We start from the raw sequence: 57,671 nt of genomic DNA, 5'->3' as shown, positions 1-57,671 counted from the left end.
GCGGGCAGCCGGGAGGCACCGAACAGCAGCAGGACGACGGCGAAGAGGATGAGCAGGTGCCATCCGGTGAGATTGGCGAACATAGCGGTGTCCCTTCGTTAGTGCTCTCGCCTCACGGCGAGTGCTTCCTCGGCGATGTCGAAGAGTTCCGACGCCGACGACGCCGACTGGAGCGCCGAACCGACACCGAGAGCGATCGCCCCTGCGGCGAGGAATTCTGCGGCGTTACTCGCGTCGATGCCGCCGGTCGCGACGCAGGAGACTTGCGGAAATGGCCCCCTCATCTCCCGCATCCACCGCGACGAGAGGCTCGACGCGGGAAAGGCTTTCACGACCGTACATCCGGCCCGTAAGGCCGTCTGGAGCTCGGTTGCCGTAGCGACGCCGGGCAGATGTGGGACGCCGGCGCTGTTACTACCCACAAGCACGTCCAGGTCGAGCCCGGGAGCGACGGTGAAGGATGCACCGGCATCGACGACCCGCCGAAGCAGTTCGATATCGACGATCGTGCCCGCCCCGACGGCTTCGCCGCGTTCTGCCCCCTGGTCCAGCACTGCCTGAAAGGTAGTAAACGAAGCAGAATCCTGGACGGGGACCTCGACGATCCCGATCCCTCGATCCCATACCCTCTCCGCGATGGTCATCGCCTCCGATATGTCCATTCCCCGGAGTATCGCGACGAGAGGTCGTTGACGAAGGATGCCAGCGAAGCCGGCGGCTTCAGAAGTCACGGACTGTCCTTTCGGCATTGGCGGCCAGCTCGGCCGGGAGGGGCCCGAGATCACCCGGACTGGAGAGACTGGACGACGCAAGAAGGTGTCCGAAGCGGAGGCATGCGAAGATATCCTGCTCCGTGAGCATCCCGTGCAGGACACCGGCGGCGAAGGCGTCGCCTGCTCCGACGGGCTCGACGACCTCGACCGGGAGTGCCGGCTCGAAGCTGGACGACGAGGCCTGAAAGGCGGTCGCCCCGATCGAGCTGTCTTTCACGATGAGGATCTCCGGTCGGGCGAGCACGTCGCGCACGTCGTCGGGGGTCGCCGTGCTCCACAGCACGTGGGCTTCGTCCAGTCCGACGAAGACGATGTCGGCTTGATTCGCCAGCTCCGCCAGCGTCCCAGCCGCGTCCTCGGCTCGCCACAGGCCGGGCCGGAAGTTCACATCGAAGGAGACACGGGCATGCGCCGCATGGGCCTCCCGGATCACCGACTCGACCAGCCGTGCGCACGTTGCGGAGAGCGCGGGAGTGATTCCGCTCAGATGAACCAGGTCATGACGGAGGTAGCGGAAGTCCGCGAAGGTGTCGGGGCCCATGCGCGACGCAGCGGACCCGCTCCGGTAATAGTGCACTGCCGTGGAACCGCCGCTCGTCGGATCCTTGAAGTAGACGCCACTGGGCGCAAACCCATCCCGCTGGACATGCGCGGTGTAGACCCCGGCTGAACGGATCTCCGAGACGATCCGCTCACCGATGGGATCGTCGCCGACAGCGCTCAGCCAGATCGCGTGATGTCCAAGCATGGCGAGGTAGCTGGCCACCGTCGACTCGGCGCCTGCAACGGCCAGGGATGCGGCGGTGGCCTGGGCCAACGGGCCGATTGGTGACGGGGTTACCTGAAGCATGGCCTCCCCCAGGGTGATCACACGCCGATGGGTTTCAGCTGGCATGCTGCGCTCTCGATCGCCCCCGGAGCTCGACGACCTCCGCCACGCGCAGAGCACGGTCGTAGATCCGCAGCGCCCGCACTTCGCGACGTCCCCGCCCGTGGACGGAGAGCGGCCGAGCACTGTTGACATCTCGGAGGTCGTCGCTAAACCGGCCCCACCCATACGGGCGGGCGTCGCCGCCATCCTGCAGACGTCCGTCGACCATGAACAGGACGATCTTGGGCCCGCCGTCCACGATGACCCCGATATGCGTCTCCGCGCCCGCAGCAAGGGTGCCGGCGTCCGATGTCCATGAGCACTCCCTGCGGCCGTCCGACATGATGAAACGAAGCCGTCCTTCGTGCTCGATCTCCAGGCAAATCCCGCGGCCCGTCGAGTCGCGGTTGTCGACAAGTATCCGGCCGGGGGTCAGATCGTGTACTTCGATAGAGAGCGAGAGGGTGAATCCTGCTCTGGCGTCCTCGATCCTCCAGTTCCCCCGGCGCAGTTGGAAGGGCGTGACGGTGAACGCTGTCTCGTCCGCTCCGTCGACGTAGTCGAGGACGATGTCCTCCTCCAGGCGCTGCGAACGCCGGCCCCAGAGTCCCTGGATCAGCTCGTCGTCGATGTCGTGGATGCGCGCTGTGTGCTTCTCGGTCTCGGTGAGGGAGAACCGACCATCGAACTGGACGAGGTCCGGGTAGCTCATACTGACCTGCGGGTTGTCCGCGTAGATCGCGATCTCGGGCTCCGACCACTGGATGACGCCGTCCACTTCGATCCCGCCGCTCAGCCAGGCCGGGTTGCGGTAGGTGCCGAACCAGGTGTTGCTGTTGTTGTGGAACCAGAGCAGGTGTCGACCGTCCCCGCACGACCAGGCGAATGTCGCCGCCCGAGGGTTCTTGATCGGCCGCCCGGAGGCGAAGGTCGCCCATTCCGGCGTCGACCAGGTGTGTCCGCCGTCTCGGCTGGTCGCGCTCGCGACGTATCCCTTCTCGCTCCTGTAGACGCAATAGAGATCGCCGTTGCGGAGGCCGACGACCTTGTGCTCCTCGGCCACCTCGCCCTCAGGAGCCCGGAGCCCGAACTCACCATCGGGTAGCGTCTCCCAGGTGATCTTCGTCGGATCCTGCTCCGCCAGGATGTTGTCGCTACGGAGCAGGAAACCCTCGCTGGTCTTCTGGAACCCTTGGGACTCCTCGCGGAACTCACCGACCTTGGAAGCCGCGATGAAGACGCTCGTGCCGACGATCTCGGGCTTACCGACCGACCACCAGAACTGGACGTCGCCGCCGTAGGGGTTGCGACGGTCGATGTCGTAGGTGCGGATCGGGACATCGAAGCGGTTGGCCGACCAGGATCGTCCCTCATCGTCCGAGTACCGGAAGACCATGTCACCCAAGGTGTCGACGCGCGGGCTGCGCCCAGTGTCGGTGGGCACCTCGCGGATGTTCTTCGCGTTGTAGGTGTAGAACACGTAGATCCGGCCCGAAGACGTGACGAGCGGGACGGCCCAGGACGCCTCGGGGCCGTCGGCTGGCTCGATGTCGATCGGGTCCGACCAGGTGAAGCCGCGATCCGTACTCGTCCGGGCGATGATGCGTTGGGAGGAGTCTCCCTCGTGGGCGTCGGAGCTGGTCACGACGCATAGCCATGATCCCGATCGGGTCACCACGACGTAGGGCTGGTCGCTGTAGCCGTTCGCTTGGATCACGTGACCGTTCTCGATCAGTCGGGGGTCGTGACGTGCTCTCTGAGTGTCGTCGGGCAGCTGCGGCCCGGATGCGGTGGTCACCATTCTGCAAAGCTCCCGTCGAGGTGTCGCCAGATCGCGTTGTGCCAGTTGTGTGGCGACTGGGCGGCGCGGCGCACCTCCTTCTCGTCGATCTCGATCCCCAAGCCGGGGCCGAGCGGCCGTTCGATGTACCCGTCTGCAGTCGTGAAGACAGAGCGGTCGACCAGATAGTCGAGCAGGTCGGTCTGCACGTTGTAGTGGATCCCGAGGCTCTGCTCCTGGATGAGAAAATTCGGCGTGGCCACATCGACCTGGATGCACGCCGCGAGCGCGATGGGGCCGAGCGGGCAGTGCGGCGCGAGCGAGACGCCGTACGTCTCCGCGGCCGTCGCAATCCGCCTCACCTCGGAGATGCCTCCCGCGTGCGACAGGTCGGGTTGGGCGACAGCGATTCCTCCCGCAAGGACGTCGCGGAAGTCCCAGCGCGAGTAGAGCCGCTCGCCCGTCGCAATCGGGATGGGCGTCTCGTGCGCGATCTGGCCGATCAGGTGCGAGAGCTCGGGCACGACCGGCTCCTCGACGAACAGCGGGAAGAAGGGTTCGAGCAGCGGCAGCGCCCGCCGGGCCATGGCGGGTGAGTAGCGACCGTGGAAGTCGATCGCTATGTCCCGGGAGTCGCCGAGCACATCGCGGACCTCGGCGACCCGGTCCACCAGTCGGGAGAGCGAACGCGGGACATCGATCGCTGCAAGCTCCTCCGAACCGTTCATTTTGATGGCCGTCAGGCCTGCGACGACCTGGCGTTCGGCATCCGCCGCCAGGTCGCTCGGGCGATCGCCGCCGATCCAACCGTAGATGCGCACCCGGTCGCGAACTGGTCCGCCGAGGAGTTCGTAGACCGGCACACCGAGCCGCTTCCCTGCAATGTCCCAGAGGGCTTGGTCGATGCCGGCGACGGCGCTCGCGAACACCGGGCCGCCCCGGTAGAAGCCTCCCTTCGTCAGCACCTGCCAGGTGTCTTCGATCCTCGTCGGGTCCGAGCCGACGAGGAACTCGCTCAGCTCGGCCACGGCCGTCGCGACCGTCGCCGCCCGGCCTTCGACCACCGGCTCTCCCCAGCCGGTCAGGCCGTCGTCGGTCGTGATGGCCACGAAGAGCCATCGGGGCGCGACTTGGAAGGTCTCTACTCGTTCGATTCTCACTGTCTGATTCCTGTTGATCCTTCTAGACGATGGTCAGGGTGGCGATCTTCGCCTGCTGGTCAGTCGCGATGAGCACGTTGCTCCCCCCGACGCCGGTGAACGTGTTCCCGGACACGGTGAGCGAGTTCATCTGACTGAGCATCGAGCCGATGGGCGACTTGCCCCCGACCCAGACTCCCGAGAACGGGGTCGTGTCGATCGTGTTGCCGGTGATGGTGAATGTGCCTGCCGTCGTTCCCGCGTTCTCCCGGATGGAATGGATCGCGATCGCGCCCGGGGTGTAGGTATACGCACCGCTGCAGGCGTTGGTGACGGTGTTGTTGGTGATGTCGGCGGAGTACATCGGGTACTCCGGCGCCCTGCCCCAGAGATAGATGCCCGCCTGGCAGGTGTTGCTGATCGTGTTGCCGTCGATGAGGAGGTTGAAGCCGCTGCTGGCCAGGATCCCGGCGCCCTCCACCGACCCGTCGACGGTGTTGGAGTCCACGTGGACGAACTGGGCTTCGCGGAAGACCGCGCCGACCCAGCCGATTTGGATGCCGCCGTCGCGGTTGTTGTTCGCGGTGCAGCCGGTGACCCGCACCTGGCGGGAGCCTTCGATGTCGATGCCGTACATGTTGGCGTTCTCGCTGGTGACGTTGCCCACGTAGACCCCGGTGCACGTGTCGATCAGCAGGTTGGACCCGCTGGCACCGGTGAACGTGACATCGGTGACGGCGACGTCCTTGGCTCCCGTAATCTCGAGGAGCGCACGGATCCGGCGGAGGTCGGGGCGGTCAGGGAGGGTGAACGCTACGTTAGAGACCGAGCAACCCTGCCCTCCGATGATCCTGACCCCCTGGTCCTCCGCGCTGGAGCAGACGATGACGGAGGTCGCTCCGGCGCCGACGATGTGCACGTTGTCTCGCTCTTCGATTGCGAAGTGGTGCGTGATCTTCGTGTCTCGGAACGTGGAGTGGGCCGGGTCGACCTGCAGGAGGAATTGGCCGGCAGGAACCGAGATGATTCCTCCCGTCGCGGGCAAAGCGGCGAGCGCCGCTCGGAATGCGGGCGTGTCATCGTGGATGCCGTTGCCGACCGCTCCGTAGGACGTCACGGTGACGCTCGGAAGCCCGGTGGTGCTCTGCGGCTGCGGGTTCGCCCATGTGGTCTCGCTCGGCTCCGCCCGTCGCGGGGCGTAGGGGTCGCTGTACGGCGCAGAGGTCGATGTCGTGAACCCGGTCATATCACCGGTGACCGAACCCGTGACGCTCGGGAGGGTCGTGACGTAGTTGCCCCCGGAGGTGACCCCGGTCGCCGTGCCGGCGATCGCGACCGATGCCCCGGTGTTCTCCAGGATCCGGTTCTGACTGATATCGAGACCGGTGAGTGTGCTGTTCGACGGCACGTTCACGCCGACCCCGTCCGCAGCGTGGAGCTCGTTCCCGAACACCTCGATGTCGTTGCCGGTGACCCCGAGCCAGTTGGTGACTCCGATGGCGATGTCGTTGTCCTCCGACCCGCGGATGCTGTTGTTCTTGATGGTCAACGTGTCGACCTTGTTCAGGAACGCGACTGCACCGTGGTAGCCACCCCCGCTTGACAGATGACGATTGTCCGGACGCATCTCCATGCTCGATCGGACGAGTGTGTTGTGGAGCACCTGCGCGTCGATGAGGGTCGCCGGATTCGTGGTGCTGATGTCGCTCAGGATGGCAGCACCCGCACTGTTCTCGATCCAGTTGCAGTCGATGATGTGGTGCGAGCCACCGAGCGTCATCCCGCGTCCGTAGCACGCACTGATGACCGTGTTGCGGGTGAAGCGGACGTTCGGGATCGTGTTGCTGTCGGGGAAGAGCGTGCTGTCCTGGTAGTTGGCGAAGGCGTCATCGCCGACGGACTCGGCCCAGTTGTACGCGGCGACGCTGTTCTTGGCGCCACCGTAGTTGTAGGCGTCCGCAGCACCGTTCCTCAGCACGTTGTCCACCATCCAGCTGTTGCTGGCGTGCTGAAGCAGGACACCGGGCTGACAGTTGCCGATCGACATCCGCAGCACCTGCATCGACTCGGGCGTACGAACCAACAGGGCTGTGGCGGTGGTCGAGTGACGGAGCATGTTCAGAGGAATCCACTCGATCGCGAAGTCCCTCAGCGAGACGTCGGTGGAATTGACGAATTGCCAGCCGTTGCCGGAGGCGTACGCGGGTGCTTCCTGCCCATTTGTCGTCATCTTCGGACGGCGGAAGACCACGACGCTCCCTTCGCCCTCTCCGACGAAATGCACGTGCTGGATCGTCGACTGGTACCACCAGTTCGGGCTGCCTCCCGAAGGCGGCGGGAAGAGATAGCGGCCGATGGGCAGGTAGATGATTCCGCCACCGAGCGCGTTGACGGCCGCGATCGCACTGTCGAAGGCAGCCTTGTCCGAGGTCACGCCGTCGCCGGTGGCGCCGTGGTCCATGATGTTGACGACCGGCATGCTCTCGTAGTCGATGACGGGCATGCCGTCTAAGCCGGGCCGAGCATAGAACGACGCCGGGAGGTTCGCGATCGTGCCGCTCGGCGTCAGGTTCCCGATCGCTCCGGGAGTGGTCAGGCGCGGCCGGACAGGCAGTCCGAATGCGGCGCCGGATCCGCTGACGAGCGCGGCCGCGGCGCCTGCTGCGGCGGCAGCGCCGATCAACGTGCGGCGGGTGAGTTCAGGTGACATCGTGTACTCCGTTCTCAGTGCGGTGCATGGTCGGATGGTGCGATGGATGCCGCGCGCCAGGTCGTGGTGGGTCGCCATCCCAGTGCGGCGGTGGTCGGGGCGAAGTCGAGGAGGGACCGGTTCTCGTCGTCGGCGAGCGACGCGTCGAAGTCTGCTCGGACGGGAATGGACCAACGGTCGAGGAGCCGGCGGGTCGGCTCTGCAGAGCAGGTGTCCTCCGCCGAGAGGAGGTATGGCCCGGGATCCGTCGTGCGCGACCCGGCGGCGAGTCGGAACGCTCGTGCGCAGTCGTCGAGGTCCACGTAGGCGAAGAGCTCGCTCATCGTGCGGGGGAGACCGTCGAAATTCGGCGCTCTCCACGTCGTGTAATGGCCGGAGTCCGCGATAAACGGGGACCGGAGGATGACGACTTCGAGCGCCGTCGCACGGTGTGCGTACAGCAGGTACTCCTCGGCCAGGCGCTTCGAGATCTGGTAGGGACTGGCGGGATTGGCCGCCTGCTCGGCATCGACCGGTAACCGGTCGGGCTGGCCGACTCCTGTCACGCCGAGGGCGTTGATGCTGGATGCGTAGACGAAGCGCCCGCAGCCCGCGCGAACGGCGTGCTCGACGAGCTCAATTGTGCCGAGCACGTTCGACTTCAGGATCTCCGCGGGCGACCCCGCGCTGTCACTCGGAAGCGCCGCGAGGTGGATGACCCTGTCGATCCCGTCGACGGCAGCGGTCGCGTCGTCGGGATTGGTCAGGTCGCCGGTGATGTGGCCCGCGCGTTCTGATGCCACTCGGTCGAAGGTGCGGAACGGGACGCCGTTCGCCTCGAGCTGCCGCGTCACCGCGCGCCCCAGCCGGCCTTCGCTGCCGGTGATCAGCCAGGTCATGAGGCGTCCTCTGCCGGGGGGATCCAGTCCGCGAGCTCAGCGGCGACGCTGCTGTCCGCGCGCACGAACGCCGGGATGCCGTCCAGGGGCACGCGGATTCGGTTGTTCGTGGGGCCGACGACGCTCTCACCGGTCTGGAGGAAGAGCCACCGCCCCTCGGGGACGAACACGTCGCGCGTTTCGAGGCCGGGTTCGGTGAGTGGGGCGACGAGGAGGTCGGGGCCGAGGAGGTACTGGTCGTCGACCTCCCAGGCGCGCTCCTCTTCGGGGTGATGGAGGAAGAGCGCTCGCATCGCCGGCAGCCCGGAATCCGTCGCCTCCGCCATCACGCGATGAAGGTACGGGCGCAGCGATTCGCGGAGCTTGAGCAGTTTGGTCGCGACGGCGAGAACATCGTCCCCGAAACTCCAAACCTCGTTCGGTGCGCCGTGCTTGAGCTTTCCCGGGACATCGGGGACCCGATGGCCGTGAAGGCGCATGATCGGGCTGAATACCCCGAACTGCAGCCAGCGTGAGACGAGCTCACCCATGAACTCAGAGTCGTTGGTCGCGTCGCCGTGGAATCCGCCGATGTCGCTGCACCACCAGGCGATGCCGCTGAGCCCGGCGTTGATCCCCGCCGGGATCTGGGCGCGAAGGGAGGCGAACGTAGACGGGACGTCCCCCGACCACAGGGCGACGCCGTATCGCTGCGTGCCGTGCCACGCCGACCGTGTCAGGTTGAGGGCGTCTCGCGGGTTCTCCCCGGTCATTCCGTCGCTGAAGGCGAGCGCGTTCCAATGCGGGTAGAGATTACCGACCGCATCCGCGCGGCCGGCCGCGTAATCCCATTGCGCGTGCTCCTGCGGAACGATCTCGGGTTCGCACGCGTCGAGCCAGAAGCTCTCGATGCCGTGGCGGCGGTAGCCGTGCGTGACGGCGTCCCAGACGAATGCGCGCGCCTTCGGGTTGCTCGGGTCGTAGAAGTGCAGGAAGGCCGGTCCGTCTTGCCCCGTGTCGAGGAATCGTGCCCCGACGCCCAAGCCCTCTGACTGGGTCATCAGGAATCCGGAGCGGTCCATCGTGCGGAAGTTGTCACTGTTTTCGTTCACCGCCGGCCACACGGAGACGATCGGTTCGACGCCGAGGTCGCGCAGCTCGGCGACCATCGCCGCCGGGTCCGGCCAGAGACTCCGATCGAACGACCAGTCGCCGAAGAAGTTCCAGTGGAAATAGTCGATCACGATGGAGGACAACGGAAGACCGCGCCCGAGGTGCTCGCGGGCGATCGCGAGCACCTCCTCCTGCGAGGAGTACCTGAGGCGGGATTGGAAGAAGCCGGAGGCCCAGTCCGGGAATCGAGGCGCGCGCCCGACCAGCCCGGTGTAGCGGGCGAGCACATCGGCCGGAGAGGTCCCCGCGATCACGATGTAGTCGAGCTGTTCGGAGTTCTGTGCCGACCACTGGGTGCGGTTTCGGCCGAGCTCGACGCGGCCGGGACTCGGATCGTTCCAGAGGAAACCGTAGCCGCGGTTCGACAGCAGGAAGGGGATCGTCACGTTCGAGTTGTGCTGGATGAGGTCGATGACGGCGCCCTTCTGGTCCAGGAGGCCGTGCTGCTGCTGCCCCAGACCGAAGAACCGCTCCGCCGCGTTGGCTGTGAAACGCACATCCAGCCGCGTTGCGCCGCCTTCGCGGCGGCTGTATCGCGGCGGTGTCGATGCAAGCCTCTGCGGATCCTCCGCGAGCAAGGTGCGGTCATCGACGGTGGAGGCGAACACGAGATCGCCCCGGGCGTCGATCGTGACCCGGAGCTGCCCGTTCTCCAGCACGACGCTGTCGCCATCGGAGCGGACGACGGCGTCCGTCTCGGGCGGCCGCTCGTGCTCGAGGCCGCCGAGACGTTTCTCGTCGATCGTCCCCCGCCGGGTCGAGCGCACGCGGATGGCGTCCGCTCCCCATGGCTCGACCCGCAGCGTCTCACCACGGAGGCGGCGCTCGATGACGGTTGGATTCTTCTCGTTCACGGCTAACCCTTCAGTCCGCTGAAGCCGACACCCTGCACGACCTGGCGTTGGAAGACGATGAAGACGATCAGCGGTGGGATCGTGGAGATCAGCATCCCGGCGAGCAGCAAGGCCTGGTCGGCGTTCTGGGCGAGCCGCGGCAGGGCCACCGACAGCGGCTGCCTGGTGGGATCGCTCATGGCGATCAGCGGCCAGATAAAGTCCTTCCACGCACCGATCAGCGACAGCAGCCCGATGGCGAACATCATGGGTCGCGAGAGCGGCATGGCGATCTGCCAAAGCATGCGGAGTGAGCTCGCGCCGTCGACGGAGGCGGCCTCGAAGAGCTCGCGCGGGAGGGTGTCGAAGAACTGCTTGGCGATGAGCACGTTGAACGCATGGGCTCCGGCGGGGAGCCAGATCGCCCACGGCGTGTTGGCGATGTTCACGTGGAGGCCGGGGAGGTCGATGATCGTGAGGTAGAGCGCGACGAGCGAAACAGTTCCGGGGACGAACAGCGTCGCGAGGATCGCGCCATAGACGACCGGGCCGAAGCGCGGACGCAGCACGGAGAGCGCGAAGCCTGCGGTGACCGCGACGAGGACCTGCGTCAAGGCGGCGCCGACCGCGTAGACGACGGTGTTGAGCAGGTAGTGACCGATGTCGAGCTGGGTCCACGCGTCGCTGAGGTTCGACCATTGGGTTACCGCGGGCCAGAGTGCCGCAGGATTTCGGAGGAGCTCCTGCGTGCCGGAGAGTGCCCCTTTGAACAGCCACCAGAGCGGTCCGATCCCCGCGAGGGCGACGAGGAGTAGGAGCACGCCCTGCGTCACCCGCACCCCGATGCGAACACCGGGCCGACGAAGATCCGCGGGCGAGATGACGCTGCGCGCGGCGGTCTCACGGTCCCTCGAACCACGGCGTCGTCGTGGTGCGACCGGTACAGGAAGTTGGGTATCGACGGTCATCAGTTCTTGCTCCAAGAGCGCGTGAGGCGGAGATAGACGGCGGAGATGATCCCGAGGGCGATGGCAAGGAGCACGCTCAAGGCGGTCGCGTAACCGAAGTCGCCGTTAAGGAACGCAGCCCGGTAGATCAGCATCAGGATCGTGACGGTGGAGTTCTCCGGGCCCCCATCGGTCATCACGTACGGTTCGGTGAAGATCTGCAGAGTTCCGATGATCTGCAGAAGCAGGAGGATGAGCATGATCCCTCTGAGCTGCGGCAGGGTGATGTGCCAGACGCGGCGCCAGATGGACGCTCCGTCGACCTCCGCCGCCTCGTACAGCTCGGGGGCGACGCCCGACAGAGCGGCAAGGAACAGCAGGACGGTACTGCCGGCTCCGGCCCACACGATGAGGACGACCAGGCTCGGAAGGGCGGTCGCCTGAGACTGCAGCCAGGGGAGCGGGCCGAGTCCGAACGTCGCGAGGACGGTGTTGAAGAGACCGTTGTCGGGGTCGTAGAAGAACTTCCACAGCAGCACGGACACCACCGGGGGAATGATCACGGGGATGTAGACGAGAACTCGGAACGCACCACCGAGCCGCCTCAATTCGAACATGATGATGGCCAGCAGGAGTGGGAGCGGAAACCCGATCAGAACCGACAGCGCCCCGAACTTGAGCGTGTTGACGATTGCGGTGAGCAGCATCGGATCCGCGAAGACGTGCGCGAAGTTGTCCAAGCCCACCCACTTCGGTGGGTCGACCAGGTTGTTGTACTGGAGGCTCAGGAGCAGGCTGCGAAGGATGGGCCACCAGGAGAAGACGCCGAAGAGCACGAGCGCCGGTAGCAGGAAGAGCAGCGCGCTCAGGTCACGCCGCCAGCGACGTGGCCGCCTCGTCCGCCGGGTGGCGAGTGCTGACGGCTTGGGGGCCCCTCCTGGGGAGGCCGCCGGCGGCGTGGCCACCGGCGCCTCCCCTAGGGTGTCGATGTTCACGGTCACTGCTGCGCTTGCGCGACAGCCTGCTCGGCGGCGGACTGCGCCTTCTTCAGCTCGGTCTCCGGATCGGCGTCCTGACGGGTCAGGACCGCCTGCATCACCGGATCGAGCGCCTGGTAGACGAGTTGGGCTGCCACCGGTGGTTCGGCCTTGAGCTTGAGTTTCGCCGTTCCATTGATGAACGGCTCGAAGTTCGCTGTCTTGATCGTGACGTAGGGCTTGATCGCCGCGGCGATCTTGTCCTGCGTCGCGGTGTTGAACAGCGGGACCGCCGGGATACCCACGGGGATCTTCGCGGCCGCGTTCGTCTTCGCCACGGTCGCGGCCGCCTTGGTGTCGTACTGCGGGCGGAGCCAGTGGTAGTCGATCCACTTGACCGCGGCGGCGGTCTGGGCCTTCGTAGCCTTGGCGTTGACCATGGCGACGCTTCCACCGGCGAGCGTGGTGTTGCCGCCGGCCTGCGGGTACGCCGTGATGCCGAAAGCGTTCGGGTCGCCCTGGTACTGCTGAATGTAATTCGTGTAGTAATCGGGCGCCGAGATGATCATCGCGTACTTCCCGGCAGCGAACCCGCTGTTGATGTCGTCGTAGCCGAGCAACGCGTTCGCGCTCATCGACTTGTCCTTCCAGCGCATCGTTTTGAGCTGGTCGAGGTACGAAACGGCGTCGGGGTTATCCACTTGGACGGAGTACTTGCCACCCTTGCCGAGAGTCTCCATGGTCCCGCCATAGGAGTATGTGCCCGCAGTCAAGTGCCAGCCGCCGGAACTCTTGGCGGTCATCTCCGCGAAGCCGGGAACGCCGGTCGCTTCGGTGATCTTCTTGGCGGCAGCCTCGACCTGCTTCCAGGTCGTCGGCGGCTTGTCCGGGTCGAGCCCGGCCTTGGTGAAGAGGTCACGATTGTAGGCCAAACCGAGCGCGTACTCCGCGGTCGGGATGCCGTACAGCTTTCCGTTGCTCTTCAGCGGCTCGAGCACCTTCGAGTTGAACTGCTTCGACGCGGAGAGCTGAGCGAAGTCGTCGGTGAGGTCGGCCACCTGCTTGCGGGCGATGAGCCCGGGCGGATCGGTGAGCGGCACCCAGAGCAGAGTGGGTGCCGTTCCCCCCGCGAGTTCGGTGACGTACGACTGCGCGTTCCACTTCTCGTCCGTCGGCGTGACGGTGATGTTCGGGTTCGCCTTCTCGAAGGCCGCGATGTCGTCCATGAAGGCTTGCCGGGCGGCCGGCTTGGTGGTGGCGGGGATTCCCATCACCGTGATCGTCACCGGTCCGGCCGACGTGCTCGTGTCGGTGCTGCCCGACGCGGTGCATGCGGAGAGCGCCAGCCCGACGGCTGCGGTAGCAGCGACTGCCGCTCCCCATCTGAGGTTCATCTTCATCGATTGCTCCTGTTGTGTGCGGTATGTGGTGCTCGGGTGTTAGTGCTGCGCCGGGAAGACGACGTTGCGAAACGGGAGGCCGTCTCGCAACGCCGCGATGTTCGCGGCGACGTCTTTCATGCGGTTGCGGAAGACATCGGTCGTCACCCCGGAGGTGTGCGGCGTGAGGAGGACGTTCTGAAGTTCGCCGAACGGCAACCGTGAGGGTTCTCCCTGGTTGCCGTGGGTGGGGTACTGCCACCAGACGTCGATCGCGGCGCCGCGGATAGTCTGGCTCTCAAGGGCCAGGTACAACGCTTCTTCATCGACGATCGGGCCGCGTGCCACGTTGATCAGCACGGAACTGGAAGGCATCGCGGCGAGTTCCTCCCGCCCGATCAGCTTCGTTGTGGCCTCGGTGAGGGGGACCGTGACCACGACGAAGTCCGAAATGCGCAAAAGGTACGGAAGCTGATCGAGCGTCCCCACCCAGTCGGCTTCCGAAGAGGGAGTGGCTTGCGGGGAGCGGCGCACGACGGCGACGCGCATGCCCAGGGCTCGGGCGACGCGTCCGACCTCGCTGCCGATCTCGCCGAACCCGATGATTCCGACGGTTCGGCCGGCCAACGTCTCATGCACAGGCGATCCCGGGTCCTGGAACACGGACAGCCACGTCCCTTCCCGAAGAGCCCTGTCCTCCGCGAGAAGGCTACGGGAGAAGACGAGCATGCACATCAGGCAGTACTCCGCGATCGCACGCCCGTGATGCGATGTGTTGGCCACGGTGACTCCGCGCGGGACGGCCGACAGGTCGATTCCCTCGAAGCCCGCCCCGGCGACCTGGATGAGCCGGAGTGCCGGGCGCCGGTGGATCTGATCGGAGTTCAGGCGAGACCCGACGAAGACGTCGGCATCGGTCGTCGCTTCGTCGATGTGCTCGGGCCGATCGAGGAACTCCCACGTCACGCCCGCACCGAGTTCGGCGCGCAGCTCAGCGGCCAGGCGCACCTGCATGGGGTCTGCGACGACAACGTGCAACGGGTTCTCCTCATCGAGTCGGACTGCGAATAATCTGATTATTATGATTTAATGATCGAGCGTCAACTGTTCGAGAGATTTCTTCCTGAAACAGCGACGCTGACAGACACGGATGAAGTTGGAGTGACGTGAGCGTTGTGACTATCTCGCCGACATCGAGCGCGCGGCTGTACGACCAGACGGTCGAACAGCTGGGCCGCTCGATCGTCCAAGGTGCGCTGAGAGTCGGGGAGTCGATCGTGCCCGATCAACTCGCGGAGAATCTGGGTCTGTCCCGGTCGGTGCTCCGGGAGGCGTTTCGGGCGCTCGAGTCGAAGGGGCTGGTTCAGGCGCGCCCGCGGATCGGCACTCGCGTATCGCCCCGGGACCAGTGGAACTTTCTCGATCCTCAGGTGATCTCGTGGCGGCTCCAGGGCGAGGACCGTCTCGAGCAGGTCGAGGAGCTGTACTCGACCCGACTGGCCGTGGAGCCGGTCGCGGCACGACTGATCTCCGGCCTCTCTGACGCTGACGCCGTCAGGGACCTCAGACTCCTCATCGCACGTATGCGCGACGCGATGCTCGCTCGCGACCTTCACGCGTTCACAGAGGCCGACGTCGAGTTCCACACCGAGCTCCTGCTGCGCTCGGGGAACAAGATGTTCAGCTGCTTCAGTACAGTAATCGCCGCGGCCGTGCGGACCCGCGAGACCCTCGTGTTCCCCCTCGTTGAAGAGACCCACAAGGGGCTCGAAATGCATGAACGCCTCGTCGAGCAGATCGCAGAGGCGGATCCGGAGGTGGAGGAGACCTCCCGAACACTGATCCGGGACGCCCACAGTGAAGCGCGCACCGCTCTCGGGCACTGGGACACCCACGGAGCAGCTACCCTGTGACGCCCACGACTCCCTCACTCCCTGAGGCGCACCAAACGCTGGTGTTCTTCGGGGACAGCGTCACGGAGGCCAACCGGCACCGGCCCGAGGTAGATGCGCTCGGCGAAGGATACGTTCGCATCATCGCCGACGAGCTGTCGAACAACCCCACGACATCGGAGATCGTCAACCTCGGCGTCGGAGGCAATCGCGTCCGCGACCTTCGCGCACGCTGGAGCGAGGTCGCAGCACAGCGCACGGATGTATTGACGGTCCTCATAGGCATCAACGACGTCTGGCGCCACTTCGACCGCGACGACTACACGCCAGCGGAAGCGTTCGCCGAGGACTTTCGCGCAATCCTGGATGAAGCCGTTGCATCGGGCAGTCGGATCATGCTGATGGAGCCATTTCTCCTTCCCCTGAGCAGGGAACAAGAAGCCTGGCTGCCTGAGCTCCACGAGAAGATCGACATTGTCAAGGACCTCGGTTCTGCCTACGCAGCCCCGATCGTTCCGCTTCACCAGCTCTTGAATGAAGCAGCGTCCGACCTCGGCCCGCTCGAGCTCGCGCCCGACGGCATCCACCCCTCCCAGCTCGGTCACCGTCTCATCGCCGAGGCTTGGCTCGCGGAAGCATCCGAGGGACGTGTCAGCCCGCTCGCGCACTGACGACCACATTCTGTGGATCGGCAGTTACACAGCCGACCTGGGCGGAACCGGAGTCGGTGTGCTCCGGATCGTCGTGAAGCCCGCAGCGGCCATGATCATCGATTCGAGTCGCTTCCGGTGCGACTCACCATCATTCGTTGCGGCCACTCCGTGCGGCGACGTGAGCTACGCCGTCGAAGAGCAGACAGGTCTCCTACGCACATTCCAGCTCGACCCGAACGGCGAGCTAGAGTGCGCGGACGCCCTCTTCGTCGGGCGGCAACCGTGCCACATTGCTGTGGATCCCGCCGGCCGCTTCCTGGTCGTCAGCGATTGGCGCGACGGCGACGTCACCTTCGTCCGCCTTCAAGAAAACGGAGTTCCTCGGAGGGGCGGCGTGGCCCAGATGCCGGCAGTAGACCAGGGAGCCCGGGCCCACGCAGCGCTGATCCTCGACGACGCGATGATCATCACGACGGACCCTGGGCTCGATCGCCTGCGAATATGGTCGTTCGACGTTACAGGGCAGCCTTGGGAATCGGGCGGCCTTGACCTGCCGACGGGCTCCCAACCCCGACACCTGACTCGCGACGCCAAGGGCCGTATTCACGTACTCACTGAGGGCTCGTCGGAAGTACTGACACTCGAACGCGTCGGCCCTCACGACCTCGCTCTGATTGCATCATCATCCGTCCGAACGCAGTCCGGTAGCCAGGATCTCCCGTCCTCTCTCTCAACGATGACCATCGACGGCGACACCGTTCTTCATGCCGCCGTACGCGGGTCGAACGTCCTCGCGACCCTGCGCTCCGACGAGCGAGGAGCGCTGATAACCATCGACGAGACCGCTACAGGTGGCGACGAACCACGAGACCATTGCCTACTCGACAACTGGCTCTATGTCGCCAACCGGAGAACCGACACTGTCGAGGTCTTCGAGCTCAAGAACGGAATCCCGAGCCACGCATTCGCGATCCCGATCGATGCTCCAGCCTCCGTCTCAGCCCATCTGGGCCCGCCACGGTCGCCGAGCCAACTGTCTGGATAAATCGGCTTCGCGGCGAGCCTTGCCGGAAATAAACAAATTGTGCTGGCGAAAGAAACGTCGAAGAAAGACAACGAGGAGGACGGAAAGAAGTAACGAGAACCAGGGACAGAAGAAGGAGGTCGAGAAGGACTGAAGGCAAGGAAGCAAACCTAAGAGGAATGAAACCTAAGAGCGTATGCACGCAGGCACTTAAGTGGAAGCGCCCAGCTGAGCACTCTTTTCAGCGCCCGTCGACGACTCCAAAGGCCGATATCTTCGGTTGAGTGTCACCTGTTTTGGCGGGTTCGGGCGCCTCGTCCGGGTCGCTAGCCTCGCTGAGGGGGTGACGCATGGGCAAAGGGTTCGCAGTCGTCGATTTAGAGACGACTGGTCTGTTTCCTACAAAGCATGACCGGATCGTCGAGATCGGAATCGTCTTGGTATCGCCGGAGGGCGAGATCGAGACCCGGCACGAGACACTGGTGAACCCGAACCGCGACATGGGTCCGCAACATATCCACGGCATCACGGCCGCGGCAGCAGCTCGGGCGCCACTGTTCGAACAGATCGCTCCGAACGTCGCCGACCTCCTGGATGACCGCGTCCCGGTCGCACACAACGCATCATTCGACTCGAGGTTCCTCGGCTTTCAAATGGCTCAGGCCGGCCTGCGCGTCGCGGAGCCAGAGCGCTGGCTCTGCACGATGCGGATGAGCGAAGGGGTCTCCGGTTATCGCCGATTGGCTGAATGCTGCACAGCCGTGGGAGTGCAGCTGGCCAGTGCCCACAGCGCTGGCGGAGACGCACTCGCGACGGCGCAGCTCCTCAGCCTGTATATGCGGACCGTGTCGAATCGGCCGTACTGGGACTCCTGGCTTGCTTCGGCTGCACATTACGGTCCGTTCGCGGTCGACCCGACCGTTCGATGGACCGCTCGAACAGAGGCCTTCGAACAGGATCACTCCTTCGTCGACCGACTCGTGGGCTCACTCACTGCCACACGTCTCGGAGCGCAGCTCAACGTCGACTACCTCGCCCTCCTCGATCGGGTTGTCTCCGTGTCCGAAGCCTCAGCTCTCGAGGCGCTCGCACAGGGGCTCGGGCTCACCCCCGAGGATGTTCGACTCGCCCACCGCGCATACTTCGACGGCCTCGTCGCCACCGCATGGGAGGACCACGTCCTGACCGACGCCGAAGCCGCCGAAATCCGAAGCGTCAGCGAGCTCCTCTCCATCGACGAAGATGTCGTCGCCAGCTCATTGGCCGCGGCCCCATCCACGCCTGCGCCGTTGCTGACCAGCGGCTTCCGACTCGAACCAGGGGACATCGTCGTCCTGACGGGCGAGATGTCAAAGCCTCGAGAAGCCTGGTCGGAAGTCCTCACCCGACTCGGACTCATCGTGAAGAGCAATGTTGTCAAGAAGACCAAGCTCCTCGTCGCCGCCGACCCCGACTCCCTCTCCGGAAAGGCCAAGACAGCGCGTGAATGCGGCGTCACGATCGTCAATGAGGCGGGCCTCGAGAAACTCCTCGATGCGTAGCAACTGCTTGAGTTAGCCGACAGATGGCCAGACTACCGACCGACGTGAAACGCCACATCCACCGCGACACCAACGTCACACTTCTGCGAGTCCGAGACCTGAAACGCGAATCTCTCAGCGTCAGGCTTCAAGTCCAGGCCGAGCTGCAACGTCGCGCATCCGACGACTCATCCAACATCGAGCTCGCACTCGCGGGACTCGTGATCGCATTCCTGGCGCTTTTGGTCGCGCCGACGAGTCCGATACACCTTGAACAAGTTCCCTGGCCGAGCAACCTGCTCACCGGTATTGTGCTCGGAACCTTCGCGGCACTCGCTCTCACACCCTTCGCAGCACACGCGCTTGTAACCCAGGAACGACGCGTGCGAGCTAACGTGTGGTTGGCGGCGTACGCGGAGGAGCCCGGAGCGACAACGCACCTTGCTCGCCGTGGACGCGCACTCCGGCGCAATCAACAAAGAGTGCGCTAGCCCAGGAACCACGCGATCCGCTCGCAAGTCGTGGTCGCCTCGGGAGGCGCTGTCTCGCTGAGGTTTGAGAGCCTTCCCGTCGCCCGATCGTAGCTCCCTCGCAGTGCTCCGCGCCGGGCTTTCGCGGCGTATCCTCAGTCCGCTGCGCTCCCCTCCGGTACTCCACGGTCCCGGCACTCCACACCTTCCGCTCGCTCTCGATCACCCGCCGGAAAGGCACTCAGAACGATCGACCAATGAGGGAGTGAGCGGGATGCGGGTATTCATCATCGACACCAGCCACATGGATCCGGAACTGCAAGGTGGACTCATCGGCGTGGAAGGGTCCCTGAATCCGACCGGTGCTGAGAAGCAGGACTGCGTGGAGACCGTCAGCCGCTACGTGATGGATGGGTGGGCGATCGCCGCCGACCCGAACGCTCCGATCGGATGGCTCGCGGCGCTTACAGCCGAAACGGCGTGCGTCCCCTTCGTCAACTTCAACAGACTCGCTCCCGAGGAGCTCACGCCACAGCCGGCACGCACCTAGTCCATCGACCTCTGATCCGGCCAGACGGCCGGGTCAGTGGTGCGCCGGGTCGATGGCGGGAGCGATTCGCCTGGTCAGGTCGCCGTGGATTTCCGACGAGTTTTGGATTTGCGCGTCAGAACCGGCTTGGAAACACAACGTGTAGGTGTGAGGGCAATCGTTTCGGACACGGCACCGCGCTACAGCTGGCTGGCCGGGCGGTCGGGTGGCTCTGTCGTGGGCCGCCGCCGCGGCGAGACGTACGAATCTGCAATCGATGTGCTCGCGAGAACCGTTGCGGGCCGCGAATTCACAGGTGAGAGGGCATTGCCCGCTCAAACGCCCAGAAACACAGGCCCGATCCGGCCATTCACTGTCCGCCGGGGAGGGAGCGACCTCCGGGAGGAATGCGGGTGCGCGCCTCCTGCGCGCCAAAACGCCCGCCGAACCGGAAGTAACAAGTAGAGGAAGTCATTTTCAAAAGGACAAGACTGCCCAGTTTCGAGAAGACCGAGACGAAATAAGTGGGAGGTGAGTGCAGGTGCGAGGTGGAGTAGCCAGATGGAAGCGGGGACAGCAGTCCCACGGGGTGAAGCAAGCGGTCAACTACGCCTTCAGCGGCGTCTGTGACGCCACCCTCACCGCTAAGACCGCCGACGGGGTGATTGCCGCCGCAGGCTACGCCGACGCGGTGATGACCCGGTACATCGTCGAGAACGGTGCGATCCGCGACGATCTCCTCACCCGCGACCAGCTCAAAGCGTGGGTTGACGGCCTCGACCCGCTCACCGGGGAACGTCGGGGACGTGACCTGGAGTCCCCGGTCGCGGACCTGATTCTGGATGCGACGATCAACGCCCCGAAGTCGTTCTCGATTGCTGCCATGCTCGACCCGGAACTGGCCGCCGCCTATGAAGACCTGCAAGACCGCCTCCGCGACCGAATCATCAAGCTGTGGCAATCCGAGCTCAACGCCCGCCGCGGCAAAGGGGGCGCCATCCGCGAAGACCTGGCCCGGATCGACGTCATGGAGCTCCGCCACGAACGCTCGCGGTCGTTGGATCCGCACAAGCACCGGCACCTCTGGCTGAACGTAAAAGTCCAAGGCGTCGACGGCAAATGGTCGAACATCGACACGAGGGTGGCGTTGCGGTTCCAGAACGTGATCAATGCCGAAGGAGACCTCGCCTCTCGCACCGACCCGGCATGGATCTCTGCTCTCGCCGCGAAAGGCTTCACCCTCGACGAGGATGGCGAGGTCGCTCAACTGCAGCACTTGGTGCGGCCGCTGTCGAAGCGGTCCGCGCAGATCGAATCCAACAAGATCGCCCGCACCGCCTGGTGGAAGGAGCGCCACCCCGGCCAGGAGCCCTCCCACGACGTTGTGAACCAGATCGACCGGTGGGCGTGGGCGGCCGCCCGACCGAACAAGCCGGGCGACCTGGACGAAGCCGACTGGACCGAGCTCATCCGCCACGAGCTGAAGTCGGCGGACCCGAGAATCAGGCAAACACGCTCCCCCGCTCGTCTTGCTGCGGTCTTGATTGACGACCTGGATCTGGAGCTTCTCGCGGCCAGAGCAGTCGTTGACGCGGATGCCCGATCGACTGGCACGGGCGGCCGATTCAGCGACATGGACATCCGGGCCGGCGCCATTCGCGCGATCGCGGCCTCTGGGGTTCTGGCCGAACGCACTGAGCTTGCCGCAACTGTTGACGCGGTCTCTGAGGCTGCTGCGAGCACTTGTACGGTGACGTTGCTGAACGAGCCTGATATGCCGAAGCACGTCAAGCATCGGATGGCCATCGCAACGGTTGTCGTGAAGACTACTCTCGCGAACCGGATCGACGCGATGGCAGCACCCGGAGATGCCGTCCCAACCCGCGAGATCACGGCGATCGCTCACGCGCTCGACCCGGAGCGTGTCCTCGATGGTGACCAGAGCGATGGTGCTGCCGCACTTGCCGGCACAGCCTCGATCGTCTCCATCACCGGCGCAGCAGGGACGGGTAAGACCACCATGCTCAAGGTCGCCGGAGCCACGCTTCGCCGGCACGGACACAACATGATCATCGTCGCTCCGACCAAGAAGGCCTCTACCGTCGCCGGCCGGGAAACCAACAGCTCCGCCTCGTCCCTCCACCAGCTCCTTCACGACTACGGATGGCGGTGGACAACGAGCACCTCTGGCAGCACGGAGTGGACGCGACTGCTCCCCGGAGCTATCGACCCAACGACCGGAGCCGAGTATCGAGGCCCTCGAATCGCGATCCGCCCGGGTGACCGGATCGTGGTCGATGAGGCCGGCATGCTCGACCTCGAAGCCGCAAACGCTCTTCTGGACGTCATCGACCGCACGCGAGCAACTATCGCGGTCGTCGGCGACGACTACCAAGCCCTCCCCGTCGGACACTCGGGCGCCATGGCCCTGTTCCGATCCGCAGCCTTCGGCCGGATCGAACTCACGAATATCCATCGGTTCCGTGATCCCGATTGGGCCGACCTCACGTTGCGACTCCGCGACGCCGACGGTGCCGAAGAAGGACAGCGGATCGCAGGCGAGCTAATCGAAAAGGGGCATGTCACGTCCGTCACCACGGAGGGCGACGCCCGGCAGATGATGGTCGACGGATGGTTCGATGCGACCCGACACGGGCAGACGATCGCCCTGGTGACCGCCACCCATGCCGAAGCGCAACAGATCAACGAGAGCATCCAAACTCAGCGCATCGCGTCCGGCGACCTCGCAACTGAACGTCAGGTACTCGCTCAGGCTGATCAGCCGTGCTTTGTGGGCGACGTCGTTCAGACTCGACGCAACGACAGCACTTCCGGGGTGGAGAACCGCCAGACCTGGACCATCAAGGCCATCACCAAAGACCACGTGCTTCTGACTAGCCTCACCGACTCGACTCACCTGAAGAAGATCACCCACGAGTACGCCGGATCCCACCTGCATCTCGCATATGCCAGCACCGTCTACGGAGTCCAAGGGGAAACCACGGAACGATCCATCGTCGGCCCCGGCGTCGACGCTGCCGGCCTCTACGTCGGTCTAACCCGCGGCCGAGGAAGAAACGAAGCCGTCGTCATCGCGGGAACCACCCGCACCGCACTCACCGAGCTGGCCGAGACCATGCAGCGCCAGCCCCGAGAAGAGACGCTCGAGAAGTCCCGGATCGCAGCCCGCCGTGAGCTCACACGAGCGTCCCGCACCGACCCGACACGAGCTTCGACCGCGAGCGAAGCTCCATCGCCTTCCTTGCGCCTCTGACTTGGACGACGGATTAGCCCGTCCTCAGCCCTGAGGCCACGACCGCAAGACCGGGTCGACTCGCGCCTGCCAGGGTTGCGTCGACAGCGTGGTACCAGAGGATCGCCACGCCCAGGGCATCGGCCTGTTGCTGCGCCACCGGTCGAACTCCCCCTCGCACGAAGATCAACGCCTGCCGGCCATCGGAGGACGCTAGCCTCGCAGCATTCTCCACCGCATCGATATCCAGGTTCCCCCGTCCGTTATCGACCCAGGCGAGGTACCGGGAACTGTAGAGGTCACAGAGTTGGCGGGCGGGATCGTGCGTCGCGACGGTGTCCACCGCGCCCAGGTAGATCATCCATTCGCGGCACAACTCGACCGCTTCATCGGCCGAGACCCCAAACGGCCTCGGCGCCGGAGGCTCACGTTCCACCCCACCAGTCTGCCCGACGCCACGGTCACCCGGACTGAGGCACCAGCCGCGGTGTCAATACATCGAAGCCTTGGCTGAAGGCTGGCGCAAGACACCACCTGAAGCGGGTCGAAACGCAAGGAATGGATGGCACTCGGGAGCCGGCAGACCCCGCTAGCCGGGTTAGAGGTCGACAGTCGCTGGGCGGTCGCCTTTGAAGTCTTCGTAGGACTGCAACACCGAATCGACGAGCGAGAAGGTATTGGTGTGCCCGTGAGAAGGCGGAAGCGCCGTCGCACGCAACCTTGCGTGGTCGTATCGACCTTGGAGCGCAGACTCGTCGCCTGCAAGCGCTCCTTGATAGCCGGGGAGGAACTTGACGAGTTGAACGTCAGGACCAGTTCCCGGAGCCAAGTCCGCGAAATGGAGCAGCAGCCATAATTCGAAGTTGGGGCTGTTATCTACAAGCCGGACACCAGAAAGCTCGGAACTATCCGCCACGAGTTCAGCAACCCCGTCAGGTAGTCGATCGAACACGCACCAGACCTCGTCATACGCCGCGCCCTGCTCGCGCGCGATCGTGGCGCGTTCACGGGCAAACCGAATGTTCTTGAGCGGATCGTCCGTGGGCATCGGTTCCAGGGCGATCGGATGGTGGTGCGTCTGTTGCTTGACCCACTGCACATACTCCTCATGAACAGGACGCTCATACAGCACGAGGATGAACGACCTCGGTTCGCGACTTGGGGCCTTGCGAGCGAGGTCCTGGGCGGGGGGAATCACGGTTCGAGCTCACCCGTTTCATCCCAGAGATCCAAGAACGCGTGCTGATCGATTCGAGGTATCGCTGCGTACTTCCCATTGAGATAGTTGCGGCTGAACACCTCGTTCCGGCGTGGACTGAACTCCGAGAGAGCACGTAGCACGCTCGCGCCAGCAAAGTCTTTCTCTACAAACCAGAGCTGGTCCCGTTCTAGGACGTTGTAGACGCCGGTGTTCATCATGATGGTGACGTCGTGCGTGGATAGAACCAGCTGGGCTTGATTCGGATTCGTCTTGGGCGACTGGAATAGGCGAACGAGCTCGGCGACCAGCCTTGGGTGCAGGCTTGTGTCGATTTCGTCAACAACCAAGACACCGCCAGACTCCAGCCGGTCCAGGATCGGACCGAGTAAAGCGAGGAAGTTCTGCGTTCCAACCGACTCCCAGGAGAATGGAATTGCAACCTCGCGGCCAGCGCCACTGTGTCTAAGACGCGGTGCAAGCGATTTGAGACCAAACCGTTCGTCCATTTCCTCTGGTGACGCACCTGGCATCAACGTCGAGTAGAACGCTCGGGCAGCTTCGCGAATATCATCAGGCATCACGTCCTCTTCGACTGTCATGTTGACGACGCCAAGGTCAGCGCGACTCATCAACTTGATCACTCGTCCCGCTCGCGTCGGATCCTCGCTCAGCGATCGAAGCGTGTCCTGCATCAAGCCGGGGAGGTTCTCAGATGTGATCGTCCGCACGAGCGTTGCCAAGTGCTGCTGAATCGGAGAAAGGATGTCGTGCTGCAGCAGCCTCGCGGTCGATAGGAAGAGCGCGTTAGGGCGGGTTGCCCGAGCAAGCGCAGCGTTCTGACCGGTAAGCGTGTCGCCGAAGCGCCACCCGTCGGCGTCGTTCGCGTCGCGTTCGAAGAGGGTACGTTGCCGGCCTTTAGGCCACGACCGAAGCCATTCGCTAAGGATCCGATCAGCGTCGTAGGTGAATCCGTAGTCATGACGGACGCCGTCAATCCTCACCATTACCTCGAACAGGGTGAACGCCCCTGGCTCCTCTCCCAGCACATACGGCGAGAAAGGTAAGCCGCTATCGCCGTCGCTGGTAGGAGATTGAATCATCCCGAACATCGTCGATATCGCCCGGAGGAGGTTCGACTTGCCGGATGCGTTCGGCCCGAAGATCGCCACGGCGGGGGCGATCGACGGATCGGGAAACCCCCCAGCCTCACCCTCAACTCGACCAGACCTCGTTAGCAAGAGGAGCGCGGGATCCCTAAACGACCTGAAGTTGCTGACCTTGAAACCTAGAAGCATTGCTCTCCCTAATACCCCCATAGTACCGGTTTTCGGTACTAAAAATGCGCAGAATCGACGAGAAACACGCCGAAATCGGATGGGGACACGGTTTTGTCAGCGCCCTTTGATATACTGGTGGTACCCCTGAGGCCTCTGGGCCTCCAGGAAACCAGAGAACCCCGACCGACCTGTCGGCTCGAGGCGCTCAGGTGGATCGGGGTCTAGATGTCTCTGTCGGAGAAACATCTACGACTCTAAGACCCCCAAGGGTCTTACGGAAAGTAGACAACTCGCTACTTCTCGTGTTATCCGCCACACCGCAACACGACAGGGGAAAGGACACCGCTGGGACCGGCGCACCCGAAAGGCGCCCCCGGCGAGTCAGCGTGCGGTGACCCCGCGCGTCCAAAATCAAACCCCCGCGCGGCCATCCGCGCACACACGAGAAGGGCACGAAAGTGCACGAGATTGATTTCCTCCCCGTTGAGAACGAAGACGGGGACAGTTCCAAGAGCGGCGACGCGATCGCCATGCGATTCGACTCTGCAGCGCTTGGCCGGCAGGCCGTAGTGGTCATCGACGGCGGGTTTACTGCCATCGGTGAGAACCTCGCCGACCACATCCGCAAGTACTACGGCTCCACCCACGTCGACCTGGTCATCTCTACCCATCCGGACACAGACCACCTCAACGGTCTCCTCACCCTGCTCGACAATTGCAGTGTCGACGAGCTGATGATTCACCTGCCGTGGAAGCACTACCGGGACGCCGACAAGCTGGGCAACTACGAGAAGATCGTCGCGGTTTACGACAAGGCCATCGAACTCGGCGTCACCGTAACGGAGCCGTACGCCGGGGCAGAGCGCTTCGGCGGCGCGATTCGGATCCTCGGGCCGAGCTTGGACTACTACAACGAGCTGCTTGCAGAGGCGATCGTCGAGGTCACGACCGGTGTCGCTGATGCTCGCAAGACATCGTTCTTCGGCAGCCTGCTTACCAAGGGCGTCAAGGTCCTCGAGCGCGTGCGTGCACTGTACCCGTCTGAGACGCTCACAAACTCCGACGAAACCAGCCCCCGGAACAAGAGCTCGGTAATCACGCTCCTCCAGGTCGATGGGAAGCGGCTGATGTTCACCGGAGACGCCGGCATCCCTTCGCTCGAGGCGGCAGCGGACGAGTATGAGGCACACGTCGGAGCATTCAGCGCATACCCGCTCGACTTGTTCCAGGCACCTCACCACGGAAGCCATCGCAACGTCGGCCCGGATATCCTCGACCGGATTCTCGGACCGATCGACCACGGGTTCCGGAAGACCGACGCCTACATCAGCAGCGCGAAGAACTCCGAGAAACACCCGTCGCCGAAGGTCACCAACGCGCTGGGACGACGTGGCGCGGGAGTGTATGTCACCGAGGGGAAGACCATCGCCTACTGGTCGCCCGGAACGAAGCGGGACGGCTGGGGTCCGATCACCGGGATTGGCCCCCTGGAGGAAGACGATTAGCGGCTTCGACAGCTACACCCTGCAGGCGAGGACTGCGCCAGCAGTGGTTCTGATGTTGCCGCTGCTGCTATTTGTCCTCTACCTCGTCAACACGCCGTGGGTCGGGATTAGCATCCCGGCCCTCGGGGTCGTCGGCATCATCTCCGTCGCGAACGAACTCGTCCGAGGCAGAGGGCGACTTCTGCAGGAACGCCTCGTCTCCGAGTGGGATGGGCTGCCGACGACGCGGGCGCTGCGTCACCGCGACAGCGGGGACACCGAATCGCGTCGACGGCTGCGGGAGGCGATCTGCCAGCTGACCGGTGAGAATCTCCCCACCGCTGCGGAGGAGGCTTCCAACCCAGAGCAGGCCGACACCCGGTACCGCGAGGCGGTCGATCTGGCGATCAGTGTGATCCGCCGGGACGGGATAGACGCGTCCATCGTCCGACACGAGAACGCTCGGTACGGCTTCCGCAGAAACACCTGTGCCGTGAAGGGTGCTGCGGTCGGAGTCATACTCGCTGGGTTGGCCGTCAACGCCGTCGTGCTGTTCTTCACCTCGGTCCCACTCGTAGGTCTCGTCGTCCTTCTCGGCCACATTGCGTTGCTGTTGTTCTGGGCGTTCGCAGTCAATGACAACTGGGTCAAGGTCCAAGCAGAGACGTTCAGCAACCATTTAGCTCGAACTGTGATCACGACAGCGCGAGCTGCACGTCCCGCTCGCTAGTTCCCTGCGTCGATTGCGATGGCCGCCCCGAGAGGCGGCCATCGTCGTTTCGCCACTACAACCGACCCGACGGCTAAAGGTTCAGCAATTTCAAAGCGGTGAGTAAACGGTGAGTTTGGCCAAGAACCATTGAGCGGGTAGTCTGGGCCGCAGCCCTACTTCCCAGTGTTTATCTGGAATTCCGGGCTGCGCGAGTGTAGTTCAATGGTAGAACTTCAGCTTCCCAAGCTGATAGCGCGGGTTCGATTCCCGTCACTCGCTCCGTTAGTCACTTCTTGAGCTAGTTGCGCTATCGAGTTCGCGCACAGATGTCGCCGGTTCGCGACAGTTGAATCTCAAGACCGATGACTTGTGGCTCCTGGCCCGGTCCTCCGCTGGGAGGGATCGGGTCGTTGATGCGGCAGGCGGCTTGCATGCATGCGGGCAACCCACCCGAACGGGGGCGTACTCCGGTTCCCGATTTCTGTGGAGCGCCAGGCAGGCGTGCCCCTATTCTGAGTCGTGCGCCGGCATCAAGACGTCCGGTCGACGAGGGGGATGTCGTGCGCACGAGTCTGCGTGTTTTGGTCGGGCTGGTCGCGGCGATGGTCGTGGGAGCGACGGTGGTGCTGGGAGCTGGGCCCGCATCGGCCGTCACCCGCCCGACGGCCACATCGCTCGCGACGGTCATCGACTGCGGATCGTTGCACCAGGGGTACTACACGGCGATGCGAGTCACAGCGCAGTTCACGAATCTCACGCCTGGGGCGACGTACGACCTCCACTTCCGAGCGGTGTCCATGAACTCCGAGCTCCTCGACGACGTTCCCTTCGTCGCGGACGACCAGGGCACGTCGTCCGTGGACCAGACCCTGACGGACAGGTTCATCGCCTCCGCCCAGTACACGGCGACGCTGATGCAGGGTACGACCTCCTTCGGCGGCCGCATCTACACGAGCAATGCGTGTGCCAGCGCGGTGAACGCGGTAGGGACGCCGACCGCGAGATACGTGTGCGACACGAGGTACCTCACCCCGGGCGGGGTGAGCGCCACCTCGGTGCGTGTGGCGGGCACGCTCACGGGATTCGTGCCGGGCGAGCCGTACTCCGTGTCGATGCCGGGCGCCGCCGCGTACGTCAACGCTACCGCCGACGCGAACGGGGCAATCGCGTTCGACAAGACCGTGGACAAGAGCAGCCTCGCGCCACTGACATCCTCCACGTACTCGGTCGGCACCACGAGTCAGGGGATCGCGGTCGGGAGCGGACAACTGACTTTCGCCGACGACTGCCCCGCGATCGCGAAGGCGGCGAAGCGACCCGCGCTGACGCATGACGGAGACCTCACCGGTGACGGGTACGCCGACCTCCTGGCCGTCGACACGACGGGCCAGCTCTGGATGTACGCGAACGGTGTGAAGACCAACCCGGGCCATGTCCCCTTCAGCACGGGACGCGTCATCGGGTCGGGCTGGCTGAACAACGGGCCGATCCAATGGACGGCTGAGGGCGACCTCACCGGCGACGGCTACGCGGACGTCGTGGCGGTCACCTCGACAGGCGCGCTGTGGGCGTACTACAACAACATCGGCAGCAACCCCGGGAAGGTGCCGTTCACCTCGCCGACCGTCATCGGAAGTGGATGGCTACCGTTCCTCCGCGTCGCGGTGGGTGACGTCAACGGTGACGGCTACGCCGACATCATTGCGGGCACCCAGGACGGGGCGAACTACCTATACCTGAACCACTACGCGACCGATCCGCTGCACCGCCCCTTCAGCTCCGGCGTGCGCCTCACCGGCGAAGACTTCCCGTCGTGGGGTGGGGTCGCAGCCGGAGACTTCAACGGCGACGGGTACGCGGACCTGACCGTCGAGGGCTCGTCCGTCGATCCGAACCGCACACCGGCCGGCGCAAGCACACCGTTCGTCCGCAGTGTCAGCCTGGCGCAGGACCACGGAGTCCCCACGACCGGGTGGCGACTCGATTGGTCGATCGGAGACTACGAAGGCCGCGGGTCCGTCGGTGTGGTCTACGCGGACATCTCGGGAACCGGCAAGCTCATCTACAACAAGGACCCGCTGGGAAGCGGGCAGGAGACGCAGATCGGCTCGGGTTGGCAGACGATGCAGTTCCTCATCCAGTGAGAGTCGGCCGCCAGATGGCTTCTGTTCCTTTCAGTCCAGCCTCGGGCCGCGCGCCTGCTCCCCCCGAAGCGACGCGCGGCCCGTGACGTCGCAGCCGAATAGAGCCCTCCCCGCTCGCGACGTCTTCCTGTTATGTCCGGTGCCGCGAAAAGGTTCCCTGTCGGCCCACCGTGTCAGGATGGGACTCATGCTGCCGGGCCGGCCGGCGGCCGAACCGAACCGTCCGACGGACGGAGGACGGCGGGGCAGGTGGGAGTCCGCGAACGAGACCGGCGCCCGCGCGGGCGGGCCGGGAGGCTGATCGCGGCCGTGCTCGCCACGGCAGCGGGCGCTCTGGTCATCGCCGGCGGCGCCGTGGCAGCAACAGCTGCGCCTGCGGTGGCCGGAGCTGCCGACCGCGCTCCGATCACCGCTCTCGCCCCCACCGGCGTCGACGACTTCACGTTCGCGAGCTTCGACGGCGACTACCGACTCGGCCGCGATGCGGCGGGGCACTCGACGCTCACAACGGTCGAGACACTCGTGGCGCGCTTCCCCGAGACGGATCAGAACCACGGCATCCGGCGCGAGCTGGTCGAGGACTACGACGGACATCCCACCGGCCTCCAGGTCGTGTCGGTCACCGACGAGAACGGCGCCCCGCGTCCGTACACGAGCGAGTCCGACAGCGGGATCCTGTCGCTGACGATCGCGGCGAAGGACTTCGTGCACGGCGACCAGACCTACGTCATCACGTACCGGCAGACCAACGTCACGCGCTACTTCGCCGACACCGGCGACGACGAGTTCTACTGGGACGCCAACGGCACCGAATGGGCGCAGCCCTTCGACCGCGTCACCGCCACCGTCCACCTCGGCCCGGGGCTCGCCGGGGCGCTGCAGGGGGAGGCCTCGGCCTACCGAGGCGTGCAGGGCTCCACCGACAAGGCGACCGTCGAGCGCACGGGCGACGGGTACCGCTTCAGCGCCGAGCAGCTCGGGCCGCGCGAGAACCTCACGTTCGCGATCGGTTTCGCTCCCGGCACCTTCACGGCGCGCGCGGACGGGCTGTTCGACACCGGCTGGGGCTACGCGGCCGTCGCCGGCCTCCTCATCGTGCTGCTAACGGTGATCGGCGCCGTCGTCGTGCGCGTGCGCTTCCTGCGCGACGCTCCGGGGCGCGGCATCATCATCCCCGAGTACGTCCCGCCGAAGGAGGGGCTGCTGCTCGCGGCGGACGTCACCGGACTCAGCAAGAAGGCCGTGCCGGCGCAGACTCTCGACCTCGCCGTGTCGGGCCGGGTGCGAGTGCTGGAGGCCGCCAAAGGCTTCTTCGGCCGCCCCTCCTACACGCTCGAATTCGTCTCGACGGAGGCGACAGGTCGTCAGGCGCTGCGAGACCCGCACCCGACGACCGACGAACTGCAGTTCCTGAAGGCCCTGTTCGGCGACCCGCCCGCGCCCGGCGACACCCTCGCTCTCGGCTCCTCCAACTCGCGTGTCGCGCGCGCCATCCAGTCACTGCTGAAGCGCGTGCACAAAGACACCACCGGGCTCGGGTACCGCACCTCCGGGCCGCGCGGGCCGATCCGGGCGCTCCTCTTCACCGGGCTGGGCGCGACCGTGCTCGCCGTCGTCAGCGCGATCCTGTGCATCGTCGGGGTCTACGGAGGGGCCTGGCCGTTCGGGATCCTCCTCGGCTCCGTGGTGCTCTTCGTCGTCACCGCGATCCTCCTCTCGCGCTCGCCCCTGACCAGCACGGGAACGACGCTCCGGGAGTACGTGGACGGGCTGCGCATGTACATCGAGCTCGCCGAGGCCGACCGCATCCGCTACCTGCAATCGCCGCAGGGCGCCGAGCGCGTGACGGTCGCCGTCGACGACCCGCGCGAGATGCTCCAGCTCACCGAGCGCCTCCTGCCGTGGGCCGTGCTCTTCGGCGAGGAGAAGAAGTGGCTGGCCGAGCTCGGGAGGTTCTACGAGCAGACCGGGCAGACGCCGGGCTGGTACTCGGGTCAGACCGCGTTCAACGCCGCCGTGCTCTCCCAGATGGTCAGCGGGATATCCTCCAGCACAACGATGGCGAGCAGCTCGTCGTCGGGCGGCACCGGAGGCGGCGGTTTCTCCGGAGGCGGGGGCGGCGGAGGCGGGGGCGGCGGCGTCTAGAGCCGATCGTCCACGGAGCCGGCTCTCCACCTCCGCAGTTTGTCGGGGTTCGCGACGATCCAGATGTCCGTCACGTCACCCACGATCCCGGAGAGCACGGCGACGACGATCACCCTCCCCGATCGGCTCCCCACCACTCCCGGGGCGCCGTTCACCGAACGCAGCTCCCAGCTCAGTGCGGCCGCATCGGCCGGTCCCGGACTGAAGCCGGAGACCGCGCACCACGCCCGCGGCTCCTCACCGATGTCGACGACGACGCGTGGATGCGGTCCGATGACGCGGCTCAATGGTTCGACGCCGTCCGCCTGGAGGGCACGCAGGACCTCCGCGACGAGACGAGGGCCGGGCTCAGGCCGCTCCGGCCCGTTCAGCGGTCGCCTCATCGGCACGGTCCCTCTCCGCGGCCGCGCCGATCCGTCCGGGCGCGGCTGGTTCGAGCCGGTCTTCGAGGTACGCCCGCGCGAGGCGCGCTCGAAGGCGGTCCCACGTGTGGACCCTCCCGAGCTGGTCGGGCCGCACGACGACCGAGGGCACGGTTCGCGGGCCGGCGAGCTGCAGTCGCCCGTCGGCCGGCACCGGCGCGTGGACCTCCACGTACTCGCCGCCGGGCAGCCGGACGATCCGACCGGTTTCGTAGCCGTGCAGCAGCAACCCTCTGTCCTTCTTCTGCAATGCCAGGCAGACCCGTCGGGTGAGGAAGAACGCCGCGACCGGACCGAGCACCACGAGCCCCTGGAACGCGTGCACGACGGACTCCAGGCCGATGCTGAAGTGCGTCGCGACCAGGTCGGCGCTGCCGGCGCCCCAGAGCGCGCCGTAGAAGACGACGCCAGCGACGCCGAGCGCGGTGCGCGTCGGTTCGTTGCGCGGGCGGTCGAGCAGGGCGTCGTCCGTTCCGGGGCCGCGCACCCACTGCTCGAAGAACGGATAGACCGCGACGGCGAGCAGGAACACTCCCACGACGGCGAGGGGCACGAGGATCGCGAGCGTCCAGGTGCGGCCGAGCCACACGAACTCCCAGCCCGGCGGCACCAGCCTCAGGGCGCCGTCGAGGAACCCGGTGTACCAGTCCGGCTGGCTGCCGGCCGAGGCATCGCCTGTCGACGACGGGCCGAACAGCCACACCGGAGCGATGGTCACCGTCGCCGCCACCAGCACGAGGAGGCCGGTGACGATCGCGAAAAGGCCTCCGGCCCGCACCGCCGCGTTCGGGTACGCCGGCACACCGACCTCGCCCGGGTAGCGCGTCGGCTCCTGACGGGAGGCCAGCCGGGCGCGCAGCCACAACAGCCCGATCAGCAGGGCGGGGACGACGGCGATGTGCACGGGGTAGAGGTTCTCGATGATCCGGCCGGGGAATTCACCACCGAAGAACAGCCACGACAGCCAGGTGCCGACGACGGGGATGCCCAGCAGGATGCCCTGGAAGATCCGCAGACCGGTGCCCGAGAGCATGTCGTCCGGGAGGGCGTAGCCGCTCCAGCCTCCCGCCAGCGCGACGATCAGCAGCCCGAAGAGCACCAGCCACGAGCCGCGACGACGCCGGAAGGCGCCCGTGAAGAAGGTGACCGCGAGCTGCACCATGATCGTGGCGGGCAACAGGAGGGCGGCCCAGTGATGCGCCTGCCGCACGAGCAGTCCGCCGGGGATGTCGAACGAGGTGTGCAGGATCGAGACGAAGGCGGCCGAGGCCTCCTGACCGGCGAGCGGCGCGTACGAGCCCGCATAGGTGACGCGCTGGCTCGACGGCGCGTACCAGAACATCAGCAGGAGGCCGGTGACGATCAGCACGACCACGCACGCGAGAGCGACCACGCCGAAGAGGTTCGACCAGTGCAACGAGACGCGGCGGCCGGCGAGCTCGGCGCGGGCGGCGGCGAGCCGGCGACCGGCCCCGGACTCCCGGGCGGCGCCCGCGATCGATTCGGTGAGCGACCGGCGCGGCCTGCGATCGGCGCGCATCAGGCACTTCCCTCGTAGAACCCGGCGTATCCGCCGCCCATGATGAGGATCCGACGCATGACGAACCTCCTGTCCTCACCAGCTATGACCGGAAAGGAGGTCGTTCTGTGACATTCAGACGCCGGGGACGTGCCCCAGCTTGCTCGGGTTGAGGACCCAGAACAGATCGTGGATGCCGGAGTCGTCGAGATCGGCCGTGACGAAGGCGAAGACCTCGCCGTCGCGCGTGGCGACGATCGCCGGCCCGCCGTTGAGCTCGGCCAGGTGCAGCGCCGAGCCCTCCCAGAACCGCGAGGCGAACGCGTGGATGTACTTGGCCACCGTCTGTGCTCCGATGACGGGGATGCGCGTCGCGCGGACCACGCCGCCGCCGTCGGAGAGCGAGACCACGTCGTCGGCGAAGAGCTTCTCGAGCGCCGCCATGTCGCCGTGCTCGGCCGCGGCCATGAACGCCGTCAGGAGACGCATCCGCTCGCCGTCCGCGACCTCGCGGGCCTTCCGTTCGGCCTCGAGATGCTTGCGCGCTCTGCTGACGAGCTGCCGGGCGGACGGCTCGCTCGTCTCCACGATCCGTGCGATCTCCGCGTACGGGTAGTCGAAGGCCTCGCGCAGCACGTAGGCGGCGCGCTCGGCAGGCGACAGCTTCTCGAGCAGCACGAGCACGGCGAAGCTCAGGGCTTCGCCGCGCTCGGCGCCCAGTGTGGGGTCGTGGGAGGTGTCGACGGGCTCCGGTAGCCACGGCCCGATGTAGGTCTCGCGCTGCGCACGGGCGGAGGTCGCCGCGTTCATCGCGAGGCGCGTCGTGGCGGTGGCCAGGAACGCCGCCGGCTCACGCACGGTCGACCGGTCGTAGGCCTGCCAGCGCAGCCAGGTGTCCTGCACGATGTCCTCGGCGTCCGCGACGGTGCCGAGCATCCGGTAGGCGATGCCGAACAGCCGGGGACGGACCTCCGCGAAGGTCGCGACCGCGGAGGCGAGGTCGTCACCACTGCGCAGGTCGCCTGTGGCACCGGGTTCGGACATGGGTCGATGCTAGCGGCGGATCCATTCCCCGAGGGAGGTCGCGCCACGGAGCTGCGCGACCGCCTTCGGGTCGTGCCCTGGCACGAGCGACTCATCGGTCACGACTCCGCCGAAGTAGCCGACGGACTCGTCCGCGACGATCTCCCGGGTGTCGCCACGACTGGCGAGGATGAGCTTCGCCGCGTCGGCGAGGCGCACCGGCTCCGGGCCCGCGAGCTCGACGAACGCATTCGTCGGGTCGGAAAGCGCGGCGGCGGCGAGCGCCTGCGACACGTCGGCGGCGGCGATCGGCTGCATGAGTACCGGAGACAGGGTGATGGTGTCGCCGGCAGCACCGCCCTCCGCGAGCGCGGGGATGAACTCGAAGAACTGCGTCGCTCGCACGATCGAGTACGGCACTCCGCTGCTCGTCACGATGTCCTCCTGCCGCACCTTCGCCCGCATGTAGCCGAAGTCGGGCATCCGGTCGGCGCCGACGATCGAGAGGACGACGTGGTGGCCGACGCCCGCGCGCTTCTCCGCCTGCACCAGCGTGCCGGTGCTGCGCTCGAAGAACTCCAGCACGGGGCCGTCCTCGAACGATGGCGAGTTCGCCACGTCGACGACCACGTCGGCGCCGGCGAGAGCCGCGTCGACGCCCGCCCCGGTCACGGTGTCGACGCCGGTCGACGGGGAGGCCGGGACGACCTCGTGGCCGGCCTGACGGAGCTGCTCGACGAGCGGGCGGCCGATCAGGCCGGTTCCGCCGATGACGACGATCTTCATGGGTATCCCTTCGTTGGAGCGGCGCGATCGCGCCGTCGCCAGCTACGACCGGGCAGGCCTCCCGGTTGTGACCGATTCCGCACAGGCCGTCACAGATCTACGATGTCTGCTGTCCGAGTTGTCGACGCGTCCGGTCGAGCCGCGAGGTAAGAGCGGGAGCACTGGGTTTCAGGCGGCCCTTTTCCCGGGCAGCGCCAAGCAGAACACGGCTGGTCCCACCCGCTACCGGACGCGTCGCCCCTCCTGCGCGATGCGCTTACGCGTAGACGCTGTTCCAGTGCCGGCGACCGACCGGGTCCAGACGCACCCAGACCATCGAGACGAGACGGCCGGTGAAGTCGACGGCGACCGAGGCGACCGGAGCTCCGGCGCGGCTGATGACGAGTCCCGCCTGGCTGTTGACCGACCGCTCGTCGACCAGCACGCCGTCGGCACGCGCGAAGCCGTGTTCGAGCACCACCGTCGCGTTCGCGACCCCCTGGATCACCCGCACCCCGGAGGCGTCGCCGCTCCCGGAGTCGACGACGACCGAGACGGTCGGTGACAGGAGGGCGCGCAGCCGCTCCCGATCGCCGGTCTCGGCGGCCACGTGCAGCTGGTGCACTGCGCGGTAGCGGAGCGGGCGCGCGAGCCATTCCCAGGCGGCCCAGCCGCATCGTGCGAGAACCGGGCCGAGCGTCCGGCGCCTCGTCCCTTGTGCGATCGCGGTCATCCGATTGCCTCCGTCCGGCCCGGTGGTGGGTCCCTCACCGACTGAGACCGATCAGCGGGAGGATTTGTGACCTCCCTGTCGCGAACTGCGAACCGCGTCCCGCGTCCCGCTAGGGTGAGGGTGCCCAACCGATCGGGAGGTCGCGGCGTGACTGGACTGCGCATCCTGGCGCTCGACATCGACGGGACCCTGATCGGTTCGGACAAGCGCATCGCGAGCTTCACGGCGTCGGAGATCCGCCGGGTGGCCGAGACGGAGGGCGTCCACGTCATCCTCGTCACCGCACGCGGCCCGCAGTCCACGGCCCTGATCGAGGAGCAGCTCGGCGTCCGGTCGTCGTACGCCACCTACGGAGGGGCGCTCGTCTGGGCGCGGGAGGCGGACGGACGCTTCTCGACGCTGTCCGAGACCCCGCTCGACGACGGAGCGACGGCACGGTTCCTCGAGCTCGCCGCAGCGACGGACGTCCACGTCGGCGTCTACACGCGCGACGACTGGTTCGTGAACCGGCTGGACTACTGGGGCCTCCGGGAGGCCAGGAACACGTCGGTGTGGCCGTCCGACGTCGGCGCCGACTACGTCCGGCCGAGCGCGCTCGCGGCCGGCGCCGTCTTCAAGGTCATGTTCCGCGGCGAAAGCGCGGCGCTGGACGCGCTCGAAGGGCCGCTGCGGGAGGTGGGAGCGGACGCGTTCATCCATCGCGTGCCGCACGTCATCGAGATCATCTCCTCCCGCGCCGTCAAGCTCCCGGCCGTCACTGCCCTGGCGAGCCATCTCGGTCACGAGCTGCGCGACGTCATCGCCTTCGGCGACAGCCTCTCCGACCTGGAGCTGCTCGAGAACGCCGGCGTCGGGGTCCTCATGGCGAACGCGTCGAAGAGTCTCGGCGCGAGCCCGGCGATCGAGCGCACCCTCTCGAACGACGAGGACGGGATCGGCGTGATGCTGCGCAAGCACTTCCCGACAAGCGCGCCGTTCCGGACATAGGGCGACACCGCACGCTGTTCCTTCCACACGGATAGTAAAGTTCTTCCGAGCTACGACGGAAGGTGTTCTGGTGGCACGACGCGCAAGCGGCACGGCGACGACGAGCACGCTCGCACGCGTCAACCAGACCGCCATCATCGAGGCGCTCCGGGCATCCGGGCCGCTGTCGCGGCAGCAGCTCGGCGCGATGACCGGGCTCGCTCCCGCGACCATCAACCGGCTCACGGCAACGCTCGTGGACGAGGGTCTCGTCGTCGCCGCCGGCCAGGAGCCGTCGCGCGGCGGGAGGCCCTCCGTGCTCCTCCGCTACGCGGGCAGCTCGCGCCTGGTCGCGGCGATCCAGCTGCGGTCCGACGTCGTCACCGGGATCCTGGTCGACTTCGACGGCACCGTCGTCTTCCGGCGCACCACCGAGCTCGGGACAAGGCTAGGCAAGGAGGCTCCGGAGGCCGAACGGCTCGCCGACCAGCAGGCCCAGCTGGATCGGGTGTTCGGGCTCTTCGACGAGTTGATCGCTACGGCCGACTCGCTCGGCACGCCGTGTCTGGCCGCGGGAATCGCCGTGCCCGGCGTGGTGCAGCAGCCCGACGGCGTCGTCGGAACGATGCCGGAGTTCGGCTGGACCGGCGTGCCGTTCGGCGCCCTGCTGCGCGAGCGGACCTCCGTGCCGATCGTGGTCGAGAACGACGCGAACGCGCTCGCGTACGGCGAGTTGCACGCGGGGACCGGCAAGGGCCTCTCCAGCCTCGTCGCCATCTTCCTCGAGAACGGCCTCGGCGCCGGGATCATCACCAACGGCGAGCTGTACCGCGGGGCCCGGGCGGAGGCCGGAGAGATCGGCTATCTGCTGATGGAGCGCTCCTCGCTCGAGCGCTCGTACGACGAGCACGGCGACCTCGAAGACCGCATCGGGTCGCTCGCGCTGACCCGGCGCGCGGTCGCGCGCGGCATGACGCTGCCGGCCTCCGGAACCCTCACCGCCGAGGACGTCTTCGAACTCGCCCGCACCGGCGACACCGACGCCCGGGAGATGGCCGACGAGATCCTCGACATGGTCGCGATCGCGGTGGCTGCACTCGTCATCGTCCTCGACCCGGAGCTCGTGGTGTTCGGCAGCAGCTTCGCCGGCGACGATGCGACCGTGATCCCCGAGATCGAGCAGCGGCTCCGCGGCCGGATCATCCGCGTGCCGCGGGTCGCGGCGGCCACGCACCGCGAGGACGGCGTACTGCTCGGGATCGCCGAACTGGCCGCGGCCGAAGTGAACGGGTTCGCCTACATCGACTTCTGACCGCAGCTCTTGACAGACGGCGGGCACTGCTTCTAGTGTCATTCCAACTTCTTCTCACTCCGATCGGAAAGAAGTAATCCACCCGATCGGACGAAGTTCCTGGCAACGAAGACAGAGGAGCGACGGGTGATCGTTGGCATCGACATCGGCGGTACCAAGACGCACGTCCGCGCCGAATCCGACGGCGTCGCGCTTCTCGACACCTCCGTCCCCACGGCCGAGTGGCAGGTGGACGGCCGGCTGGACTCGCCCCCCAGCGTCGCGCGGCTGCTGGCTCTCTTCGGCGGCCTCCCCGGCGCCGAGGAGGCCGCTCTGGCGGTCGGCGCCCACGGGCTCGACAGCGACGCCCAGGCCCTGGCCTTCCAGACCGCGCTCGACAATGGCCGCCCGGGGCGCACCTGGACCGTCAACGACGTCGAACTGCTCGGACCGGCCGCCGGCTTCGACGAGGCCATCGCCGTCATCGCCGGCACCGGCTCCAAGGTCGTCGGCCGGCGGGCCGACGGCAGCCCGGTGACCGCGGGAGGCTACGGCTACATCCTCAACGACCCCGGCAGCGCCCCCGCACTCGTCCGCGACGCCGTCCGCTCGCTCTTCGACGCGGTCGACGAGCGGGAGCGCCTCGACCAGCTCGCCGACGCGCTGTTCACCCACTTCGCCGTCGACGACATCGTCGGCCTGTCGAACGCCCTGACCGTCCACCCCCGGATCACGCGCTGGGGGGCGGCCGCGCCGCTCGTCTTCGCCGCCGCCGACGCGGGGAGCCCGCGCGCGGCACGGGTCATCGATCAGGCCGCCGACGAGCTCGCCCGCAGCGTGCAGCTCGTGCACCGGCACGGAGCCGTCGGCGAACACGTCGTCTGCGCCGGCGGCGTCATCACCCACCAGCCCCGCCTGCTGCGGGCCTTCCGCGAGCGCCTCCGCGCCCGCGGACTCGGACACGCCGTCCATCTGCTCGCCGCGCCCCCGGTGGAGGGAGCGCTCGCGATGGCCCGGCGACTCTCGGAGGCGGCCGACGCTGTCCCCTTCGCACCATCAACACCATCACGGAGGAAGCCATGAGAATCACATCCCCTCGGCGACGTCGAACGCTCGCCGGCGTCGGGCTCGCGGCCGTGGCCGCGCTCGCCCTCACCGCCTGCAGCGTGACGGGAGCCGGTTCCGGCGGCGGCGGTCAAGGCGACGGCACCGGGACGATCAACGCGCTGTTCATGAAGCAGGCGGGCTATTCGGAGTCGGACGTCAACGCCATGATCAAGGACTTCGAGGCCAAGAACCCGAAGATCACGGTCAAGCCGACGTTCGTGGCGTACGAGGCGCTGCACGACAAGATCGTCACGTCGGCGCCCGCCGGCACGTACGACGTCGTCCACCTCGACGTGATCTGGCCGGCGGAGTTCGCCTCCAAGGGCATCATCACCGACGTGACGAAGAACTTCCCGTCGAGCTGGAAGTCCGACATGCTCGGCGGCGCGCTCAGCAGCGCCGAGTACAAGGGCAAGTACTACGGGGTGCCGTGGGGCCCCTCCACGAAGCTGTTCTTCTACAACAAGGACATGCTCGCCAAGGTCGGCGCCGGTCCCGACGACGTGAAGACCTGGGACGGCGTCCTGACGGTCGCGAAGAAGCTCAAGGACGCCGGGGTCGTGCAGTACCCGATCGCCTGGAGCTGGTCGCAGGCCGAGGCCCTCGTCTGCGACTACGCCGAGCTGCTCGGCGCATTCGGAGGCCAGTTCACCGACTCCAGCGGCAAGCTCGACATCAACAAGGGCGCGGGCGTCCAGGCCCTGGAGTTCATGAAGAAGTCGCTCGACGAGGGTCTCACCGACCCGGCATCGACGACCTTCCTGGAGGACGACACCGACAAGTCGATGGCGTCGGGCAAGACCGCCATGGAGCTGAACTGGGAGTCCACGTTCCGCGACCAGAACGACCCCTCGATCTCGAAGGTCGTCGGCCAGGTCGCCGTCACCGTGCCGCCGGCCGGCCCGGGCGGAGACAACCCCGGCGTGAACGGGTCGATGGCGCTCGCGATCGGCGCGAAGTCGACGCACCAGGCGGCAGCGTGGAAGTTCATCGAGTACATGACGAGCGAGGCCGTGCAGGACAAGTACGTCACCAGCTCGATGACCAACTGGAAGGCCAGTTACACCAAGCCCGACATCACCAAGACGAACCCCGAGGTGTTCGCCGCCGCGGGCAAGGCCTACGACTCGATGATCCTGCGCCCGCCGGTGGCGAACTACAACACCGTCTCGCAGGCCCTCCAGGTCGAGCTGCAGAACGCGCTGCTCGGCAAGAAGAGCCCGCAGCAGGCCCTCGACGACGCGGTCACGGCCGCGAACGCGAGCCAGAAGTGACCGGCGTGTCGGTCGCCGGAGTCGAGACGGAACGGCGCTCCCCCGCACGGGAGCGCCGCACCCGCCGCAGGCGCGACAATCAGGGGAGGCTGGCGTTCTGGCTGCTCCTGCCCGCCGCGATCGCCGTCTTCGGGGTGATCGTCTACCCGATCCTGCGAACCCTGCTCATCTCGTTCTTCGAGGTGAACTCGGCACTGGCGACCGACACCCCGTTCGTCGGGCTCCAGAACTATATCGGCGTCCTCAGCTCGTCCGGGTTCTGGGCGGCGATGGGGCGCACTCTCTACTTCACCATCGTGTCGACGGCGCTCGAGCTCGTGTTCGGGCTGATCGTCGCCGGCCTCCTGAACGCGAAGCTCCGCGCCCGCTGGCTGTTCCGCGCGATCGTGATCATCCCGTGGGCGATCCCGACCATCGTCAACGCGGCGATGTGGAAGGGCATCTTCAACGCGCAGTACGGCGCGCTCAACGCCGCACTGACCCAGCTCGGGATCATCGACCAGTACCAGGCCTGGCTCGGGGATCCGACCACCGCCCTCAACATGGTGATCATCGCCGATGTCTGGAAGACGACACCGCTGGTGGCGTTCTTCCTGCTCGCCGGGCTGACCTCCATCCCCTCCGAGCTCTACGAGGCGGCGAAGGTCGACCGCGCGAGCTGGCCGCGGATCTTCCGGTCGATCATCCTGCCGATGCTGGTGCCGTCGATCTCCGTGGTGCTCGTTCTGCGGACCGTGGAGGCGTTCAAGGTGTTCGACATCGTCTACGCGATGACGCGCGGCGGCCCCGTCAACGGCACCCAGACCGTCGCCTACTACGCGTACACGACGGCCTTCTCCGACCAGAACTTCGGAGTGGGAGCCGCGCTGTCGTACATCATCGTGCTCGTCATCCTGGCCCTGACGTTCTTCTACCTGCGCCTGCTGCGCCGATCCGAGATGAGCCTGCTGTGAGACACGCCAAACGCAACTCGATCCTCCTGCACCTCGCGGCATTGGTCGTCGCCCTGGTGATCCTCCTGCCGTTCGGATGGATGGTGCTCGCCAGCGTGACGCCGCAACGGGTGCTCATCTCGACGCCGCTGCAGTGGATCCCCGACACGCTCGACTGGAGCCGGTACGAGCTCATCTTCCGCGGCGGTGCGGACAGCGTCGGCGCCACCTTCCGCGCGGCGCTCGCCAACACCACCATCGTCGCCGTCGGGACCGTCGGCGTCTCGATGATCGTCGGCATCCTCGGCGCCTACGCGTTCGCCCGGCTGCGGTTCCGGTTCCGTCAAGCCGTCCTGATCCTGTTCCTCGCGACGTACATGCTGCCGCAGATCGCCCTGCTCATCCCGCTGTACCTGATCCTCAACTCGCTGGGGCTGCTCGACACCGTCACAGGACTGATCATCGTCGACTGCTCGCTCGTGGTCCCGTTCGTGCTCTGGATCCTCAGCAACTACTTCCTCACCATCCCCGAGGAGCTGGAGGAGGCCGCCCGCATCGACGGCACGAGCAGGCTCGGCGCACTGTTCCGGGTCGTCCTCCCCGCCGCCCGGCCCGGCATCTTCGCCGCCCTGATGTTCGCCTTCCTGTTGGCCTGGGACGAGTTCATGTACGCGCTCATCTTCACGTCTTCGAACGCCGCGAAGACCCTCCCCGTCGCGATCAGCGAGTTCGCCGGACGCTACACCACCGACTTCGGGCTGGTGGCCGCCGGCGGCATCCTCGCCGCGCTCCCGCCGATCATCGTGGCGATGGTCTTCCAGCGTTACGTCGTCAGCGGCATGGCCGCCGGCGCCGTCAAGGGCTGACCCCTCCAGAGCCACCCACGACCACCTCATCGAGAAAGACGACTATGGAACCGACCGCATCCTTCATCGACGCCATGAACGCCCAGCCCACCAACCTCCAGCTCGCTCTGGAGACCGTCACGCGCGACCTCGACGCGGCCTCGCTCGCACGCTGGGGTGAAGACGACAGCGTGGCCGTCATCGCGATGGGGGCGTCCCTCAACTCGGCGCACGTGCCTCTCGCCGCGTTCGCCCAGCGCGGCCGCGCCGCCGCCGCTGTCATCGCCTCCGACGTGGCCGACGGCCTGGCGGTCGTGCGGGCCGACCACTCGGTCATCGTGTCCGAGTCGGGCCGGAGCCCCGAGCCGCTCGCCGCGGCACGGGCGCTCGCGCCGGGCTCGCGGATCGGCATCACCAACTTCCCCGACCAGCCCATCCGGGAGGCGACCGACGTCGTCCTCGGGCTCGGCGGCTTCGCGGACTCCCCGGTCTACACGAGCGGGTACACCGCGACGATCCTCGCCTACGCGCTGCTGCTCGACCGGGTGGGCGCGCTCGACGCCGGTGCGGAGGCGGCACGGCTCCCCGGCCGCGCCGCCGACGCCCTCCGCGACTACGCGTCGGTCGCCGAAACGATCGGCACGGCCCTCGCGGGAGCGACGAGCATCGACGTCGTGGGTCGGGGCGCCTCCCTGGCCTCGGCCGCCGAGCTCTCGCTCATGGTGCGGGAGGGCCTGCGCACGCCGAGCAGCGCGTTCGAGACCTACCAGTACCTGCACGGCCCGATGGAGGTCCTCTCGGCCGACGACGTGCTCGTGCTGTTCGGGGACGGCCGCGAGACGACCATCCCGTCGTCCGTGCTCGACGCCGGGGTGCGTGTGGTCCTCATCACGGCGGCGCCCGCCGCGGAGGTGCCGTCGTCGGGACACCCCGGCCTCACCGTCGTCACGCTTCCGCCCGGGCTCGGCCACTTCGAGCGCTCGGTGGTCGAGACGGTGATCGGGCAGCTGGCGATCGCGGCAGCGATCGAGCACAAGCCCTACCCGCTCGAGGTGTTCCTGTACCACCAGGACGACACGAAGCTGCCCGTTCGCGCCGGATAGCCGTCAGCAGGCGGTGCCGCAGGCGTCCGTGCGCTGCCGGGACGCGGTGGGGAACAACCGGCCCCAGAGCGCCGCGACGCGCTCCCTTCGTGCGGACCAGGTGGTGGTGAGCGCGTCGCCGATCTCGTCGACCGGGGGCGTCCGCACACGGACGGCGGCCAGGTCGTGGAGGTTGTTGCGCTGAGTGCCGTCCCAATTCGCGTAGAGGTAGGCGCCTCCGGTCGCGGAGATCGCCCGCACGGGGACGCGCACGTACGAGTCGGGTCCGGTGACGTAGCAGGCCTCGCCGCGGGCGATCTGCGACGACGCGTGCTGCGCGTCGACCACGCCGTGCGGTGTGACGAGCGCGACGATGGCGCCCAGTTCGTTGCGGGCGACGACTTCGATCCTCAGGTCGGGCATGGTTCCTCGTCAGTGGTGCGGCGACCGGGGTCGCGGGTGCGGGTGCGGGTTGTGGGGTTTGTAGAGCCGCACCGGCCCGTCGCGCACGGAGGTCGTCGCGAGGGCAGCAGCGACGACGTCCTGGATCGATGGTAAGTTCGCGAGGATTCAGCGGTCAAACAGGAGATGCTTCTGACATTCATTCGCGTCGCGACTGAATGCTGCTTTCGAAGACGCGCGGAGGCCTCCCGTCTTGCCGCGCCCGAAAGAATCGCGATTCTTTCTGCCATGATCCCGCGAAAGTTGCGCTTTCCGCCAAATAGGCTCCCCATCGCGGCCATCCCCGCACGCCCCACCCGCCGACGCGTTCACCAGCGCAGAAGGACCCCGAGTACCGAGAGTGACCGTCTTCAACGAAGAATTCCCGCACGCCTTCGAGTCCCACCGCGCGGCCTGGGTCGCACGGGAGGAGCGCGCCGAGCAACTGATCCCGCTCATCGGTCGCCTCTACCGCGACCGCGGGGTGGTCACCTCCATCCACGGCCACCGGCTGATCAACCTGTCGGCGACCGGCGTCATCTCGGTGCACGACCGCGCCCGCGAACTCGGGCACGAGGAACTGACGCTCGAGGAGACGGCCACCGTGCTGACGGCGTTGCTCGCGATCGGGCCCGAACCTGCCTCCATCGACGTCGCCCGGCTCGCTATGTCAGTCCGGGGCCTCCACGGGGAGGACGTCGTCGAACGGCTGAGGGTGGAGATCGACGCGGCCCACCCGGCGTACGCGGCCGGCCCGACCGACGTGGTGCTGTACGGCTTCGGGCGTATCGGCCGGCTCCTCGCACGCATCCTGATCAACCATGCCGGCAACGGCAACGGCCTCCGGCTGCGGGCGATCGTCGTGCGGCGCGGGTCGGACAACGACCTCCACAAGCGCGCCAGCCTGCTCGCACGCGACTCGGTGCACGGACCGTTCCCCGGTGCGGTGACGGTCGACACCGAGAACGACGTGCTCATCGCCAACGGCACCCGCATCCAGGTGATCTACTCCGACGACCCGGCGAGCATCGACTACGTCTCCTACGGCATCCGCGACGCGATCATCGTCGACAACACCGGCCGGTGGCGCGACGAGGCCGGCCTCGCTCAGCACCTGAGCAGTCCCGGAGCGGCGCGCGTGCTGCTGACCGCACCCGGCAAGACGCCCCTGAAGAACATCGTCCACGGCATCAACGACGACACCATCGCCGACGACGACCGCATCCTCTCCGCGGCCTCCTGCACCACCAACGCGATCACGCCGGTGCTGAAGGCCGTCGACGAGGCCTACGGCATCGTGCGCGGGCACGTCGAGACGGTCCACTCGTTCACGAACGACCAGAACCTCACCGACAACTTCCACAAGGGCGACCGTCGCGGCCGCTCCGCCGTGCTGAACATGGTCATCACCGAGACCGGCGCCGCCAAGGCCGTCGCGAAGGCCCTGCCGCAGCTCGCCGGCAAGCTCACCGGCTCCAGCATCCGCGTCCCCACCCCGGACGTCTCGCTCGCAATCCTCAACCTCACGCTCGAGCGGCCGGCCACCAGGGATCAGGTCAACGACTACCTCCGCCGCGTCTCGCTGCACTCCGGCCTCCGCCAGCAGATCGACTACGTCGAGTCGCCGGAGGTCGTCTCCAGCGACTTCGTCGGCTCGCACCGCGCGGGGATCGTCGACGGCCTCGCGACCATCGCCGACGAGACCAACCTCGTGCTCTACGTCTGGTACGACAACGAGTACGGCTACTCGTGCCAGGTCGTCCGCGTGCTGGAGGCGATGGCGGGGACGCACCCGGCCGTCGTGCCGCCGCGTGCGGAGGTGCGGCTGGAGCTCGCGCACTAGCGCTGCAGCCGCGCCGGATCAGGCGACGATCACGCCCAGCACTTCGTTGAGGGCCTCGGTGCTGCTGGGGTGGGTGTAGATGGCGCTCTTCAGCTCCGTCGCGGTCACCTTCTGGCGCATCGCGAGCGCGACCAGATTGATGATCTCCTGGGCGTCGATGCTGAGTATGGCCGCCCCGAGGATCTGGTCGGTCTCGACATCGAGGATGAACTTCATCACGCCTCGGGTCTCCTCCACCGTGTAGGCGCGGGGCATCGCGACGATGTCCGCGACCAGTTCGCGAGCCACCGTGATCGAGCGGCCTTGTGCGCGCGCCTCCCGCTCGGTGAGGCCGACTGTCGCCAGAGGTGGCGTGATGAACAGGGCGCGCGGCACGGCGACCCGATCGGCGGTCGAGCGCGAGCCGTCCCCGAGGAGCTGGTCGAGCACCACACGCGCGTCGTCGAGCGAGACGTACGTGAACTGCGGGCCGCCGTTGACATCGCCGAGTGCGAAGATGTGCGGCTGGCTGGTGCGCAGGTGCTCGTCGACGACGATGGCGCCGCGATCGGTGACCGCCACGCCCGCTGCGGCGAGGTTCAGCCGCTCGGTGGCGGGTCGGCGGCCTGTCGCCGGCAGGAAGGCGTCCGCGGTGACCGCGTGCTGCTCGCCACCCTTGGTGTAATGGATGGTCGCCTCGCCGGCCGAGTCGGTGACACCGGTGACGACGGCGCCCGTGACGAGGGTGATGCCGTCTCCGGCGAGAATGCCCGTCGCGACCTCCGCGACGTCGTCGTCCTCCTTCGGCAGCAGCCGGTCCGCCGCCTCCAGCACGGTGACCTCCGACCCGAAGTGCCGGTAGATGGAGGCGAACTCCAGGCCGAGGTAGCCGCCCCCGATGATGACGAGGTGCGACGGGAGGGAGCCGGCCTTCGTCAGCTCGGTGCTGCTGACCGCGTACGGGCTGGAGGCCAGGCCCTCGATCGCGGGGACGATCGGCTCCGATCCGGTGTTGATCAGGATCGTCGGCGCGGTGACGGTGATCGTGTCCTGCCCCTCCCCGACGGCGACGGTGTTCGCATCGACGAATCGGGCCGGGCCGGTGATGACTGTGGCGGTGTCCTTGCCGTCGAGCGCCTCGAAGTTGCCGGCGCGGAACGCCGAGGTGAGCGCTCGCACGCCCTCGATCGAGTTGGCGAAGAACTCCTGGGCCTCGTCCTCCAGCCGCTTGGAGTTGGAGTAGTGCACGAGCATCTTGGTCGGCACGCAGCCGACGTTCGGGCACGTGCCTCCGTACATCCCCTCCGACTCCTCCACGAGGATCACTCGCTTGCCCGCGTCGGTGAGCGCGTGCGCCGCGGTCTTGCCGCCCTTGCCGAATCCGATGACGAGAACATCTGCCGTGAGAGCTGTTGTGGTGTCCATGTCTCGAGTCTCCTCAGAGCGGGATGATACAAATAGGTGTTCAGAACTCAGAAATCTGCCCTGGAGTCTCATATGGACGAGATCAGCCGACTTCTTCGCATGGCTCGGCTCGACGCATCGCTCGATCGGCGCTGTCGCCTCGGCGGCTCGACGCGGATGGACGTCGCGTCGGAGGGGCCGCGCGCGGTGCCGTTCCACGTCCTCCTGGAGGGCGAATGCGCACTCGAGGTCGGCGGCGAGCTCTATCCGATGAAGGCCGGCGACGTCGTGGTGATCCCCTCCAACGCCGGGCACCGCATCCTGACATCCGGTGCGGGCGCGGTTCAAGGCACGTCGGAACGCACCGGCGAGTCGATCATCTTCACCGCGAGCGCCGATGGCGGCTCCCCCGTGATCGACCTGTTCTGCGGGCACTTCAGCGTGAGCCCGGGCGCGGGCACGATCCTGTTCGGCTCGTTGCCGACCCCGACCGTCGCATCGCTGTTCGACTCGGAGGCCGGTCGCTCCACCCTCGTTCGGCTGAGCGAATTGATGCGTGCTGAGGCCGAGCGCGACGCCGACGGGTCGGCGGCGATCATGTCGGCGTTCTGCACGGTGCTGATCGCGTTGGTGCTGCGCACGGCCGGCGGCGCGGGCGCGGGCGCCGGGGTGTGGACGGCGGTACCCGACGAGCATGTCAGCGCGGCGATCCGCCGAGTGCTCGCACGACCGGGCGGCGATTGGTCGATAGAGGCGCTCAGCCGGCAGAGCGCGATGTCGCGGGCGACGTTCATCCGGCGCTTCCAGGCAGCGACCGGCATGACGTTCGGCACCTTCCTGACCCGCGCCAGGCTGATGACCGCCGCCGACCTCCTGGTCGGCTCCGACTGGACGGTGTCCGCCGTCGCGGCGCACGTCGGCTACCGCTCCGAGTCGGCCTTCACACGCGCTTTCCGCGCCGCGGTGGGCGAGACTCCCGCACGGTTCCGCAGGGTCGAAGCCGGCCTCGTCCCGGGGGACGCGTGAGGCCGCGGGTCTGGAGTCGGCCAAGCCTGTGTCAGGCCAGAGCCTGCTTCAGCCCCGAGACGGCCGAGTCGACGGAGAGACGTCGATCCCGGCAGCCACGGCGACCTCCCGGTACGCGTCGGCCAGATCTGTCAGGGTCGCGTGCGCGTTGAGGCCGCTCGGATTCGGCACCACCCACACCTGCGACTCGCACCAGTCCTCCGGCTGCCGGCCCACGCGGGCGCCGGGCTCGTCGAACGCGACTCGGTAGGCGCTGATCCCGAGCACCGCCACCACACGCGGGCGGATGGCGGCGACCCGCTCGCGGAGGTCGATCCCGCCCTCCCGCAGCTGCGACGGCGACAGCTCCGCGGCCCGCGCCGTCGCCCCGGGCACGATGCAGGTGATGCCGACGCCGCGGCTCTCGAGCTGCCGCACGTCGGCGGGGTCGAAGCCCTCGGAGGCGTCGATGACGTGGTCGGTGACCCCCGCGAGGTGGAGCGCCTTGTAGAAGCGGTTGCCGCGCCGCGCGAAATGCGCCTGCACGGCGACGGTCAGGAGGCCGGGGTTGATGCCGACGATCAGGAGCCGGGTGGGGTCGGGGAGAAGGTCCGGCAGCGTCCGGCCGGTGAATCCGATCAGCTCCTCGCGGGTGTACCCCATGCGGTCCTCCTGCCTCGGTGTCGTCCGCTCATTCTCCCCTTCGCAGACGCGCGGCGTTCACGGAGCCGCCCTAGGCTGACGGCATGGTGCGATGGGACCCGCAGCGATACCAGGCCTTCGCCGATGAGCGGTCTCGGCCGTTCCACGACCTGGTGTCGCGAGTCGCCGACCTCCAGCCGGCATGCGTCGTCGACCTCGGCTGCGGCACCGGGACGCTCACGGCCACGCTGGCCGAGCGCTGGCCGGAGGCCGAGGTGGTCGGCGTCGACTCGTCGCCCGACATGCTGGCCGCCGCCGCACCGCTCACGGAGCGGCATCCCCGCCTCTCCTTCGTGCTGCAGTCGATCGACGACTGGGAAGCCGACGACGACCTCGACCTGATCGTGAGCAACGCGGCGCTGCAGTGGGTCCCCCGGCATCGCGAGCTGCTGCGCTCCTGGCTGCCGCGGCTGCGGCCGGGCACGCGCATCGCCGTGCAGATCCCCGGCAACGAGGACTCGCCGTCGCAGGTCGTGCTGCGCGACCTCGCCGCTCAGCCCGAGTGGGCCGACGCGCTCGCGGACGCCGGCGCGGCCATCCCCCGGGTCGGGAGCATGCGCGACTACCTCGACATCTTCCTGGAGGCCGGGCACCACGTCGAAGGCTGGGAGACGACCTACCAGCACGTGCTGACCGGGGAGGACGCCGTCCTGAACTGGCTCGAGGGCACCCGCCTGCGCCCCTACCGGCAGCGCCTCGGCGACCGCGCCGACGCCTTCGTCGACGAGCTGCGGCCGCGGCTGCGCGAGGCGTACCCGGGCGTGCACGGCGCGACCGTGTTCGGGTTCCGCCGGCTGTTCTTCGTGGGCACGATCGTCTGACGCAGGCGCGCCTCAGCGCACGTGCTGCCGCAGGAACCGGCCGATCCGCTCGGTCGCCTCCTGGGCCTCCGGAGTGCCGGCGTCGAGCTGGTAGACGTGCGGGAGGCCGTCGCCGACCTCCAGCGACACCGGGACCCCGGCCCGCTCAGCCGCACCGGCCAGACGCTGCGCGTCGCTGAGCAGGAGGTCGGCGGTGCCGACCTGGATGAGCAGGGGCGGAAGCCCTGAAAGGCGCGCGAAGAGCGGGGACGCCAGGGGCGACCGAGGGTCTGCTCCGGCGAGGTAGTCGGATGCCAGTCGTCGCAGCAGGTCGGGCGTCGAGATCGGGTCCTGATCGACGCGCTCGGTCATCGACGCGCCGGAGCTGGTCAGGTCGACGGTCGGCGACATCAGCACGCCCGCGGCGGGCAGCGACCCTCCCTCGTCGCGCTCGGCGACGAGGAGGGAGACGGCCAGCCCGCCGCCGGCCGAGTCGCCGGCGACCGCGAGCGAGCCGGGGTCGATCCGCTGGTCCGCGGTCAGCCAGCCCCAGGCCGCGCGCACATCGTCGAGCGCCGCGGGGTAGGGATGCTCCGGCGCGAGGCGGTATTCGAGGAACAGCACCCGCATCCCGGCCGCCCTGCCGATGCGGGACGCCAGTTCGCCATCGCTGGTCAGCGACCCGAGCTGGAATCCGCCGCCGTGCAGGAACAGCAGGGCACGCGTCCGGTCGGCGCCCGGGGCGTCGAGCCAGTGCGCCGGGACCCCGCCGGCGGTGATCTCGCTCACCCGCACATCGGCGGGGATGGGGTGGAGGGCGTCCGCCGGGACGAACCCTGCACGCGCCTCCTCGAGGGGCTTCGGCGGCGCGCCCGCGTCGTCTCGCTGCCGCTGCCTCAGGGCGGCGAGCACGGCCTCCATCTCAGGGCTCGGCATGGGAGGTTCTCACGCACCGGTCTGCGAGGAGGCGTCGCCCTGCGCGGAGACCTCGGTCAGGCGGCCGGTGTGGACGTCGAAGACGAACCCGCGAACCGGGATATCGGCCGCGATCCACGGGTGCGAACGAGCCTTCAGCATCTGCTCGCGCGTGTTCTGCTCGACGTCCGTGAAGCTGTAGAAGGTCGCCGGCGCGACCGGCTCCGAACCGGTCTCGTCCCGCAGCTTCGCAGCCAGCTCGTCGCCGGAGAACGCGGTCAGCCCGCACTCGTTGTGGTTGATGATCATGATCTCGCGGGTGCCGAGCACCCGGGTCGAGATGATGAGCGAGCGCACCACGTCGTCGTCGACGACCGTCCCGACATTGCGGATCAGGTCGACGTCGGCGTCGGGCAGCCCCATCAGGCGCACGACGGAGGTGAGGCGGGGATCGGCGCAGGTCACCACGGCGATCTTCGGGTGCGGGAGGGCGCCGAGCGCGGGGTCGTACCCGTCGGCGAGAGTGGAGTTGGCGGCCAGCGCGCCATCGATGATGCTCATGCCCAGACGCTAGGCCGCCCGATCGCGCGGCGAATCGCGGGTTGCCGCCAACCTGGAGCGGCGGATTGAGGGGATCCACCCACCGTCGCCGTGTTCGCCGGAGGGGGCTACCATGAGCGCCGCCCCCGACGAAAGGAGCCAGCCCATGCCGGCACTGACCGACACTTTCACGCTCTCGAACGGCGTCACGATCCCGAAGATCGGCTTCGGTACGTGGCAGATCCCCGACGGCCCTGAGACCTACGACTCGGTTCGCGCCGCCCTCGATGCGGGCTACCGGCACATCGACACCGCCCGGGCCTACGGCAACGAGGAGAGCGTCGGGCGCGCGGTGCGCGACAGCGGCATCCCGCGCGAAGAGATCTTCATCACCACCAAGTGCCCGGCCGAAGTGAAGGACGCCGCCGGTGCCCGGCACGCGTTCGAGCGCTCGTCCGCACTGCTCGACCTCGGCCCGATCGACCTCTACCTGATCCACGCGCCGTGGCCCTGGAACGCGATCGGCAGCGACCACCGCGCCGGCAACATCGAGGTCTGGAAGGTCTTCGAGGAGCTCTACGACGCCGACAAGACGCGCTCGATCGGCGTGAGCAACTTCGTCGTCGACGACCTGGAGGACCTCATCGCCGCGACCGACGTCGTTCCGCATGCGAACCAGATCCGCTGGTTCGTGGGGCACACCCAGCCGGACACGACGGCGTACTGCCACGAGCACGACATCCAGGTGGAGGGCTACTCGCCGCTCGCGACCGGACGGCTGATGCGCAACAGAGACGTCGCCGCCATCGCTGAGAAGTACGGCAAGAGCGTCGCCCAGGTGGGAATCCGGTACCTGTTGCAGCACGACATCCTGCCGCTGCCCAAGTCGACGACGCCGAGCCGGATCGTCGAGAACGCCGACGTCGACTTCGAGCTGACCGCGGAGGACATGGCCGCCCTCGACGCCCTGGACGCGGGCGAGAGCGAAGGCCGCTGAGCCGCGCCCTCGTCAGCCGAGGGGCACGTTGTTGTCGCTTTCGAGCCCCGAAAGCGACAACGACGTGCCCTTCGCGGGCTCGGCGGGCTCCGCCGGCGCCGAGAGGGTGGGGGTGGGGGTGGGGTCGGAGCGCACGAACGCGATGCCCGCGAGGATGAGCACGCCGCCGACGAGCTGGAGGGCGCCGAGCGACTCGCCCAGGAGCAGCCACGCGTAGACGGTCGCGGCCACGACCTCCAGCAGCCCGGCGAACGAGCTCAGTCGCGAGCCCAGCAGCCCGGCAGCGGTGATGCCGGCCGCGTACGCGAGCGCGGTCGCAAGCACGCCGACGACCGCGAGCGGCACCCACCACGGCGCCGGGCCGCCGAACAGTTCGACGTCGCGGAAGCTGACCACGAACGGCAGCAGCCCTGTTGCGCTGACCGCGAGCAACGCGACGCCGCCCAGCAGAAGGCCGACCGCGGCGAGCGCGACGGGCGGGAGGCCGTCGGCCGGCCGCGCGGCGATCACGTAGTAGCCGGCGCAGCCGAGCATCGCGGTGACGGCGAGCGCCACCCCGACGGCGTCCAGCCCGTGACCGCCGCCCGGAGCGACGACGAGCAGCAGGCCCGCGATCGCGACGCCCGAGCCGGCGAGCACCATCCAGCGGGGTGCACGACGGGTACGCGCCCAGACCAGCAGCACGAGCACCACCGGCGCGAGGTACTCGATGAGGATGGCCGTGCTCACCGGGATGCGTTCGATGGCCGCGAAGTAGAGGACCTGGGTGCCCGCGACGCCGATCAGCGCCATCCCGAGCAGGCGCCAGCGGCCGCGCCACAGCGTGCCCCAGCGACCGCGCAGCGCCACCGCGGCGAACGGCGCCAGCACGACACCGCCGATCAGCACCCGCGCGCTCACCGCAGCGGCGGGAGACCAGCCGGACTCGAGCAGCGGCTTGATGAAGGCGCCCGACAGGCCGAAGGAGGCCGCGGCGATCACCGCGACGATGAGTCCACGGGTGGTGTGGTTCGTGGCCATGGGAGCCGCCTGTCGAAATCTGGGGATGTCAGGGTCGTCGTGCGTTATGATCCTGACGCTAGTACTCGCCGACGTAAGGAGTCAACTTGCATTTTGCCCCTGACGCGGAAGAGGCCCTCCGGTTCGCGGTCGTGCTCTGCAACACCGTGCCGAGCGCCTCCCGCAGCGGTGACGACGAGCTCGCGACACCCGACCTCCTGGTCGCCCTGCTGCACGAGAACCAGTACTCGGGACGGATCGACGGAGACGAGGAGGAGCTCCGCCAGGTGCACGAGACCCGGGAGCGGCTGCGGCGCGCCTGGACCCTGCCCCGCGACGAGGCCGTCGGCGAGGTCAACGCGATGCTCGCGGACGCGCACGCCTCCCCCTACCTGATGCGTCACGACGGGTTCGACTGGCACCTGCACGCCACCTCGCAGGACGCGCCGCTCGCCGAACGCATCCGTGTCGAGATCGCGCTCGCGCTCGTCGACGTGATCCGCTCGAACGAGAACGACCGCCTGCGCAGCTGCGCGGCCGACGACTGCGACGGCCTCCTGCTCGACCTCTCCCGCAACGGCTCCAAGCGGTTCTGCAGTGTGCGTTGCGGCAACCGGATGAACATGATCGCGTTCCGGAGCCGCCAGGACCTTTGAGTCCCTCCCGGCCGGCGGGATGAGATGATGGCGCCAGATGTCCGGATCAGCCCGAGGAGACCACACCGCCATGACGGGTGACAAACTGCCCACCATGCAGGCGGTCGCGCAAGAGGCTGGAGTCTCGCTGGCGACGGTGTCCAACGTGATGAACCAGCCCTCGCGAGTCACCCCGGCGACGAGGGACAAGGTCCGCGCGGCGATCGAGCGGCTCGGCTACATCCGCAACGCGGCCGCCCGCGACCTCAAGCGCAGCCGCAGCGACGGCATCGGCCTGATCGTGCCCGACATCATCAACCGGCTCTTCGTCGACATCGCCCGGGGCGCCCAGATCACGGCCGGCCGCAAGGGCCTCAGCCTGCTGATGGCCAACGCGGTCTACGCGTTCGAGTCCTTCGAGCCGCTGGTGGTGACCGATCAGCAGGATCCGCTCCTCGACTTCTTCGCCGAGGAGCGCACGAGCGGCATCCTCTACGCCGCGATGAGCGACCCCACCGACGGGATCAACCGCATCCGCGGCCACGTGCGCCCGATCGTCGTCATCAATTACGACCAGCCCGGCGACTGGTGCTCGGTGCTGATGGACAACCGGCAGGCCGGCCGCATCGCCGGCGAGCACATGGCCGAGCTCGGCATCCGGCGCGTGTACTACTTCACACCGCCGGACGCCGCCCAGCCCATCGCCGATCGCCGCTCCGGCATCGAGGAGGCCGCCGCCCGCCTCGGGCTGGACCTCACCGTGATCGTGACCGAGGGCCTGCGCGTCGAGCACGGCCGAACGGCCATGGCCGACCTCCTCGCCGAGATCGTGGACGGCGGGGACGGCCCCGCCGAGCGCTTCGCCTTCGTCGCCCTCACCGACGATCTCGCCATCGGTGCGCTCACCGTGCTCCGCGAGCGCGGCGACCTGCGCATCCCGGAGGACGTCGCCGTGATGGGACTCGACGGCACGCACGACGGCGAGTACACCGACTGGGTAAGCCTCACCTCCATCACCCTCCCTGGCTTCCGCATGGGAGAGGAGGCCATCCGGCTCGTCCTCGACGAAGCAGCCCCCGACCACCACCACGAACGCGTCACGCTCCCGGTCGAGCTGCGGCCGGGCGCGAGCACCGTAGGGCGGTAGGCCCAGACCCTCCGGACTCGTTGTGCGCGGCCGACGCGCTGCGCTAGCCTCTGCCCCGAGTGCGGGATCGAGAGACTCATGGTGGATGACGATCGGGCTTCGGTCGCGCCCGCGACGTTCGCCGGGGGTGCGCTCGACCACTACCGCCATGTCTGCGCCTTCGTGAACGGGCAGGACGTCGACGAATGCGTGCTCGACGCGTTCGTCCGCCAGGGGGTGGAACAGGGCGACCGCCTCCTGTACCTGGTCGACCCGGCGCTGGCCGCCGCGCCGGTCAACCGGCTCCGTCACCTCGGCTTCGACGCGGCGGCGCTGCTCGAGGAGCACCGCTGCGACGTGCGGACCTGGACCGACACCTACCTGCGCAGCGGCCGGTTCGACCAGGCGCGGATGCTCGACCTGCTCGACCGGATGCTCGTCGCACAGCCGTCGCCGCGCATCCGGATGGTCGCCGACATGGGGTGGGCGGTCGGCCGCGACGACGCGGCGGACCACCTCATCGAGTTCGAGGCGCGCGCCAACTTCATCCACGCGCGGCACGAGCACGTGGTGATCTGCTCGTACGACACGTCCCGGTTCGACGGGACCTTCATCCTCGACATCCTGCGCACCCACCCGCTGGTCTACCTCGGCGGGATGCTGCAGGAGAACCCGTTCTTCGTGGATCCCTCGCAATTCCTGGCGGAACGCGCGGAGAGCGGCATCGGTGCAGGATGACCGGGGACCCGCCGCCGGGCGACGGCGTGCCGGGCGACGACCTGCCCGCGGCCGACACGCGTCGCTGGCTGCGCGACCTCAGCGCACTCCTCGCCCTCCCCGCGCTCTGGGTCGACCACGAGCCGCGCGAGATCGCGACCGGCCTGATCAGCGTGCTGTTCGGCGTGCTCCAGCTCGACGGCGCCTACGCGCGGTTCGACGACGGCGACGACGGCGACGCGCTGGAGGTCTGGCGGCCGTCCGGCCCGCGGCCTCCCGACGGACTGCTCGGCCGCGCGGCGCAGCGGAGGGACGCCGGCGCTCTCGAAGGCCGCCCGATCGGCGGGCCGGGCTCGGCGCGCGCGGCCGCCCTCCCGCTCGCGCTGCCCTGGGGGTCGGGAACCGTCGTGGTGTCCGCCCCACGGCCCGATTTCCCCACCACGACCGAGACGCAGCTGCTGCGCGTCGCGGTCGGCCAGGCCGCCATCGCCATCCACACCGCCCGGAGGCTCGCTCGCGAGACCGACGCCCGCCGGGCGGCCGAGCACGCCCTCCACCGCCAGCAGCGGCTGCTCCGCTCGCTGGTCGACGAGGTGGCGCCCGAGCTCGCCGGTGTCGCCCGGCGCCTCCACGACGCGGGGAGGGAGGGCGCGCCGACCGAGGTCGCCTCTCGCGACACGCAGGAGGAGGCGCTCCCGACCACCGCGACCACCGACGGCCTCCCGTCGCCGCCCTCCGCCCTCACCCGGCGGGAGGTCGAAGTGCTGGGCCTCCTCGCGCAAGGTCTGAGCAACAAGGAGATCGCGGGCGTCCTCTGGCTGAGCGACCGCACGGTCGAGCGCCACATCACCTCGCTCTACCGCAAGATCGGCGTGGCGCGACGCAGCGAGGCGACGGCGTTCGCCCTGCGGCACGGGGTGGTGTGATCGGCACACCGGTCACCCGAACGTGAAGCAGTAGGCCTCCGCTCCCGGCGACTCGAATTCGATCTCGAACAGCCGCGTCGCGACGCGGTCGTGCTGACGGATCAGCTGGTAGGTGTTCTGCTCGTCGAGGAGGCCGCGGCCGTCCGCGTCGACGTCGGTTCCGTGATCGTCGCCGGGCGGCCTCCCGTCGAGCAAGACCCGGAAGGGCACCGCGGCTCCGCCCGACGCCGGTCCCATGACGAGGTTGACGTCGCGCGCGCGGAATGCGAACGCGATGCGCCCTCCCGGCTCGTCCAGCTGGGCGAAGTCGCGCGTCTGGGTCCAGCGGCCGACGAGGTCCCACTCGTTGAGGCTCAGCCCTCCGCCGCCGGGATAGTCGTGCGACTGGTCGTACAGCCCGTCGATCTCCGAGACGAACCCGCTGCTCTGCGCGTACCCCAGGTACGTCTCCGGCGAGCGCAGCGTCGCCCAGTCCGCAGCGACCTCCAGCCCCTCCGGCTGAGGCGACACGAGCTCGCCGTCCACTCCGGTCGCACCCGCATCGTGGAGGAGCTGCTGCACGACCATCTCGGTCATCGCGTACTCGCCCTCTCCGTAGTGGTGGTAGCGCAGCCTCCCGCTCGCGTCGGCGATGTAGACGGCGGGCCAGTACTGGTTGGCGAAGTCGCTCCAGACGCCGTACTCGCTGTCGACGGCGACGGGATACTCGATTCCGAGCGCGTGCACACGGTCGGTCACCGTCGGGAGGTCGTGCTCGAACCCGAACTCCGGCGTGTGGACGCCGACGATCGTCAACCCCGCGCTCGCGTACTTCGCGTGCCATGCCCGCAGGTACGGCGCGGTGCGGAGCCAGTTGACGCAGGTGAACGTCCAGAAGTCGACCAGCACGACCCGGCCGCGCAGGCCGTCCGGCGTCAGCGGCGGCGAGTTGAGCCAGGCG

The 57,671-nt window shown here is 67.5% G+C and carries 52 protein-coding genes and 1 tRNA gene (2 of these 53 only partly in view); 26 read left to right on the top strand and 27 right to left on the bottom strand.

All coding sequences use genetic code 11. The features are described 5' to 3' along the window. From ASF88_RS19405 to ASF88_RS19350, 12 genes are all read right to left on the bottom strand, one after another. On the bottom strand, positions 1 to 83 hold the 5' end (the start) of the coding sequence (locus ASF88_RS19405) for a twin-arginine translocase TatA/TatE family subunit (protein WP_055922744.1). 106 nt of this gene lie to the left of the window's left edge; only the first 83 of its 189 coding nucleotides appear in the window; its start codon is at positions 81 to 83; its stop codon lies beyond the left edge, outside the window. Between the two features lie 15 nt (positions 84 to 98). Further along, positions 99 to 731: a bifunctional 4-hydroxy-2-oxoglutarate aldolase/2-dehydro-3-deoxy-phosphogluconate aldolase gene (locus tag ASF88_RS19400; protein WP_235493569.1), complete on the bottom strand. Its 633-nt coding sequence runs from the start codon at positions 729 to 731 to the stop codon at positions 99 to 101. Further along, the gene (locus ASF88_RS19395) at positions 721 to 1,668 is read right to left on the bottom strand and encodes a sugar kinase (RefSeq protein ID WP_055922738.1); all 948 of its coding nucleotides are present in this window, start codon (positions 1,666 to 1,668) and stop codon (positions 721 to 723) included. Before ASF88_RS19395 ends, ASF88_RS19400 begins: the two co-directional genes overlap by 11 nt. After that, entirely contained in the window at positions 1,658 to 3,445 is a 1,788-nt protein-coding gene (locus tag ASF88_RS19390; RefSeq protein WP_055922735.1) for an exo-alpha-sialidase, read from the bottom strand. The genes ASF88_RS19395 and ASF88_RS19390 overlap by 11 nt, the downstream gene beginning before the upstream one ends. Continuing rightward, positions 3,439 to 4,533: a galactonate dehydratase gene (gene dgoD / locus ASF88_RS19385; RefSeq protein WP_442915039.1), complete on the bottom strand. Its 1,095-nt coding sequence runs from the start codon at positions 4,531 to 4,533 to the stop codon at positions 3,439 to 3,441. The genes ASF88_RS19390 and dgoD overlap by 7 nt, the downstream gene beginning before the upstream one ends. A gap of 73 nt (positions 4,534 to 4,606) precedes the next feature. Next, positions 4,607 to 7,273 carry a glycosyl hydrolase family 28-related protein gene (locus ASF88_RS19380; protein ID WP_055922730.1) on the bottom strand — a complete coding sequence of 889 codons (2,667 nt, stop codon included), beginning with the start codon at positions 7,271 to 7,273 and terminating at the stop codon, positions 4,607 to 4,609. Positions 7,274 to 7,287: 14 nt separating this feature from the next. Then, entirely contained in the window at positions 7,288 to 8,151 is an 864-nt protein-coding gene (locus ASF88_RS19375; RefSeq protein ID WP_055922727.1) for an NAD-dependent epimerase/dehydratase family protein, read from the bottom strand. Further along, complete coding sequence (locus ASF88_RS19370) at positions 8,148 to 10,157, bottom strand: glycoside hydrolase family 31 protein (RefSeq protein WP_055922724.1); 2,010 nt, start codon at positions 10,155 to 10,157, stop codon at positions 8,148 to 8,150. The genes ASF88_RS19375 and ASF88_RS19370 overlap by 4 nt, the downstream gene beginning before the upstream one ends. A 2-nt stretch (positions 10,158 to 10,159) precedes the next feature. Continuing rightward, positions 10,160 to 10,957 carry a carbohydrate ABC transporter permease gene (locus tag ASF88_RS19365; protein ID WP_235493568.1) on the bottom strand — a complete coding sequence of 266 codons (798 nt, stop codon included), beginning with the start codon at positions 10,955 to 10,957 and terminating at the stop codon, positions 10,160 to 10,162. A 146-nt stretch (positions 10,958 to 11,103) separates the two neighbouring features. Beyond that, positions 11,104 to 12,072, bottom strand: a complete 969-nt coding sequence (locus ASF88_RS19360) for a carbohydrate ABC transporter permease (protein ID WP_200935342.1) — start codon at positions 12,070 to 12,072, stop codon at positions 11,104 to 11,106. Between the two features lie 8 nt (positions 12,073 to 12,080). Continuing rightward, on the bottom strand, positions 12,081 to 13,460 hold the full coding sequence (locus tag ASF88_RS19355; protein ID WP_055922721.1) for an ABC transporter substrate-binding protein: 1,380 nt from the start codon (positions 13,458 to 13,460) through the stop codon (positions 12,081 to 12,083). A gap of 39 nt (positions 13,461 to 13,499) precedes the next feature. Continuing rightward, positions 13,500 to 14,477, bottom strand: coding sequence for a 2-hydroxyacid dehydrogenase (locus ASF88_RS19350; protein WP_157498439.1), 978 nt, complete (start codon positions 14,475 to 14,477; stop codon positions 13,500 to 13,502). A 128-nt stretch (positions 14,478 to 14,605) separates the two neighbouring features. Here ASF88_RS19350 and ASF88_RS19345 point away from each other — a divergent pair, with 128 nt between their 5' ends. The 6 genes from ASF88_RS19345 (at position 14,606) to ASF88_RS19320 (ending at position 22,801) form a co-directional block, all read left to right on the top strand. Further along, a complete protein-coding gene (locus tag ASF88_RS19345; RefSeq protein ID WP_055922714.1) occupies positions 14,606 to 15,352 on the top strand; it encodes a FadR/GntR family transcriptional regulator in 747 nt (248 codons plus the stop codon). Next, on the top strand, positions 15,349 to 16,002 hold the full coding sequence (locus ASF88_RS19340; RefSeq protein WP_157498438.1) for an SGNH/GDSL hydrolase family protein: 654 nt from the start codon (positions 15,349 to 15,351) through the stop codon (positions 16,000 to 16,002). Before ASF88_RS19345 ends, ASF88_RS19340 begins: the two co-directional genes overlap by 4 nt. After that, entirely contained in the window at positions 15,980 to 17,029 is a 1,050-nt protein-coding gene (locus ASF88_RS19335; protein ID WP_055922708.1) for a lactonase family protein, read from the top strand. Before ASF88_RS19340 ends, ASF88_RS19335 begins: the two co-directional genes overlap by 23 nt. A 329-nt stretch (positions 17,030 to 17,358) precedes the next feature. Then, complete coding sequence (locus ASF88_RS19330) at positions 17,359 to 18,549, top strand: exonuclease domain-containing protein (RefSeq protein ID WP_055922705.1); 1,191 nt, start codon at positions 17,359 to 17,361, stop codon at positions 18,547 to 18,549. 714 nt (positions 18,550 to 19,263) lie between these two features. Further along, positions 19,264 to 19,548, top strand: coding sequence for a hypothetical protein (locus ASF88_RS19325; protein ID WP_157498437.1), 285 nt, complete (start codon positions 19,264 to 19,266; stop codon positions 19,546 to 19,548). 568 nt (positions 19,549 to 20,116) lie between these two features. Continuing rightward, entirely contained in the window at positions 20,117 to 22,801 is a 2,685-nt protein-coding gene (locus ASF88_RS19320) for an AAA family ATPase (protein ID WP_055922699.1), read from the top strand. Between the two features lie 13 nt (positions 22,802 to 22,814). Here ASF88_RS19320 and ASF88_RS19315 read toward each other — a convergent pair whose 3' ends face one another. The 3 genes from ASF88_RS19315 to ASF88_RS19305 all read right to left on the bottom strand — a co-directional run bounded on the left by ASF88_RS19315 (position 22,815) and on the right by ASF88_RS19305 (position 25,276). After that, a complete protein-coding gene (locus ASF88_RS19315) occupies positions 22,815 to 23,216 on the bottom strand; it encodes a hypothetical protein (RefSeq protein ID WP_157498436.1) in 402 nt (133 codons plus the stop codon). Between the two features lie 162 nt (positions 23,217 to 23,378). After that, positions 23,379 to 23,879 carry an RloB family protein gene (locus ASF88_RS19310; protein WP_162242597.1) on the bottom strand — a complete coding sequence of 167 codons (501 nt, stop codon included), beginning with the start codon at positions 23,877 to 23,879 and terminating at the stop codon, positions 23,379 to 23,381. 95 nt (positions 23,880 to 23,974) lie between these two features. Continuing rightward, positions 23,975 to 25,276 carry an AAA family ATPase gene (locus tag ASF88_RS19305; protein WP_055922692.1) on the bottom strand — a complete coding sequence of 434 codons (1,302 nt, stop codon included), beginning with the start codon at positions 25,274 to 25,276 and terminating at the stop codon, positions 23,975 to 23,977. 440 nt (positions 25,277 to 25,716) lie between these two features. Here ASF88_RS19305 and ASF88_RS19300 point away from each other — a divergent pair, with 440 nt between their 5' ends. The 5 genes from ASF88_RS19300 (at position 25,717) to ASF88_RS19280 (ending at position 31,743) form a co-directional block, all read left to right on the top strand. Beyond that, the gene (locus tag ASF88_RS19300) at positions 25,717 to 26,763 is read left to right on the top strand and encodes a ComEC/Rec2 family competence protein (protein WP_055922689.1); all 1,047 of its coding nucleotides are present in this window, start codon (positions 25,717 to 25,719) and stop codon (positions 26,761 to 26,763) included. A 52-nt stretch (positions 26,764 to 26,815) separates the two neighbouring features. After that, a complete protein-coding gene (locus tag ASF88_RS19295; RefSeq protein ID WP_157498435.1) occupies positions 26,816 to 27,472 on the top strand; it encodes a hypothetical protein in 657 nt (218 codons plus the stop codon). 190 nt (positions 27,473 to 27,662) lie between these two features. Next, positions 27,663 to 27,733: transfer RNA gene (locus ASF88_RS19290), tRNA-Gly, on the top strand. Between the two features lie 281 nt (positions 27,734 to 28,014). After that, positions 28,015 to 29,598, top strand: a complete 1,584-nt coding sequence (locus tag ASF88_RS19285) for an FG-GAP repeat domain-containing protein (RefSeq protein WP_162242596.1) — start codon at positions 28,015 to 28,017, stop codon at positions 29,596 to 29,598. Positions 29,599 to 29,847: 249 nt separating this feature from the next. Next, positions 29,848 to 31,743, top strand: a complete 1,896-nt coding sequence (locus tag ASF88_RS19280) for a DUF2207 domain-containing protein (protein WP_055922680.1) — start codon at positions 29,848 to 29,850, stop codon at positions 31,741 to 31,743. On the opposite strand, the gene ASF88_RS19275 is transcribed toward ASF88_RS19280, so the two are convergent. The 5 genes from ASF88_RS19275 to ASF88_RS19255 form a co-directional block, all read right to left on the bottom strand. Beyond that, positions 31,740 to 32,126 (bottom strand): hypothetical protein, encoded by a 387-nt coding sequence (locus ASF88_RS19275; protein WP_055922677.1) that lies wholly within the window; start codon positions 32,124 to 32,126, stop codon positions 31,740 to 31,742. The two genes, ASF88_RS19280 and ASF88_RS19275, sit on opposite strands and share 4 nt — an antisense overlap. Then, positions 32,092 to 33,705, bottom strand: coding sequence for a cytochrome b (locus ASF88_RS19270; RefSeq protein ID WP_055922674.1), 1,614 nt, complete (start codon positions 33,703 to 33,705; stop codon positions 32,092 to 32,094). The genes ASF88_RS19275 and ASF88_RS19270 overlap by 35 nt, the downstream gene beginning before the upstream one ends. Before the next feature lie 114 nt (positions 33,706 to 33,819). Further along, positions 33,820 to 34,728, bottom strand: a complete 909-nt coding sequence (locus ASF88_RS19265; RefSeq protein WP_055922671.1) for an RNA polymerase sigma-70 factor — start codon at positions 34,726 to 34,728, stop codon at positions 33,820 to 33,822. A 9-nt stretch (positions 34,729 to 34,737) separates the two neighbouring features. Further along, positions 34,738 to 35,493 carry an SDR family oxidoreductase gene (locus ASF88_RS19260; RefSeq protein WP_055922668.1) on the bottom strand — a complete coding sequence of 252 codons (756 nt, stop codon included), beginning with the start codon at positions 35,491 to 35,493 and terminating at the stop codon, positions 34,738 to 34,740. Positions 35,494 to 35,749: 256 nt separating this feature from the next. After that, positions 35,750 to 36,205, bottom strand: coding sequence for a hypothetical protein (locus ASF88_RS19255; protein WP_055922665.1), 456 nt, complete (start codon positions 36,203 to 36,205; stop codon positions 35,750 to 35,752). 147 nt (positions 36,206 to 36,352) lie between these two features. Here ASF88_RS19255 and ASF88_RS19250 point away from each other — a divergent pair, with 147 nt between their 5' ends. The 7 genes from ASF88_RS19250 to ASF88_RS19220 all read left to right on the top strand — a co-directional run bounded on the left by ASF88_RS19250 (position 36,353) and on the right by ASF88_RS19220 (position 43,723). Next, positions 36,353 to 37,192 carry an HAD hydrolase family protein gene (locus tag ASF88_RS19250; RefSeq protein ID WP_055922662.1) on the top strand — a complete coding sequence of 280 codons (840 nt, stop codon included), beginning with the start codon at positions 36,353 to 36,355 and terminating at the stop codon, positions 37,190 to 37,192. 70 nt (positions 37,193 to 37,262) lie between these two features. Next, positions 37,263 to 38,483: an ROK family transcriptional regulator gene (locus ASF88_RS19245; RefSeq protein WP_055922659.1), complete on the top strand. Its 1,221-nt coding sequence runs from the start codon at positions 37,263 to 37,265 to the stop codon at positions 38,481 to 38,483. 126 nt (positions 38,484 to 38,609) lie between these two features. Next, positions 38,610 to 39,545, top strand: coding sequence for a BadF/BadG/BcrA/BcrD ATPase family protein (locus ASF88_RS19240; protein ID WP_055922656.1), 936 nt, complete (start codon positions 38,610 to 38,612; stop codon positions 39,543 to 39,545). Then, entirely contained in the window at positions 39,542 to 40,843 is a 1,302-nt protein-coding gene (locus tag ASF88_RS19235; RefSeq protein WP_055922654.1) for an extracellular solute-binding protein, read from the top strand. The genes ASF88_RS19240 and ASF88_RS19235 overlap by 4 nt, the downstream gene beginning before the upstream one ends. A 5-nt stretch (positions 40,844 to 40,848) precedes the next feature. Then, complete coding sequence (locus tag ASF88_RS19230) at positions 40,849 to 41,796, top strand: carbohydrate ABC transporter permease (RefSeq protein WP_235493566.1); 948 nt, start codon at positions 40,849 to 40,851, stop codon at positions 41,794 to 41,796. Further along, entirely contained in the window at positions 41,793 to 42,641 is an 849-nt protein-coding gene (locus tag ASF88_RS19225; RefSeq protein ID WP_055922648.1) for a carbohydrate ABC transporter permease, read from the top strand. Before ASF88_RS19230 ends, ASF88_RS19225 begins: the two co-directional genes overlap by 4 nt. 44 nt (positions 42,642 to 42,685) lie before the next feature. Further along, positions 42,686 to 43,723 carry an SIS domain-containing protein gene (locus tag ASF88_RS19220; protein WP_055922645.1) on the top strand — a complete coding sequence of 346 codons (1,038 nt, stop codon included), beginning with the start codon at positions 42,686 to 42,688 and terminating at the stop codon, positions 43,721 to 43,723. 3 nt (positions 43,724 to 43,726) lie between these two features. Here ASF88_RS19220 and ASF88_RS19215 read toward each other — a convergent pair whose 3' ends face one another. Continuing rightward, positions 43,727 to 44,125: a hypothetical protein gene (locus ASF88_RS19215; protein ID WP_055922642.1), complete on the bottom strand. Its 399-nt coding sequence runs from the start codon at positions 44,123 to 44,125 to the stop codon at positions 43,727 to 43,729. Between the two features lie 379 nt (positions 44,126 to 44,504). Here ASF88_RS19215 and ASF88_RS19210 point away from each other — a divergent pair, with 379 nt between their 5' ends. Beyond that, entirely contained in the window at positions 44,505 to 45,986 is a 1,482-nt protein-coding gene (locus ASF88_RS19210; protein ID WP_055922639.1) for a glyceraldehyde-3-phosphate dehydrogenase, read from the top strand. Positions 45,987 to 46,004: 18 nt separating this feature from the next. Here the strand turns inward: ASF88_RS19210 and ASF88_RS19205 are convergent, their stop codons facing one another. Next, a complete protein-coding gene (locus ASF88_RS19205) occupies positions 46,005 to 47,390 on the bottom strand; it encodes a dihydrolipoyl dehydrogenase family protein (RefSeq protein WP_055922636.1) in 1,386 nt (461 codons plus the stop codon). 72 nt (positions 47,391 to 47,462) lie between these two features. Between ASF88_RS19205 and ASF88_RS19200 the strand changes: the two genes are divergently transcribed. Then, a complete protein-coding gene (locus tag ASF88_RS19200) occupies positions 47,463 to 48,395 on the top strand; it encodes a cupin domain-containing protein (RefSeq protein WP_055922633.1) in 933 nt (310 codons plus the stop codon). Between the two features lie 48 nt (positions 48,396 to 48,443). Here ASF88_RS19200 and ASF88_RS19195 read toward each other — a convergent pair whose 3' ends face one another. Continuing rightward, positions 48,444 to 49,037: a mismatch-specific DNA-glycosylase gene (locus tag ASF88_RS19195; protein ID WP_055922630.1), complete on the bottom strand. Its 594-nt coding sequence runs from the start codon at positions 49,035 to 49,037 to the stop codon at positions 48,444 to 48,446. Positions 49,038 to 49,120: 83 nt separating this feature from the next. On the opposite strand from ASF88_RS19195, the gene ASF88_RS19190 reads away from it, so the two are divergent. Further along, on the top strand, positions 49,121 to 49,897 hold the full coding sequence (locus ASF88_RS19190; protein WP_235493564.1) for a methyltransferase domain-containing protein: 777 nt from the start codon (positions 49,121 to 49,123) through the stop codon (positions 49,895 to 49,897). Between the two features lie 12 nt (positions 49,898 to 49,909). On the opposite strand, the gene ASF88_RS19185 is transcribed toward ASF88_RS19190, so the two are convergent. Together ASF88_RS19185 and ASF88_RS19180 are read right to left on the bottom strand one after the other, a co-directional pair. Further along, entirely contained in the window at positions 49,910 to 50,812 is a 903-nt protein-coding gene (locus ASF88_RS19185) for an alpha/beta hydrolase (RefSeq protein WP_055922627.1), read from the bottom strand. 9 nt (positions 50,813 to 50,821) lie between these two features. Continuing rightward, complete coding sequence (locus tag ASF88_RS19180) at positions 50,822 to 51,352, bottom strand: beta-class carbonic anhydrase (RefSeq protein ID WP_055922624.1); 531 nt, start codon at positions 51,350 to 51,352, stop codon at positions 50,822 to 50,824. Positions 51,353 to 51,497: 145 nt separating this feature from the next. On the opposite strand from ASF88_RS19180, the gene ASF88_RS19175 reads away from it, so the two are divergent. After that, positions 51,498 to 52,328 (top strand): aldo/keto reductase, encoded by an 831-nt coding sequence (locus ASF88_RS19175; RefSeq protein ID WP_055922622.1) that lies wholly within the window; start codon positions 51,498 to 51,500, stop codon positions 52,326 to 52,328. Positions 52,329 to 52,340: 12 nt separating this feature from the next. Here the strand turns inward: ASF88_RS19175 and ASF88_RS19170 are convergent, their stop codons facing one another. After that, positions 52,341 to 53,348 (bottom strand): EamA family transporter, encoded by a 1,008-nt coding sequence (locus ASF88_RS19170; protein WP_055922620.1) that lies wholly within the window; start codon positions 53,346 to 53,348, stop codon positions 52,341 to 52,343. Between the two features lie 86 nt (positions 53,349 to 53,434). Here ASF88_RS19170 and ASF88_RS19165 point away from each other — a divergent pair, with 86 nt between their 5' ends. From ASF88_RS19165 to ASF88_RS19150, 4 genes are all read left to right on the top strand, one after another. Further along, complete coding sequence (locus ASF88_RS19165; protein ID WP_200935329.1) at positions 53,435 to 53,983, top strand: CGNR zinc finger domain-containing protein; 549 nt, start codon at positions 53,435 to 53,437, stop codon at positions 53,981 to 53,983. Positions 53,984 to 54,053: 70 nt separating this feature from the next. Further along, a complete protein-coding gene (locus ASF88_RS19160) occupies positions 54,054 to 55,109 on the top strand; it encodes a LacI family DNA-binding transcriptional regulator (protein WP_055922618.1) in 1,056 nt (351 codons plus the stop codon). 78 nt (positions 55,110 to 55,187) lie between these two features. Continuing rightward, entirely contained in the window at positions 55,188 to 55,826 is a 639-nt protein-coding gene (locus tag ASF88_RS19155; RefSeq protein ID WP_055922615.1) for an MEDS domain-containing protein, read from the top strand. Further along, positions 55,823 to 56,731: a helix-turn-helix transcriptional regulator gene (locus ASF88_RS19150; RefSeq protein WP_055922612.1), complete on the top strand. Its 909-nt coding sequence runs from the start codon at positions 55,823 to 55,825 to the stop codon at positions 56,729 to 56,731. Before ASF88_RS19155 ends, ASF88_RS19150 begins: the two co-directional genes overlap by 4 nt. Positions 56,732 to 56,743: 12 nt before the next feature. Here the strand turns inward: ASF88_RS19150 and ASF88_RS19145 are convergent, their stop codons facing one another. Beyond that, a protein-coding gene (locus tag ASF88_RS19145; RefSeq protein ID WP_055922609.1) for a redoxin domain-containing protein crosses the window boundary here: on the bottom strand, positions 56,744 to 57,671 show its 3' portion. 107 nt of this gene lie beyond the right edge of the window; only the last 928 of its 1,035 coding nucleotides appear in the window; its start codon lies off the right edge, out of view — the gene reads right to left on this strand; the stop codon is at positions 56,744 to 56,746.

The sequence above is a fragment of the Leifsonia sp. Leaf336 genome, assembly GCF_001423695.1.
In the GTDB taxonomy this organism is placed as follows: Bacteria; Actinomycetota; Actinomycetes; order Actinomycetales; family Microbacteriaceae; genus Leifsonia.
This window is presented reverse-complemented; position numbering and strand designations above follow the sequence as displayed.

Excerpts from the sequence above, each read along its gene's own strand:
- ASF88_RS19330 (WP_055922705.1), top strand. The coding sequence starts at position 17,359 with ATGGGCAAAGGGTTCGCAGTCGTCGATTTAGAGACGACTGGTCTGTTT.
- ASF88_RS19215 (WP_055922642.1), bottom strand. The coding sequence starts at position 44,125 with ATGCCCGACCTGAGGATCGAAGTCGTCGCCCGCAACGAACTGGGCGCC.
- ASF88_RS19195 (WP_055922630.1), bottom strand. The coding sequence starts at position 49,037 with ATGGGGTACACCCGCGAGGAGCTGATCGGATTCACCGGCCGGACGCTG.
- ASF88_RS19270 (WP_055922674.1), bottom strand. The coding sequence starts at position 33,705 with ATGCGCGCCGATCGCAGGCCGCGCCGGTCGCTCACCGAATCGATCGCG.
- ASF88_RS19170 (WP_055922620.1), bottom strand. The coding sequence starts at position 53,348 with ATGGCCACGAACCACACCACCCGTGGACTCATCGTCGCGGTGATCGCC.
- ASF88_RS19220 (WP_055922645.1), top strand. The coding sequence starts at position 42,686 with ATGGAACCGACCGCATCCTTCATCGACGCCATGAACGCCCAGCCCACC.
- ASF88_RS19260 (WP_055922668.1), bottom strand. The coding sequence starts at position 35,493 with ATGAAGATCGTCGTCATCGGCGGAACCGGCCTGATCGGCCGCCCGCTC.
- ASF88_RS19255 (WP_055922665.1), bottom strand. The coding sequence starts at position 36,205 with ATGACCGCGATCGCACAAGGGACGAGGCGCCGGACGCTCGGCCCGGTT.
- ASF88_RS19155 (WP_055922615.1), top strand. The coding sequence starts at position 55,188 with ATGGTGGATGACGATCGGGCTTCGGTCGCGCCCGCGACGTTCGCCGGG.
- ASF88_RS19355 (WP_055922721.1), bottom strand. The coding sequence starts at position 13,460 with ATGAAGATGAACCTCAGATGGGGAGCGGCAGTCGCTGCTACCGCAGCC.
- ASF88_RS19295 (WP_157498435.1), top strand. The coding sequence starts at position 26,816 with ATGTTGCCGCTGCTGCTATTTGTCCTCTACCTCGTCAACACGCCGTGG.
- ASF88_RS19175 (WP_055922622.1), top strand. The coding sequence starts at position 51,498 with ATGCCGGCACTGACCGACACTTTCACGCTCTCGAACGGCGTCACGATC.
- ASF88_RS19395 (WP_055922738.1), bottom strand. The coding sequence starts at position 1,668 with ATGCCAGCTGAAACCCATCGGCGTGTGATCACCCTGGGGGAGGCCATG.
- ASF88_RS19375 (WP_055922727.1), bottom strand. The coding sequence starts at position 8,151 with ATGACCTGGCTGATCACCGGCAGCGAAGGCCGGCTGGGGCGCGCGGTG.
- ASF88_RS19305 (WP_055922692.1), bottom strand. The coding sequence starts at position 25,276 with ATGCTTCTAGGTTTCAAGGTCAGCAACTTCAGGTCGTTTAGGGATCCC.
- ASF88_RS19160 (WP_055922618.1), top strand. The coding sequence starts at position 54,054 with ATGACGGGTGACAAACTGCCCACCATGCAGGCGGTCGCGCAAGAGGCT.
- ASF88_RS19180 (WP_055922624.1), bottom strand. The coding sequence starts at position 51,352 with ATGAGCATCATCGATGGCGCGCTGGCCGCCAACTCCACTCTCGCCGAC.
- ASF88_RS19275 (WP_055922677.1), bottom strand. The coding sequence starts at position 32,126 with ATGAGGCGACCGCTGAACGGGCCGGAGCGGCCTGAGCCCGGCCCTCGT.
- ASF88_RS19235 (WP_055922654.1), top strand. The coding sequence starts at position 39,542 with ATGAGAATCACATCCCCTCGGCGACGTCGAACGCTCGCCGGCGTCGGG.
- ASF88_RS19265 (WP_055922671.1), bottom strand. The coding sequence starts at position 34,728 with ATGTCCGAACCCGGTGCCACAGGCGACCTGCGCAGTGGTGACGACCTC.
- ASF88_RS19390 (WP_055922735.1), bottom strand. The coding sequence starts at position 3,445 with ATGGTGACCACCGCATCCGGGCCGCAGCTGCCCGACGACACTCAGAGA.
- ASF88_RS19190 (WP_235493564.1), top strand. The coding sequence starts at position 49,121 with ATGGTGCGATGGGACCCGCAGCGATACCAGGCCTTCGCCGATGAGCGG.
- ASF88_RS19185 (WP_055922627.1), bottom strand. The coding sequence starts at position 50,812 with ATGCCGAGCCCTGAGATGGAGGCCGTGCTCGCCGCCCTGAGGCAGCGG.
- ASF88_RS19150 (WP_055922612.1), top strand. The coding sequence starts at position 55,823 with ATGACCGGGGACCCGCCGCCGGGCGACGGCGTGCCGGGCGACGACCTG.
- ASF88_RS19200 (WP_055922633.1), top strand. The coding sequence starts at position 47,463 with ATGGACGAGATCAGCCGACTTCTTCGCATGGCTCGGCTCGACGCATCG.
- ASF88_RS19380 (WP_055922730.1), bottom strand. The coding sequence starts at position 7,273 with ATGTCACCTGAACTCACCCGCCGCACGTTGATCGGCGCTGCCGCCGCA.
- ASF88_RS19205 (WP_055922636.1), bottom strand. The coding sequence starts at position 47,390 with ATGGACACCACAACAGCTCTCACGGCAGATGTTCTCGTCATCGGATTC.